The sequence below is a fragment of the Isoptericola sp. NPDC019482 genome, assembly GCF_040632295.1.
Classification (GTDB): domain Bacteria; phylum Actinomycetota; class Actinomycetes; order Actinomycetales; family Cellulomonadaceae; genus Isoptericola.
Map to the genome: position 1 here is coordinate 1 of NZ_JBEYBQ010000003.1, position 56,396 is coordinate 56,396.

General features: G+C 75.2%; 51 protein-coding genes and 1 tRNA gene (1 of these 52 running past the window's edge). 21 read left to right on the forward strand and 31 right to left on the reverse strand.

Features of this window, described 5'->3' with window-relative positions:
* Positions 1–203: 203 nt before the first annotated feature.
* The 3 genes from ABZ493_RS03135 to ABZ493_RS03145 form a co-directional block, all read right to left on the reverse strand.
* Positions 204–647: an OsmC family peroxiredoxin gene (locus ABZ493_RS03135; RefSeq protein WP_430580727.1), complete on the reverse strand. Its 444-nt coding sequence runs from the start codon at positions 645–647 to the stop codon at positions 204–206.
* Positions 648–775: 128 nt separating this feature from the next.
* Positions 776–2,272, reverse strand: coding sequence for a hypothetical protein (locus tag ABZ493_RS03140; RefSeq protein WP_430580728.1), 1,497 nt, complete (start codon positions 2,270–2,272; stop codon positions 776–778).
* A 61-nt stretch (positions 2,273–2,333) separates the two neighbouring features.
* The gene (locus ABZ493_RS03145) at positions 2,334–2,909 is read right to left on the reverse strand and encodes a sigma-70 family RNA polymerase sigma factor (protein ID WP_430580729.1); all 576 of its coding nucleotides are present in this window, start codon (positions 2,907–2,909) and stop codon (positions 2,334–2,336) included.
* 150 nt (positions 2,910–3,059) lie between these two features.
* Here ABZ493_RS03145 and ABZ493_RS03150 point away from each other — a divergent pair, with 150 nt between their 5' ends.
* Both ABZ493_RS03150 and ABZ493_RS03155 read left to right on the forward strand, forming a co-directional pair.
* A complete protein-coding gene (locus tag ABZ493_RS03150; RefSeq protein WP_430580730.1) occupies positions 3,060–4,952 on the forward strand; it encodes a DUF4012 domain-containing protein in 1,893 nt (630 codons plus the stop codon).
* A gap of 124 nt (positions 4,953–5,076) precedes the next feature.
* Positions 5,077–5,799 (forward strand): LPXTG cell wall anchor domain-containing protein, encoded by a 723-nt coding sequence (locus ABZ493_RS03155; protein ID WP_430580731.1) that lies wholly within the window; start codon positions 5,077–5,079, stop codon positions 5,797–5,799.
* A 50-nt stretch (positions 5,800–5,849) separates the two neighbouring features.
* Here ABZ493_RS03155 and ABZ493_RS03160 read toward each other — a convergent pair whose 3' ends face one another.
* From ABZ493_RS03160 to ABZ493_RS03205, 10 genes are all read right to left on the reverse strand, one after another.
* A complete protein-coding gene (locus tag ABZ493_RS03160; protein ID WP_430580732.1) occupies positions 5,850–7,442 on the reverse strand; it encodes a LuxR C-terminal-related transcriptional regulator in 1,593 nt (530 codons plus the stop codon).
* Between the two features lie 95 nt (positions 7,443–7,537).
* The gene (gene dtd, locus ABZ493_RS03165; protein ID WP_430580733.1) at positions 7,538–7,963 is read right to left on the reverse strand and encodes a D-aminoacyl-tRNA deacylase; all 426 of its coding nucleotides are present in this window, start codon (positions 7,961–7,963) and stop codon (positions 7,538–7,540) included.
* On the reverse strand, positions 7,960–8,982 hold the full coding sequence (locus tag ABZ493_RS03170; RefSeq protein WP_430580734.1) for an asparaginase: 1,023 nt from the start codon (positions 8,980–8,982) through the stop codon (positions 7,960–7,962). Before ABZ493_RS03170 ends, dtd begins: the two co-directional genes overlap by 4 nt.
* A gap of 10 nt (positions 8,983–8,992) precedes the next feature.
* The gene (locus ABZ493_RS03175) at positions 8,993–9,337 is read right to left on the reverse strand and encodes a DUF2516 family protein (RefSeq protein WP_429733949.1); all 345 of its coding nucleotides are present in this window, start codon (positions 9,335–9,337) and stop codon (positions 8,993–8,995) included.
* 10 nt (positions 9,338–9,347) lie between these two features.
* Complete coding sequence (locus tag ABZ493_RS03180) at positions 9,348–9,773, reverse strand: type II toxin-antitoxin system VapC family toxin (protein WP_430580735.1); 426 nt, start codon at positions 9,771–9,773, stop codon at positions 9,348–9,350.
* Between the two features lie 46 nt (positions 9,774–9,819).
* A complete protein-coding gene (locus ABZ493_RS03185; RefSeq protein ID WP_430580736.1) occupies positions 9,820–10,116 on the reverse strand; it encodes a type II toxin-antitoxin system prevent-host-death family antitoxin in 297 nt (98 codons plus the stop codon).
* A gap of 150 nt (positions 10,117–10,266) precedes the next feature.
* Positions 10,267–11,112: an ABC transporter permease gene (locus tag ABZ493_RS03190; RefSeq protein ID WP_430580737.1), complete on the reverse strand. Its 846-nt coding sequence runs from the start codon at positions 11,110–11,112 to the stop codon at positions 10,267–10,269.
* Positions 11,109–12,173: an ATP-binding cassette domain-containing protein gene (locus ABZ493_RS03195; RefSeq protein ID WP_430580738.1), complete on the reverse strand. Its 1,065-nt coding sequence runs from the start codon at positions 12,171–12,173 to the stop codon at positions 11,109–11,111. Before ABZ493_RS03195 ends, ABZ493_RS03190 begins: the two co-directional genes overlap by 4 nt.
* 141 nt (positions 12,174–12,314) lie before the next feature.
* On the reverse strand, positions 12,315–13,244 hold the full coding sequence (locus tag ABZ493_RS03200; protein WP_430580739.1) for a permease prefix domain 1-containing protein: 930 nt from the start codon (positions 13,242–13,244) through the stop codon (positions 12,315–12,317).
* Complete coding sequence (locus ABZ493_RS03205; RefSeq protein WP_430580953.1) at positions 13,241–13,639, reverse strand: PadR family transcriptional regulator; 399 nt, start codon at positions 13,637–13,639, stop codon at positions 13,241–13,243. Before ABZ493_RS03205 ends, ABZ493_RS03200 begins: the two co-directional genes overlap by 4 nt.
* A gap of 312 nt (positions 13,640–13,951) precedes the next feature.
* Between ABZ493_RS03205 and ABZ493_RS03210 the strand changes: the two genes are divergently transcribed.
* Complete coding sequence (locus ABZ493_RS03210) at positions 13,952–15,973, forward strand: DHA2 family efflux MFS transporter permease subunit (RefSeq protein WP_430580740.1); 2,022 nt, start codon at positions 13,952–13,954, stop codon at positions 15,971–15,973.
* A 56-nt stretch (positions 15,974–16,029) separates the two neighbouring features.
* Here the strand turns inward: ABZ493_RS03210 and ABZ493_RS03215 are convergent, their stop codons facing one another.
* Genes ABZ493_RS03215 through ABZ493_RS03225 form a run of 3 tightly spaced genes read right to left on the reverse strand, consistent with a single transcriptional unit; the run spans position 16,030 to position 18,984 of the window.
* A complete protein-coding gene (locus ABZ493_RS03215; protein WP_430580741.1) occupies positions 16,030–17,259 on the reverse strand; it encodes an FUSC family protein in 1,230 nt (409 codons plus the stop codon).
* A gap of 10 nt (positions 17,260–17,269) precedes the next feature.
* Complete coding sequence (locus tag ABZ493_RS03220; protein WP_430580742.1) at positions 17,270–18,424, reverse strand: glycine cleavage T C-terminal barrel domain-containing protein; 1,155 nt, start codon at positions 18,422–18,424, stop codon at positions 17,270–17,272.
* Entirely contained in the window at positions 18,424–18,984 is a 561-nt protein-coding gene (locus ABZ493_RS03225) for an FABP family protein (RefSeq protein WP_430580743.1), read from the reverse strand. Before ABZ493_RS03225 ends, ABZ493_RS03220 begins: the two co-directional genes overlap by 1 nt.
* 195 nt (positions 18,985–19,179) lie before the next feature.
* Here ABZ493_RS03225 and ABZ493_RS03230 point away from each other — a divergent pair, with 195 nt between their 5' ends.
* Together ABZ493_RS03230 and ABZ493_RS03235 are read left to right on the forward strand one after the other, a co-directional pair.
* Complete coding sequence (locus tag ABZ493_RS03230) at positions 19,180–19,563, forward strand: DsrE family protein (protein WP_430580744.1); 384 nt, start codon at positions 19,180–19,182, stop codon at positions 19,561–19,563.
* Positions 19,564–19,787: 224 nt separating this feature from the next.
* Positions 19,788–20,465 carry a YceI family protein gene (locus ABZ493_RS03235; RefSeq protein WP_430580745.1) on the forward strand — a complete coding sequence of 226 codons (678 nt, stop codon included), beginning with the start codon at positions 19,788–19,790 and terminating at the stop codon, positions 20,463–20,465.
* A gap of 7 nt (positions 20,466–20,472) precedes the next feature.
* Here the strand turns inward: ABZ493_RS03235 and ABZ493_RS03240 are convergent, their stop codons facing one another.
* Positions 20,473–21,219, reverse strand: coding sequence for a hypothetical protein (locus ABZ493_RS03240; protein ID WP_430580746.1), 747 nt, complete (start codon positions 21,217–21,219; stop codon positions 20,473–20,475).
* Positions 21,220–21,449: 230 nt separating this feature from the next.
* Here ABZ493_RS03240 and ABZ493_RS03245 point away from each other — a divergent pair, with 230 nt between their 5' ends.
* Positions 21,450–22,220, forward strand: a complete 771-nt coding sequence (locus ABZ493_RS03245) for a response regulator transcription factor (RefSeq protein ID WP_430580747.1) — start codon at positions 21,450–21,452, stop codon at positions 22,218–22,220.
* A gap of 59 nt (positions 22,221–22,279) precedes the next feature.
* Positions 22,280–23,212, forward strand: a complete 933-nt coding sequence (locus tag ABZ493_RS03250) for an alpha/beta hydrolase (RefSeq protein WP_430580954.1) — start codon at positions 22,280–22,282, stop codon at positions 23,210–23,212.
* Between the two features lie 26 nt (positions 23,213–23,238).
* On the opposite strand, the gene nth is transcribed toward ABZ493_RS03250, so the two are convergent.
* Positions 23,239–23,988 carry an endonuclease III gene (gene nth / locus ABZ493_RS03255; protein WP_430580748.1) on the reverse strand — a complete coding sequence of 250 codons (750 nt, stop codon included), beginning with the start codon at positions 23,986–23,988 and terminating at the stop codon, positions 23,239–23,241.
* Between the two features lie 186 nt (positions 23,989–24,174).
* Here nth and ABZ493_RS03260 point away from each other — a divergent pair, with 186 nt between their 5' ends.
* Positions 24,175–24,852 carry a Crp/Fnr family transcriptional regulator gene (locus ABZ493_RS03260; RefSeq protein WP_416345052.1) on the forward strand — a complete coding sequence of 226 codons (678 nt, stop codon included), beginning with the start codon at positions 24,175–24,177 and terminating at the stop codon, positions 24,850–24,852.
* 543 nt (positions 24,853–25,395) lie between these two features.
* Here ABZ493_RS03260 and ABZ493_RS03265 read toward each other — a convergent pair.
* Both ABZ493_RS03265 and ABZ493_RS03270 read right to left on the reverse strand, forming a co-directional pair.
* Positions 25,396–25,860: a RidA family protein gene (locus ABZ493_RS03265; RefSeq protein ID WP_430580749.1), complete on the reverse strand. Its 465-nt coding sequence runs from the start codon at positions 25,858–25,860 to the stop codon at positions 25,396–25,398.
* Positions 25,860–26,024, reverse strand: a complete 165-nt coding sequence (locus ABZ493_RS03270; protein WP_139820690.1) for a DUF4177 domain-containing protein — start codon at positions 26,022–26,024, stop codon at positions 25,860–25,862. The genes ABZ493_RS03265 and ABZ493_RS03270 overlap by 1 nt, the downstream gene beginning before the upstream one ends.
* 131 nt (positions 26,025–26,155) lie before the next feature.
* Between ABZ493_RS03270 and ABZ493_RS03275 the strand changes: the two genes are divergently transcribed.
* From ABZ493_RS03275 to ABZ493_RS03300, 6 genes are all read left to right on the forward strand, one after another.
* On the forward strand, positions 26,156–28,558 hold the full coding sequence (locus ABZ493_RS03275) for a transglycosylase domain-containing protein (RefSeq protein WP_430580750.1): 2,403 nt from the start codon (positions 26,156–26,158) through the stop codon (positions 28,556–28,558).
* Positions 28,543–29,481 (forward strand): metallophosphoesterase, encoded by a 939-nt coding sequence (locus ABZ493_RS03280; RefSeq protein WP_430580751.1) that lies wholly within the window; start codon positions 28,543–28,545, stop codon positions 29,479–29,481. Before ABZ493_RS03275 ends, ABZ493_RS03280 begins: the two co-directional genes overlap by 16 nt.
* 93 nt (positions 29,482–29,574) lie before the next feature.
* A tRNA-Pro gene (locus tag ABZ493_RS03285) sits at positions 29,575–29,651 on the forward strand.
* A 433-nt stretch (positions 29,652–30,084) separates the two neighbouring features.
* Positions 30,085–30,711, forward strand: coding sequence for a short chain dehydrogenase (locus tag ABZ493_RS03290; protein ID WP_430580752.1), 627 nt, complete (start codon positions 30,085–30,087; stop codon positions 30,709–30,711).
* A gap of 1,103 nt (positions 30,712–31,814) precedes the next feature.
* Entirely contained in the window at positions 31,815–32,714 is a 900-nt protein-coding gene (locus ABZ493_RS03295; RefSeq protein WP_430580753.1) for a hypothetical protein, read from the forward strand.
* 248 nt (positions 32,715–32,962) lie between these two features.
* Complete coding sequence (locus ABZ493_RS03300; RefSeq protein WP_430580754.1) at positions 32,963–34,210, forward strand: FAD-dependent oxidoreductase; 1,248 nt, start codon at positions 32,963–32,965, stop codon at positions 34,208–34,210.
* Here the strand turns inward: ABZ493_RS03300 and ABZ493_RS03305 are convergent.
* Genes ABZ493_RS03305 through ABZ493_RS03330 form a run of 6 tightly spaced genes read right to left on the reverse strand, consistent with a single transcriptional unit; the run spans position 34,200 to position 43,722 of the window.
* Complete coding sequence (locus ABZ493_RS03305; protein WP_430580755.1) at positions 34,200–35,615, reverse strand: UDP-glucose/GDP-mannose dehydrogenase family protein; 1,416 nt, start codon at positions 35,613–35,615, stop codon at positions 34,200–34,202. The genes ABZ493_RS03300 and ABZ493_RS03305 overlap by 11 nt on opposite strands.
* Positions 35,612–38,008 carry a phosphotransferase gene (locus ABZ493_RS03310; protein ID WP_430580756.1) on the reverse strand — a complete coding sequence of 799 codons (2,397 nt, stop codon included), beginning with the start codon at positions 38,006–38,008 and terminating at the stop codon, positions 35,612–35,614. The genes ABZ493_RS03305 and ABZ493_RS03310 overlap by 4 nt, the downstream gene beginning before the upstream one ends.
* Positions 37,998–39,860 carry an ABC transporter ATP-binding protein gene (locus ABZ493_RS03315; RefSeq protein ID WP_430580757.1) on the reverse strand — a complete coding sequence of 621 codons (1,863 nt, stop codon included), beginning with the start codon at positions 39,858–39,860 and terminating at the stop codon, positions 37,998–38,000. Before ABZ493_RS03315 ends, ABZ493_RS03310 begins: the two co-directional genes overlap by 11 nt.
* On the reverse strand, positions 39,853–41,142 hold the full coding sequence (locus tag ABZ493_RS03320) for a glycosyltransferase family 4 protein (protein ID WP_430580758.1): 1,290 nt from the start codon (positions 41,140–41,142) through the stop codon (positions 39,853–39,855). Before ABZ493_RS03320 ends, ABZ493_RS03315 begins: the two co-directional genes overlap by 8 nt.
* A complete protein-coding gene (locus tag ABZ493_RS03325; RefSeq protein WP_430580759.1) occupies positions 41,139–42,395 on the reverse strand; it encodes a glycosyltransferase family 4 protein in 1,257 nt (418 codons plus the stop codon). Before ABZ493_RS03325 ends, ABZ493_RS03320 begins: the two co-directional genes overlap by 4 nt.
* Positions 42,382–43,722, reverse strand: coding sequence for a glycosyltransferase (locus ABZ493_RS03330; protein WP_430580760.1), 1,341 nt, complete (start codon positions 43,720–43,722; stop codon positions 42,382–42,384). The genes ABZ493_RS03325 and ABZ493_RS03330 overlap by 14 nt, the downstream gene beginning before the upstream one ends.
* A gap of 139 nt (positions 43,723–43,861) precedes the next feature.
* On the opposite strand from ABZ493_RS03330, the gene ABZ493_RS03335 reads away from it, so the two are divergent.
* Positions 43,862–45,244, forward strand: coding sequence for a DUF4232 domain-containing protein (locus ABZ493_RS03335; protein WP_430580761.1), 1,383 nt, complete (start codon positions 43,862–43,864; stop codon positions 45,242–45,244).
* 86 nt (positions 45,245–45,330) lie between these two features.
* On the opposite strand, the gene ABZ493_RS03340 is transcribed toward ABZ493_RS03335, so the two are convergent.
* Entirely contained in the window at positions 45,331–47,316 is a 1,986-nt protein-coding gene (locus ABZ493_RS03340) for a LamG-like jellyroll fold domain-containing protein (protein WP_430580762.1), read from the reverse strand.
* 148 nt (positions 47,317–47,464) lie between these two features.
* Positions 47,465–49,312 carry a cytochrome c biogenesis protein DipZ gene (locus ABZ493_RS03345; protein ID WP_430580763.1) on the reverse strand — a complete coding sequence of 616 codons (1,848 nt, stop codon included), beginning with the start codon at positions 49,310–49,312 and terminating at the stop codon, positions 47,465–47,467.
* A 128-nt stretch (positions 49,313–49,440) separates the two neighbouring features.
* Here ABZ493_RS03345 and ABZ493_RS03350 point away from each other — a divergent pair, with 128 nt between their 5' ends.
* On the forward strand, positions 49,441–50,127 hold the full coding sequence (locus ABZ493_RS03350) for a fasciclin domain-containing protein (RefSeq protein ID WP_430580764.1): 687 nt from the start codon (positions 49,441–49,443) through the stop codon (positions 50,125–50,127).
* 111 nt (positions 50,128–50,238) lie between these two features.
* On the opposite strand, the gene ABZ493_RS03355 is transcribed toward ABZ493_RS03350, so the two are convergent.
* A complete protein-coding gene (locus ABZ493_RS03355) occupies positions 50,239–50,967 on the reverse strand; it encodes an anti-sigma factor (protein ID WP_430580765.1) in 729 nt (242 codons plus the stop codon).
* Positions 50,960–51,532: a sigma-70 family RNA polymerase sigma factor gene (locus ABZ493_RS03360; RefSeq protein ID WP_430580766.1), complete on the reverse strand. Its 573-nt coding sequence runs from the start codon at positions 51,530–51,532 to the stop codon at positions 50,960–50,962. The genes ABZ493_RS03355 and ABZ493_RS03360 overlap by 8 nt, the downstream gene beginning before the upstream one ends.
* A 264-nt stretch (positions 51,533–51,796) precedes the next feature.
* Here ABZ493_RS03360 and ABZ493_RS03365 point away from each other — a divergent pair, with 264 nt between their 5' ends.
* Positions 51,797–52,780 (forward strand): hypothetical protein, encoded by a 984-nt coding sequence (locus ABZ493_RS03365; RefSeq protein ID WP_430580767.1) that lies wholly within the window; start codon positions 51,797–51,799, stop codon positions 52,778–52,780.
* Between the two features lie 78 nt (positions 52,781–52,858).
* Here the strand turns inward: ABZ493_RS03365 and ABZ493_RS03370 are convergent, their stop codons facing one another.
* Positions 52,859–53,926, reverse strand: coding sequence for a 3-deoxy-7-phosphoheptulonate synthase (locus tag ABZ493_RS03370; RefSeq protein WP_430580955.1), 1,068 nt, complete (start codon positions 53,924–53,926; stop codon positions 52,859–52,861).
* A 518-nt stretch (positions 53,927–54,444) separates the two neighbouring features.
* Between ABZ493_RS03370 and ABZ493_RS03375 the strand changes: the two genes are divergently transcribed.
* The 4 genes from ABZ493_RS03375 to ABZ493_RS03390 form a co-directional block, all read left to right on the forward strand.
* The gene (locus ABZ493_RS03375; RefSeq protein ID WP_430580768.1) at positions 54,445–55,227 is read left to right on the forward strand and encodes an SDR family NAD(P)-dependent oxidoreductase; all 783 of its coding nucleotides are present in this window, start codon (positions 54,445–54,447) and stop codon (positions 55,225–55,227) included.
* 58 nt (positions 55,228–55,285) lie between these two features.
* The gene (locus ABZ493_RS03380; RefSeq protein WP_430580769.1) at positions 55,286–55,783 is read left to right on the forward strand and encodes an NUDIX domain-containing protein; all 498 of its coding nucleotides are present in this window, start codon (positions 55,286–55,288) and stop codon (positions 55,781–55,783) included.
* Between the two features lie 21 nt (positions 55,784–55,804).
* Positions 55,805–56,191: a DUF5655 domain-containing protein gene (locus ABZ493_RS03385; protein WP_430580770.1), complete on the forward strand. Its 387-nt coding sequence runs from the start codon at positions 55,805–55,807 to the stop codon at positions 56,189–56,191.
* 167 nt (positions 56,192–56,358) lie between these two features.
* Positions 56,359–56,396 carry the 5' end (the start) of an immune inhibitor A domain-containing protein gene (locus ABZ493_RS03390; protein ID WP_430580771.1) on the forward strand. Its footprint extends 2,281 nt past the window's final position, so the window shows 38 of its 2,319 coding nt (coding positions 1–38); its start codon is at positions 56,359–56,361; the stop codon falls past the right edge of the window.

Here is a 56,396-nt window from a genome sequence, read left to right on the forward strand (position 1 = left end):
ACCCTCGGCTGGGCAACCCCCGCCGAGAAACTCGCCGAGCTACTCTCGACCACCTGACCAACCCGGTGTTGCGATGACCGGTTGAGACCGCCTACGCCAGACGGCGAGGTAGTACGAGCTCGTACTACCTCGCCGTCTGCGCTACTACCTCGGCGATCGCGGCACTACCTCGCCGCGGCGCGCACTACCTCGTGGTCTCGTGGTCAGCCCTCGAAGGTGACGTCCAGCGTGATCTCGCCGACGCCCGCGAGCGCCTTCGAGACCGGGCAGCCGGCCTTGGCGGCCTCGGCGGCGGCGCGGTACGCGTCGGCGTCGATGCCCTCGGCCGAGCCCACGACGGTGAGCTTGATGGTCGAGATCTCGAACCCGCCGCCGGCGGCCGGGCTCAGCGTGACGTCGGCGGTCACGTCGGTCTTGCCGGGCGTGCCGCCCGCGTTCGCGACCTCGAGCGAGAACGCCATCGCGTAGCAGGACGAGTGCGCCGCGGCGATGAGCTCCTCCGGGCTGGTGACGCCCTGGGCGTCGTCGGCGGCGCGGCGCGGGAACGAGACGTCGAACGCCGCGGCGCCCGAGCTGGCGAGCTCGACCCGGCCGGAGCCCTGCTGGATGTCGCCGTTCCAGGCGGTGCGTGCGGTACGGGTGGGCATAGGAGTTCTCCTTCGTGCTCCGGGACAGGTCACGACGACCGTAACCCGCCCCCGTGCCCCACGTCAGGGACCGCCCGCGTGGTGGCGGTCACGTCACGCACCGTTCACCGACTCGTTCACCAGCCGGTTCACCGAGGGGCCGAGAAGTCCATCGCGTCCTCGGCGACGGCGACGACGGACCAGGCGTTGCCGTCGGCGTCGGAAAGCTCGTACGCGGGGACGAGCACGACCGAGCCGTCGTCCTGCGTCTGCTGCGCCAGGCCGAGCCGGGCGTCGGTGATCTCGACGTCGGAGACCGGCCAGTCCACCGCGTCGCCGGCGGCGGGCGGGGCGGGAGGCGCCGTGGGTTCGGTCCCGTCCTCCTCGGACGCGGCCCACATCGCCTCCTCGTCGGCGTACGCGACCGGCCAGGCGGAGCCGGAGAACCGCGGGTCGCCCAGGCGTTGCACGGCCTCGGCCGGGCTGATCACCGGGTACTCGCCGAGGTCCTCCGTGGTGGCGAGGAAGCCGTCGAGCCAGGCGACGCCCTCCTCCCCGACGGTGGCGCTCCACTGCGCGCCGGTGCGGCTGCCGTCGACCACCTGGTAGGCGGTGACCCAGCGGCTGGGGTCGCCGTCGGTCTTCTCGCCCACCTCGATCTCGAACGTGCCGGGGTCCACGCCGAGGCTCCGCATGACGTCGACCATCATCCGGCGCGCCTCACGGTCGGAGACCGTCGACGTGCCCGCCTCCTCGCAGGCGACGTCGTCGCCGCTGCCCTCCTGGACGACGCGCCCCTCGGCGTCGGTGCACCGCCACGGGTCGTGGTTCGGGTCGCTGAAGCCGAACGTGGCGCTGCCGTCGGCGGACACCCAGACGTGCGGGCCGCTGCCGTCCTGGGGACCCACGGACCAGCCGTACTCCCACCGCGGCTTCCCCTCGACCCCGAGCGTCTCCGCGAGCCGCGCGGCCCCCTCGCGGGTGGCCACGCCCGTCGCGTCGAACGCGAACGCCGACGCCGCCCCGCCCTCGGTGGACAACCCGTCCGCGTGGAACAGGGCCCGCCCGGAGGTGGCCCAGCTCGGCATGGTGGAGGCGCTGTCCGACGACCCGGCGCCGTCGCTCGCGCCCGCGCTGTCCTCGGCGGCCCCCATCTCCGCGCTACCCGCCGCGGCCTGGTCCCCGGCTGCCCCGGCGCCCCGGCCCCCGCTGCTCAGCACGACCGGGGCGTCGGCGGCGGCGGCCGCGTCCCCGGCGCCCGCTGTCGCCGACCCGCCGAGGGCGTACCCGCCCACGCCCACCGCCGCGAGCACCACGACGCCCGCGGCGGCCAGCCACGGCGTGCGGCGCCGACCGCGGCGGGCCGCGAGCTCGTCGTCGGCGCGGTCCTCGACTCCGGGCCCGTCGTCCCCCTCGGCAGCGGTCGCGCCGCCGTCCGCGGCCAACCGGGCGTCGACCTTCGCCCGCAGCACCGCACCGGACGCCCCGAACCCAGCGGCCGGGTCCGCCGCCCGTAGGTGGGCGAACGCCTCGTCGGCACGATCGTCACGGTCGTCGCGCGGCACGCCCGGAGCGGCGGACGCCCCCCGCGGTGCGTCGTCGCGCCCCACGCCCCGGCCCTCGTCCCGGCCCTCGTCCCGGCTCATGGTGTCCTCCCGGCCCCGCGGCCCGCCGGCACGGCGGGCGTCTCGCACCCCGTCTGTGTCGTCATCGCGCGCCCGCTTGCGCCGGGGCGTCGTCCTCGCCCGCGCCGTCGCCGGCCTCGTCGCCGGTCTCGGCCTCGGCGTCCCACGCGACGCGCAGCCGCGCCCGGGCGCGGGACAGCGCGGCGTCCGCCCCGCCGCGGGAGACGCCGAGCACCTCCGCCAGCTCCGCGCCGCCCAGCCCCTCCCACGCGACCAGGAGGAGCACCTGTCGGTCGCGCGGCGAGAGCCGCGCGAGGACCGCGCGCACGCGGTCGTCGTCGACGGCGAGGGTCGCCGGGTCGACGTCGTCGGGCACCTCCGGCACCACGGCGACGGGCGTCGGCCGGGCCTTGCGCCGGTGGTTGGCCAGGACGAAGCCGGCCGTCCGGTACAGCCAGGGCAGCTCCGCGCCCCGCGGCACGTCCGCCCGACGACGCCACGCGGTGGCCAGCACGTCCGCGGCCAAGTCCTCCGCGTCCCCGCCGCCCGCCGGCAGTCGGCGCACGAGGTAGCGGTGCACGGCACGGGCGTGCGATGCGAAGAGGTCGTCGAACCACGCCGCGTCGTCGTCGACGCGCGCCGTCTCGTGCGGGTCCACCGGGCCTCCTGCGGTCCTGGGCGCGCGAGGGCGCGCGCCACCCCTCGACGCAGACTGTGTCGTCGGACGCCGCCGTCTTGCACCCGTGCGCGCCGACATCACCCGCAGATTCATCCCTCCGGTCGGCCCGCGGGGACCTACCGTGCGGGCATGACCGTCGACACGGGCGCCGCGCCCGCCAGCACCACCCCCACCGCGGCACCGCGCCGTCGACGACCGTGGCGGTGGGTGCTCCTCGCCATGCTCGCGGTCCTGCTGGTCGTCGCGGTCTGCGCCGTGCTGCTGGTCCGCGACGCGCTGGCCGCCCGGGGCGCCCTCACCCGCGCCGCCGCCCAGGTGCCCGCCGTGGCCGAGGAGCTGCGCGCCGGCGCCCGGTCCGCAGCGGACGGGGAGACGTCCGCGACGCTCGCCTCCTCCCCCGCCCTCGCCGAGCTGCGCCGGCAGACCACGGTCGCGCGCGAGGCCACCGACGGTCCCCTGTGGTGGCTGGCCGCCCGCGCGCCCGTGATCGGCCCGTCGGCCGGGGCGACGGCCGACGTCGCCGTCGTGCTCGACGACGTGACCGACGACGTCCTGCCCGCCCTGGCGGACCTGGCCGACGCCGTGGCCGCCACGGGCCGCACCCCGGACGGGGGCCTCGACCTCGCGCCGCTGCGGTCCGCCGCCCCGGGGATGGCGGCGGCACAGGCGTCGGTGGACGCGTCGCGCGCCCGGCTCGACGCCGTCGACCCCGACACGCTCCTGCCCCAGCTCGCCGCCCCCGTGGCGACGCTGCGCGACCGCGTCGACGAGATCGCGGGCGCGGTCGCCACCGGCGACCGTGCGGCCGCGCTCGGCCCGGCGATGCTCGGCGCGGACGGCCCGCGCACGTACCTCGTGCTGAGCATGAGCAGCGCGGAGCTGCGCCAGGGCGGCGGGATCCCCGGCGCGCTCATCCTGCTGCGGGTCGACGCCGGGCGGATCGAGGTGGTGCGGCAGGTCGCGTCGTCGCAGGTCGGCCCGTTCCGCTCCCCGGTCCTCCCGCTGTCCGACGACGACCACGCCGCGTACACGGCCCGGCTCGGCACGTTCGTGCAGGACGTGACCGCCACGCCCGACTTCCCGACGTCGGCCGCGCTGGCCGCCGAGATGTGGGCCCGCGCCCAGGGCGAGCAGGTGGACGGCGTCCTCGCCACCGACCCCGTCGCGCTCGCCCAGCTCCTCGCCGAGACGGGCCCCGTCCAGGTGCCCGTGTCGCGGCCGGTGGCCGCCGCCCTGGGCCGCGACACGGTCGAGCTGACCTCCGAGAACGCCGTCGACGTCCTGCTGCGGCGCGTCTACGACGTGCTGGACCCCGAGACCGCCGACCTGTTCTTCGCCGACGCCGCCGCCGCGGTCCTCGGCCGGGCGACGTCCCCCGACGTCGCGCCATCCGCGCTGCTCGCCGGCCTGCAGCGTGCCGCCGGGGAGCACCGCGTCCGGGTCTGGTCCGCCGACCCGGCCGAGGAGGCCCGGCTGGAGGGCACGCTGATCGCCGGGTCGTACGCCGCCGCCCCGCGCGCCGCGGACGCCGTCGGCGTGTTCCTCGACGACCACGTGGCCGGGAAGATGTCGGCCTACCTCGACTCGTCGCTGCACGTCGTGGGCAGCGAGTGCACCGCGAACGGCCGGGTGGACGCGCTCGAGCTGACCCTCGCCTCGACGGCCCCCGCCGACGCCGCCACGTCCCTGCCCGCGTACGTCGCCGGGCTGCCCGGCCGGACGCACCCGCCGGGCACGCTCAGCCTCGCGGTCACGGTGTCGGGTCCGCGCGGCGGCGAGGCGCCGCGCGTCGAGCGGGACGGGGCCGCCGTCGGCGGCGACGCCCGTACCACGCACGGGCGACCCACCCAGACGGTCACCGTGGTCCTCGCCCCGGGCGAGGCCACCACGCTTCGGCTGGTCGTCCCCGCGGCGGCGACCGACGGACCGGGAGGCACGCCCGACGGCCGGCTCGAGGTCTGGTCGACGCCGACGACGACCACGGGCGGGCTGCTCGACGTCGAGGTGCCGACCTGCGGGTGAAGATGCCCCGCGGCCTGCGGTTTCACCCGGGTGAGACGGGGTCCGTGGAACGCCCGCGCGGCTAGCGTGAGGGCCCCGGGCAGCACCCAGGCAGCACGGAGAGCACCGCCCCCGAGGAGTCGAGATGGCCCACGCACGCACCGCCGCCGGCGCCGCCGTCGGCCTGGTCCTGAGCGGCGCGATCGCGGTCGCCGCCGCCGCGCCGGCGCTCGCCGACACCGTGCCGAGCCCCAGCAGCAGCCCGAGCAGCACGGACTACCCGCCGCCCGAGGTCCCCACCCTCACCGCGCAGATCTTCCAGCCCGAGTGCGACGGCGACGTGCCTTACCTGCGCTACGCGGTCACCGCCACGGGCACGGAGAACACCACGGTGACGATCACCTGGCTCAACCCGTCCGGCGACGACGTCGTGCAGTCGGGTCTCCCGATGAGCGGCCGGGTGCTGTGGCCCGGGGCCGTGGTGGACGCGTCGGGCGCCCCGCTCGACTGGCCCGGCTGGCGCCTCGAGGACGGCGTGTGGGTCGAGGGCGACGAGTTCGACTGGGTGCGCCCCTCCGTCGACGTGAAGCTCGAGGTGAACCCCGAGCTCACCATGACCGCCGCCTACCCGCCGTCGTCCCCGAGCTGCGCGACGAACCCGCCCGGCACCGTGCCGCCGGAGGAGCCCGGCGAGCCCACCTCGGGTTCGACCGTCCCGGCCGTCGCGCCCGCGGCCGCACCGCCGTCGTCGGGCTTCCTGCCGCAGACGGGCGCCGGCGTCGCCGGGCTGGTCGCCGCGGCCGCCGCGCTGGTGGCCGCCGGTGGCGTCGCGATCGGCGTCGCGCGCCGGCGTCGTACCGACCACTGATCCTCCGCGGTCCCGTCCCGTCGCTGTGGGCGGGCGGGCCGCGTGCCAGGTCACGACGCGGGGCGCAGTGCGACGACGGTCAGCTCGGCGCGCGAGCTCACCCCGACCTTCCGGAAGACGCGGCCCAGGTGCACCTCGACGGTGCGCACGGAGACGCACAGCCGGTCGGCCACCTGCTTGTTCGCCAGTCCGTCCGCGACGAGGCGCGCGACGTCGAGCTCGCGCGCCGTGAGCACGTCCGCCCAGCGCGCCCAGACGTCCGCGAGCCCGTCGGGGGCGCCCCGGAACGTGCGCACCGCGCTCACGACCAGCGACGGCACCGCCTCCGGGCGCGGGTACCCGAGGTCGCGGCAGGCGGCGACGGCGGCCGCGACCGGTTCCGGGCCGACGGCGCGCAGCCCGGCGGCCAGGGCGTCGGGCCCGCCCGTGCGGCGGGCGACCTCCGCCGCGAGCCCGCCGACGACGTGCGACACGGGCAGCCGCGCGGCAGCGTCGTCGAGCACGCGGGCGGCCTGATCGGCGTCGCCGCCGCGCAGGAGCACCAGCGCCTGCACCACCCGCAGGTGCGCCTCCGCCAGCGGGGACAGGCCGTCCGTCCCGGTCCACGCGGCCGTCTCCCGGTACGGCACCGCGGTGACGACGGCCCGCGCGAGCACCTCGTCCGCGTCGCGCGGGTAGCGGTCGAGGCGGGCCAGGGCCTCGACGACGGCGGCCAGCACGGCGCGGTCCGCCGGCGTCGCCGTGGCGCGCGCGACCGGCACCACGAGTCGCGCGAGCCGGACCCCCGGCGGGTCCTCGTCGTCGGCGGTCCCGGCGTGCTCGACGGGCTCCGCGCCGGTCAGGGCGAGCACCGCGTCGCGGGCCCGCTCCGCGTCCTCCTGGACGGTCGGGACGCCGGTGCTGGCGACGCGCTCGAGCCACCCGGCCGCGTCGTGCAGGTGTCCGGCGAGCAGGGCGGCACGGCCCGCGAGGAGGAACGCCCGCGCCCGCACCTCGCCGGTGCCGTGGCTCGCGGCCTCGCGTGCGACGGCGTGCGCCGCGACCGCGCACCCCTGGCCCAGCCGCTGCCGGGCGAGGCGCACCAGGCCGTCGGCCAGCGCCGGGTCTCCGGCCAGGGTGGCGAGCGCGGCGTGCCACCGCGCGGCACCGGGCTCCCCCACCCGCTCCAGCTCGCCCGCGAGGGCGGCGTGCACGGCCGTGCGCTCGGTGAGGTCGGCGTCCTCGTGCACGACGGCGCGCAGCCGCGGGTCCGCGACGCGGAACCGGCCGTCGGCGAGCTGGAGGTGCCCGGCCAGGGGTGGCGCGAGCAGTCGTTCGACGGACGCCCCGGTCGCGCCGAGCAGGACGTCGACGCGGTCCAGGACGAGCACCCCGGCGGCGAGGACCAGCCGCCGGTCCTCCGCGTCGAGCGCGGGCCCGTCGAGGGTGGCCGCCCGCACCGCGGGCGTCACCGGGAGCGGGTCGGGCAGCGCGGCGGCGCCGGCGAGCTGGTGGGGCGTGAGCAGACCGAGCGTCTGGGCGAGGGCCTCGGGGTCGGCGCCGACGAGCTCCGAGACCCGTCGCACGACCTGCGGCGCGACCGGTCGCGCCCGCCCGCCGAGCGGGGTCGGCCAGGACGCAGCGGTGTCCCGGTTCGACGTCATCGTCGGCCTCCGTCTCGTGCCGGGCCTCGGTGCTCGGCGGCACCACTCTGCCGTATCGACCCGAGATTCGCGCGAAGACGCAGGTCAGCGATTTGTCAGGTCTCCACCAATATTGTCACGGGACCGTCGTTCACGAGCTCGACGGCCATGTCCGCTCCGAACCTCCCGGTCGCCACCTCGAGCCCCCGTGCTCGCAGGTCGGCGACGACCGCGTCCACCAGCGGCTCCGCCACCGGGCCCGGCGCCGCCGCGTTCCAGGTGGGCCGGCGACCCTTGCGCGCATCCCCGTAGAGGGTGAACTGGCTGACCACCAGCACCGGGGCGCCCGCGTCCGTCACGGAGCGCTCGTCGCGCAGGATCCGCAGCTCGGCGATCTTGCGGGCGACGGTCGCCACCTCGGCGGGGCCGTCGTCGTGCGTCACGCCGACGAGCGCGAGCAGGCCGGGCCGGCCGATCGCGCCCACCACCTCGCCGTCGACCGTGACGGACGCGCTCGTCACGCGCTGCAGCACGGCCCTCATGCGACGTCCGCGTCGAACGCCGGGCGCACGGCGCCGACCGGGGCCCCGCCGCCCAGCACCGGCGTGACGCCGACGGCGTCGAGCGCGGCGGCGTCGGCCCCCGCCACGCTGGCCGCTCCCGCGGCGCGCATCGCGGCGGCGAGGATCGCGGGCCGCGCCCGGTCGCCGCCGTCGAGGATCTTGAAGGCCACTGCCGAGCCGTCGGGCAGGCCCCCCGCGCAGACGCCGTCGGCCCCGATCTTCGCGATCGCGCCGGGCACCGCGGTCATGACCAGCGTGTCCTCGCGCCCGCGGCCCGCGACCATCGCGGGGTGACCGGCCATCGCGCGGGCGACGCGACCGCCGTCGTCGTCCCCGGCCGCACCGGCCGCGGCGAGGCGGCCGAACGCGCGCGCCAGTCCCAGCACGGTGGAGGAGAACAGCGGCGCGCCGCAGCCGTCCACGGTGGCGTGCGGGTCCGCGTCGCCCGTCACCTCGACGACGGCGTCGCGCACCGCACGCTGCAGCGGGTGGTCGAGGTCGAGGTAGGTCGCAGTGTCCCAGCCGGCCGCGACGCAGGTCGCCAGCATCGCGGCGTGCTTGCCCGAGCAGTTCTGCGCGATCTGTTCCGGGCCGTGCCCGGCCGCCTGCCAGGCGAGCGCCTCGGCACGACCGAGCGGCAGGTCGGGGGTGTTGCGCAGCGCGGACTCGTCGAGCCCGGCGCCGGCGAGGATCTCGCGCACCCCGGCGAGGTGCTCCGGCGCGCCGCTGTGGCTGGCCGCCGCGAGCGCCAGGAGGCGGCCGGGCAGGTCGAGGCCGGAGCGCAGCATGGCCAGGGCCTGCAGCGGCTTCACCGAGGAGCGCGGCCAGATCGTCGTCGTCGGGTCGCCCAGGGCGAGCCGCTCCCCACCGTCGGGCCCGAGCACCACGAGGTGTCCCAGGTGCACCGACTCGACGAGGTCGCCGCGCACCACCTCGGCCAGCGGGACCGCGCCCCGCGCCACCGGCGCGACGGGCGCGCGCGAGCCCGGCGTCGTCACCCCGCCCACGTCACCAGCCGCCCGTCGGGCCCTGGGGGCGACGCCCCCCGCCCGTCCCGTACGGCTGGATCCGGGGGCGCACGTCCACCCAGTAGATGATCGCGGGCGTCACGGCGATGACGTTGAAGAACGACCCGGCCGTCATGAGCATCGGCGGCAGCCCGAACAGCCCGATGAGGGCCGCGATGCCGAGGATGATCAGCCAGATGTTCTTCTTCAGCTTCCCCTCGGACACGTAGGCGTTCGCCGGCCGGCGGGCGGCGTCGAGGAACGCGACGAGCTGCACCACGAACACCACGACGGCGAGCACGACGAGCAGGATGTACTGGAAGGATCCGAAGGCGGCGGAGATCACCCGCCCGAGCCTACGGGAGGACGCGGAGGCGCCGGGAGCGGGCGGCGCCCGCGACGTGCTCGTCCCACGCGGCGACGAGGCTGTCCTCGTGCGCGACGGCGAGCGCGCTGGCCACGTGCAGGGCGTCGGCACCGCGCAGCGGGACCGGGCACGACGCGACCAGCTCGGCGGCACGCGCTGAGACGTCGGGCGTCACCTCGAGGGTGTGCAGGCCGGCGCTCAGCTCGTCCCAGAGCGCGGTTCCCCGACGGCGCGCCAGCGGGTCGAGCACGCCCGCCCGCTCGCCGGCGGCGAGCGCCGCCCGCACCTCGGCGTCGGCGATGCGCGACGAGACGACGACGTCGGCGCGGTTCCACAGCGCGCTCGCCAGCGCCGAGCCGGGCTCGGGCACGCACAGCTTCACCAGCGCGCTGGCGTCGAAGTAGACGAGGGCCATCCTGCTCCGTTCTCCGTGACGGCGGTCGGGCGGGTCGAGAACGGCGTCAGCGCCGGATGCGCCGCACCAGGTCGGACATGCGCGACGCCGGACGGGCGGCGGGGCGCGGGGCCGGGCGCGCGACGGCGGCGTCGTCGTCGGGCACCACGTGCACGGGCCGCTCCGTCGCGGCGGGGGTGAGCAGGCCGTCGCGCACCAGCCCGGCGACGAGGTCCGCCGTCTGCACCCCCGACAGGCGGGCGACCGGCACCCCGCGCTCGGTGATGACGACCTCCTCGCCCGCCCGCGCCTTCTCGATCCACGACTTGAGCTCGGCGCGCAGCGCGCTCACGGAGACCTCCATGACCGACGACCGTACCGCCCGCAGCCCGGTGCCGAACAGGCCGCCCGCGCCGAGGTGGTCCGAAACCTGCCGAGGTAGTCCGAGAATCGCCGAGGTAGTTCGTGACACTGCGTCACGAGCTACCTCGGCAGGTTTCGGACCACCTCGGCGTCAGATCGCGCGGCGGTAGGCGCGGAACGCCGACGACGCGAGCGCGCCCAGCACGGCGACGGCGGCGGCGAGCAGGCCCAGGTGCAGCCACACGGTGCCGGGGTCGGCGAAGCCCTGCAGGGCGTCACGCGCGACGACGACCGCCCAGTCGAACGGGTTGTACCGCGCGGCGGTGGCGATCCAGTCCGGTGCGAGGGCGGGGTCCATCACCGCCGAGGACAGGAACATCAGCGGGATCGTCAGCAGCTGGGAGACGCCGATGAGCGCCTCCTGCTGCCGGGTGAGCAGCGCGACCGCCCCCGACAGCGCCGCGAACAGGCAGCTCAGCAGCGCGACGGCGACCAGCATGACGAGCACGCCGGCCCAGCCGCCCGGGAACCGCGCCCCGCCGAGCCACGCGACGCCCACGACGACCAGTGCCTGCGCGCAGCCGAGCAGCGCGTACCAGGCCATCGACGCGGACAGCAGCGCGCCGCGGCTCGTCGGCGAGGCGAGGAAGCGGTCCATGACGCCGCGGTCCATGTCCTGCACGAACGTGGTGCCGGCCCAGGCCGCGCCGCCCATCGCCGTCATCATCACGACGCCCGGCGTGAGGTACTCGAGGTAGCTGACGTCCGCTCCCCCGGCGAACCCCGGGATCTCGATGACGGACCGGAACAGCTGCCCGAACAGCAGCAGCCAGATCATCGGCTGCAGCAGGTTCATGACCATGAACACGGGGATGCGCACGCCCTGCCGGGCCTGCCGCCCCGTGAGGAGCGCGGCCTGGGTCAGCACGCTCGTGCGGCGGGCCGGGCCGCGCGTCGGACGAGGCGTCGCGGTCGGGTCGATCGTCGCGGTGCTCATGCCGCCACCTCCGTGGCCTCCGTACCGGCGCTGCCGGCGCTGCCGGCGGTCCCGCTCGCGGCCCGGTGGGCCGCCTCCAGGCTGCGGCCGGTGTGCCGCAGGTAGACGTCGTCGAGCGTGGGCCGGGACAGCCCCGCCGTCCGCACGCCCAGGCCCGCGGCGTCGAGCGCCGCGAGGAGGGCCGGGAGCGCGGTGGCCCCGGCGTCGGCGCGCGCCCGCAGAGTGCGCCCGTCGGGGGCGACGTCGACAACGCCGGGCACGCGCCCGGCCACGGACGCGGCGGCCGACGCGGACGCGGCGTCGTCGAGCTCGACCGTGACGCCGTCGCCGCGCAGCTCGTCCTTCAGCGCGCCGGGCGTGCCCGCGGTGACGACGCGGCCCGCGTCCACGATGACGACCTGGTCGGCGAGGCGGTCCGCCTCGTCGAGGTAGTGCGTGGTGAGCAGGATCGTCATGCCGTCACCGGCCGCCATGCGCTCGATCTCGGCCCACATCGCGGCGCGCGCCTCGGGGTCGAGGCCCGTGGTGGGCTCGTCGAGGAACAGCACCTGTGGGCGGTGCACGAGGCCGACGGCGACGTCGAGCTTGCGCGCCATCCCGCCGGACCAGGTCTTCACCAGGCGGTCGGCGGCGTGCGCGACGCCGAACCGCTCGAGCAGCTCGTCCGCCCGCGCCCGGGCGGCGCGGGCGCCGAGGCCCTGCAGCCGGCCGGCCAGCACGAGGTTCTCGCGGCCCGTGCCCATCGGGTCGGTGACGGGGCGCTGCGCGACGTAGCCGATGGCGCGCCGGACGGCGGCCGGGTCGCGCACGACGTCGTGGCCCGCGACGCGCGCGGTGCCGCCGTCCGGGGCGGAGAGCGTCGCGAGGATCTTCACGGTGGTGGACTTGCCGGCCCCGTTCGGGCCGAGCAGGCCCAGCACGCTGCCGGGCGACGCGGAGAGGTCCAGGCCGTCGAGCGCGCGCACGGGGCGGGCGCCACGACCGGATCCTCGTCCGGATGCGTAGGTCTTGGTCAGGCCGGCGACGTCGATCGCGACGTCCGGCGCGGGGTGTGCGGACATGTCTTCTCCTTGCCGGGTGCTGCCCGGCGGTCGGAGGGTCCGGCGCACGCCCTAGAGTGGGGGTGCGTGCAGGGTGCGGTCGTGCACCGGACCCGAGCCACCGGTCCCGGGCGATGGCAGTCGCCCGGGACCGTTCTTCTGCTACTTCTTCTGCTGCTCCTCCGTCGACCGGAAGAGCATCCGGGCGAGGACGAGCATCATCACCGCGAGGGCGACGACGAAGGTCAGCCAGGACCAGGCCCAGCCGACGGTGAGGCCGAGGACGACGAACACGACGAACGCCACCAGCCAGATCACGACCGTGTAGACGCCGAACCGCGCGGCGGCGGCCGGGTCGTGCTCGAAGCGGTCGTAGTGGTGCCCGGTGGCGTGCGCCCGGGCGACGTCCCGCACCCACGCCTTCTTCCGGTTGGTCTGGGTGACGCCGAGCAGGGTGAAGAGCGTGCCGCCGACGACGAACGCTGCGCCCGCGACGACGTACATCCACGCGTCGAAGATGCCGAGGACGGTGAACAGCGCCAGGAGCAGCGCGAGGACCGTGAGGCCGGTGGCGAGGTAGTACCCGCCGGCGCGGCGGGACGGCACCGGGTGGTTGGTGGTCGTCTCCTGCGAGAGCGAGAGCCCGACGACGAACCCGGCCGCGCTGGCCGCCGTCAGCAGCAGCGCGGCGACGACGTAGCCCGGCAGGGCGACGACGCCGAGGGGCGTCAGCAGGCACATGGCGACGAGGGCGACGAGCACGACCGACGCGAGCACGACGCCGAGCACGAAGCGCGGCGTGGGCCGGACGCGGTGCTGCTGGGCGGCCACGAATGCTTCCTGCAGCGCGGTGCGGGGCGCGCCGCCGGTCTCGGCCGCGACGTCCGCCTGCGCATCGGCGACGATCGCGCGGACGTCGCCCAGCTCGTCGAACGCGCGCCGGGCGGCATGGTCGGGCGTCGCGCCCTCGGCCTGCAGCTCGGCGGCCCGGGCCTCGAGGTTCGCCCGGATCTCCTCCTTGAGGTCCTGGACCTCGGGGGACGGCTCGACGCCCGCGAACGCGTCGTCGAGGAGGCGGTGGACGGTGGTCATCGGGGGGTGTCCTTGTCTGTGCTGGTGCCCGTGCTGGTGCCGGTGCTCAGGAGGGAGTCGACGACGTCGCGGGTGGCGACCCACGCGGCGACGTTGCTCCGGAACACGGCCCGCCCGGCGTCCGTGATCCGGTAGTACTTGCGGCGCCCGCCCTGGGACTCGTCGCCCCAGTAGGCCTCGACCAGGCCGTCCTTGGTCAGCCGGCGGTACGTCGCGTAGAGCGTGGCCTCCTTGATCTCGTGCGCACCGCCCGTGGCGTCGCGGATCGTCTTGTAGATCTCGAAGCCGTAGCGGTCCCCGCGACGCAGCGTCGCGAGCACGATCGTGTCGGTGTGACCACGCAGCAGGTCGGCGGAGAACGCGTCGTCCGCCGTCGAAGATTCAGCTCGCTGCATCACGAAAGGTACTGTATCTCATCAACTACTCGACGACAACAGGTGCTGCATGTGCACCACATCCCACCGAGGGAGCACCCAGGCTGCCGAGGTAGTCCCGGGACTGCCGAGGTAGTACGCGATCCGCCGAGGTAGTCCCCGGACTGCCGAGGTAGTACGCGATCCGCCGAGGTAGTCCCGCCCTCGCCGAGGTCGTACGCGATCCTCCGAGGTAGTTCGCCGCGCCCTCCGGCGAAGACCGTGCGAGCCTGCGAAGCGGAACACCTGCTCATTGCGCGGACGCCGTCGTCCGCCCGACCGAAAGGGCATGCGATGGCCGCCGCACCGAGCGCACCACCCACCGAGCCGGAGGCCCTGCCGCAGCGCAGGGTGCTCGCGATCTTCGGCGGGCTCATGCTCGCGATGCTCCTGTCCGCGCTCGACCAGACCATCGTCGCGACGGCGCTGCCCACGATCGTGTCCGACCTCGGCGGCGCGGAGCACCTGTCGTGGGTCGTGACGGCGTACATGCTGGCGAGCACGGCCACGACGGTGCTGTGGGGCAAGCTCGGCGATCTCTACGGTCGCAAGGCGCTGTTCCTCGCGTGCATCGTCATCTTCCTCGTCGGGTCGATCCTGTCGGGCACGTCCCAGACGATGGGACAGCTCATCGCGTGGCGTGCCGTGCAGGGCGTGGGCGGCGGCGGCCTCATGGTGCTGTCGCAGGCGATCATCGGCGACGTCGTCCCGCCCCGGGAGCGCGGCAAGTACCAGGGCTTCTTCGGCGCCGTCTTCGGCGTCTCCTCCGTCGCGGGCCCGCTGCTCGGCGGCTTCTTCGTGGACAACCTCGACTGGCGCTGGGTCTTCTACATCAACATCCCCATCGGGATCATCGCCATGCTCGTCGTGGCGTCCGTGCTGCCGCACATCGAAGCCGGCAAGAAGCCCCGCATCGACTACGCGGGCATCATCCTGCTGGGCCTGATCTCCACGTCGGTCGTGCTGGTCACCAGCCTGGGCGGCACCACCTGGGAGTGGGCGTCCTGGCCGGTCTACGGGATGATCGCGCTCGCCGTCGCCTCGCTCGTCGCGTTCGTCGTCGTCGAGCGGCGCGCCCCTGAGCCCGTGCTCCCCCTGCACCTGTTCCGCAGCAAGGTGTTCTCCGTGGCTGCGGTCGTCGGGTTCGTCGTCGGCTTCGCGATGTTCGGCGCGATCACCTACCTGCCGCTGTACCTGCAGACGGTCAAGGGCTCCACCCCCACCGAGTCCGGGCTCGAGATGACGCCGATGATGCTCGGCATGCTGCTCACGTCCATCGGGTCCGGGCAGCTCATCTCCCGCACCGGGCGGTACAAGGTCTACCCGGTCGTCGGGACGGCGGTCACCGCGTGCGGGCTCTACCTGCTGTCACTCATGGACCGCGACACGACGACGCTCCAGGCAGGACTGAGCATGTTCGTCCTCGGCGCCGGGCTGGGCATGGTCACCCAGGTGCTCGTCATCGCCGTGCAGAACGCCGTCAGCTACAAGGACCTCGGCACCGCGACCTCCGGGGCCACGTACTTCCGCACCATCGGCTCCTCGGTGGGGGTCGCCGTCTTCGGCACCATCTTCGCGAACCGGCTCGCCGACGCGCTCGTCACCGGCGTCCCCGCGACGGCGCAGGGCCCGTGCGGTCCCGGGTCGCTCGCCGCGTCCACCCAGGCCCTCGCGCAGTGCCCGCCCGAGGTGCAGGACTGGTTCCTCGACGCGTACGCGAACGCCCTGCACGTCGTCTTCCTGTGGGCGGTGCCGGTCGCGGTGCTCGCGTTCGCGCTCACCTGGCTGCTGCCGGAGGTGGAGCTGCGGACCGCGACGCGCGGCGACGCCGCCACCACCGCCGGGCAGGCGGCCGGCGAGTCGTTCGCGCTGGGCTCCGCCCGGACGTCCCTCGACGAGCTGCGCCTCATCCTGTGGCGCCGCGTCGGCAAGCTGGACCCGCTCAAGGTGTACGAGACGATCGCGCGCGACGACGACCTCACCGCCGAGGAGGCGTGGATGGTCACGCGCGTCTCCCTCAAGCGGAAGCGCTCCGTGCAGCTCATGGCCGAGCGCACGGAGGTATCGCCCGAGACGGTGCGTCGCATCGCGCACGGGTTGGAAGCGCGCGGCCTCGTCGAGGTGGACAGCGACGCGGTCCTCGCCACGCCTGACGGCGACGTCGTGGCCGAGTCGATCCGCGAGGCGGAGCGGCAGCGGCTGCGGCGGTACGTCGCCGAGTGGCCGGGTGGCGACGAGCCCGAGGTCGACGAGCTCGTCGAACAGCTCGCCCACCAGCTCCTCGCCGACGACACGGACGTCGTCGAGCACCGCTGACGGGAACTACCTCGGCAGGTTCGGCACTACCTCGGCAGGTTCGGCCTACCTCGGCGTCACATCTCCGGGAGGGCGTCCCGCGCCTCCTCGGGCGGCAGGCCCGCGGCCTCGAGCAGGTCGACGACGGGCGAGCGCAGCAGCAGCACCAGCGACTGCACCTGCCAGTGCCCCTCGCCCACGGTGCGCGGGTCGACGTCGCGCGCGACGTCGAGGAGCGCGTCGCGCGCCTGCCCCAGGCCGCTGCCCGTCCCGAGCGCCGTCGCGAGGAGCCGCACGCCGTGCCCGAGACGCACGACCAGGTCGGCCACCGGGTCGGCGACCGGGTCGACCTCGGGCGGCGGCGGCAGCCCGCCCGACAGGGGCGCGGCGGTCACCCCGCGACCGCCCTCCGCGCCGAGCTCCCCGAGCGACCGGAGCGTGGCGGGAGCACGCCGGGCGAGCACCCGCACGCTGCGCATCGCCCGGTCGACCAGCACCGCCTGGGCCGTGAGCCGCGTGATCTCCGCCCGGAGCACGCGGTTGACGCTCACACGGGCGATCTCCTCCGACTTCGTCGCCACGTCGTGCCACTCCTCGAGCGACTTCTCCGCCGCGCGTCCGCGGACGAGGGCCGCGGCGAGCTCGTCGGCGTCGCCGTCGCGCAGCCCGAGCGCCACGGACTCGAGCGTCAGGGCCAGCTCACGGGTCGCGCTCTGCGCGAGGTCGCGGATGCGCCGCCGCGGGTCGCCGGGCGTGATGAGCGCGACGAGCAGCGCGACGCCGCCCCCGACCAGGGCGTCCGTCCAGCGCCCGAACGCGCCGTTGGTCGCCACCGACGCCGGCAGCCCGACGACGACGCCCGCCTGGACACCGGCCTGGATCGTCACCAGCGGCCCACGGTCGACGAACCGGGCGAGGAGCGCCGAGATCGCCATCACCAGCGCGATCTGCCACCAGCCCGACCCGATGACGTGCACCATGAGGTCGCCCAGCCCGACGCCGAGGGCCACGCCCGCGGCCACCTCGGCCACCTTGCGGAGCTCACGGTCGAAGCTGAAGCCGAGGCAGACCCACGCGGCCACGGCCGCGAAGAACGGCTGCGTGTGCCCGAGCACGACGACGGCGATCCCGTACGCGACGCCCGCGGCCAGCGCGGCCTGGACGATGGGCCAGAACGCCACCCGGACCCGCCCGATGCCCTGGCGCAGCCGGATGCGCCGGGGCAGCGTGCGCAGCGCGGCGCGCGCCGCGGCGCCCGCGCGGCGGGACATGTCGCCCGCGGGACGGGCCGAGGGCTCGTCGCTCACGGGCGCCCGCTCACAGCAGGCTCTGCGGGGCGTCCGGCCCGCGCGGGGTGAGGCCGCGGGTCAGCGGCCCGTGCGCCTCGGGGCGGTCGGCCGAGACGCCGTCGCCCGGCACCACGACCTCCTGCGCCGCCGCGACCTGCAGCTCCTGCCCGCCGACGTCGCCCATCACGGTGAGCTCGGCGTCCTCGGGCACGGACCGCTTGATCACCGCGAGGGCCACCGGGCCGAGCTCGTGGTGCCGCGCGACCGTGGTCACGGTGCCGACGGCGCGCCCCTCGGGCCCGCCCACCAACACCTGCGCCCCCGCCTCGGGCACCACGTGCTGGGAGCCGTCGAGGTGCAGCATGACCAGGCGCCGCGGCGGGCGGCCCAGGTTGTGCACGCGCGCGATGGTCTCCTGCCCGCGGTAGCAGCCCTTGTGCAGGTGGACGGCGGTGCGCAGCCAGTCGAGCTCGTGCGGCACGCTGCGGTGGTCGACCTCGTGCGCCAGCCGCGGGCGCCACGCCTCGACGCGCAGCGCCTCGGTGGCCCAGGTGCCGGCGAGGCGCCACCCGGCGGCCTCGCGCTCGGCGACGGCGGCCTCCAGGTCGGCGCGCGGCACGAGGACGAGGCGCCACGGACGGTCCAGGCCCGGGTGCTCCGTCTCGGGCGGGCCGTACCGGGTGCCGCCCTGGGCGACGCGCGGCCAGGTGTCCCACCAGGTCACAGGCTCGCCCTCGGCGCCCTCCGCGGCGACGGGCTCGCCCAGCGCGGCGTACTCCGCGGAGAGGTCGGCGATCTCGACCCGCATCATGAACTTCATGCGCTCGAGCCAGGCGGCGAGCGACGCGGCGTGGTCGCCCTCGGTGATCAGCCACGTGGCCTCGCCGTCGTCGACGACGCCCGCCGCGTGCTCCACGTGGCCCTGCGGGGACAGCACGAACAGCTCGGTGGAGGTGCGCGGCGCCAGCGCCTGCACGTCCTGCGAGGTGATCGAGTGCAGCCAGGACAGGCGGTCGGGGCCGGCCACGCGCACGACGCCCAGGTGCGACTGGTCGACGACGGCACCGCCGCGCGCGAGCGCGCGCTGCTCGGCCACCGGGTCGCCGTAGTGCCAGGCCACACCCGCGTCGACGCCGGTGGCGGCCACGGCGCCAGGCCGGGCCAGGAGCGGGGAGTCCACCATCAGTCGCCCTCGACCCGGTCGAGCTGGGCGGAGGCGTACGAGCCGAGCGGGTGCCCGAAGGCGGCGAGCTCCTCGACCCACATCAGGCGCCCCTCGACCAGCCCGTACAGCCGCTTCGCCGCGGTGACCTCGGCGGAGGTCGACGTGCGTGCCACGAAGTCGGTGGCCAGGTCGATGCGGCCGTTGCCCGCGACGCCGAGGAACAGGGACAGGCGGCCCGACGCGTCGGTGACCAGCACCTCGAGCGCGTGCCGGTCGTCCTCCAGCCCCTCCGGCCGGTCGCTGGACACGCGCCAGTACCCGGTCTCCGTCGACCAGACCGTGTCGGGCTCGTCGTCGCCCGGGGCGCCCTCGCCGTCGGCCGCCGCGGCCGAGCGCACGCGCAGCGTGGACTCGAAGCGCAGGTAGGGCCCGCCGTCGTGGTCGAAGACGAGGTCGTGCACGAACGGCGTCTCGTCGATGCCGGTGTACTCGATCACGCCCTCGCCCCGCCAGCGGCCCACGAGCCACGCGAGCGGGTAGACCTCGGGCGCGAGGCCCTCGGGGAAGGCGAAGGGCATCAGCGCTGGCCCTGGAACAGCTTGTAGACGACGTAGCCGGCGAACCAGAGGATCGTGACCGACACGACGACCAGCAGACCGGTGAACACTGCCTCGAGAGCATGGATCGACATGCCGCGATCCTACCCAGGCACCCGCGTCTCGTTCAGCGTGGGTCCCGGCGCGGGGGCACGGCCCTGGGTAAGGTCGCCGCCCATGAGCACCCCCGACGCGACGCACGCACGCTCGCTCGTGATCAAGACCACGTCCGGGACCGACCGGCCCGAGGCCGCGAACCAGGCCCTCACCGTCGCGGCCGCCGCGGTCGCCGCGGGTGCGGGGGTGAGCCTGTGGCTCACCGGGGAGGCCGCGTGGTTCGCCGTCCCCGGGCGCGTGGGGGAGCTGGAGCTCGAGCACGCGGCGCCCGCCGCCGACCTGCTCGACGCCGTCCTCGCCGCCGGCTCGGTCACCCTGTGCACGCAGTGCGCCGCGCGCCGCGACCTCGGGCCCGACGACGTCCTGCCCGGGATCCGCATCGCCGGCGCGGCCGTCTTCGCCGAGGAGGTGCTGCGCCCGGGTGCCCAGGCGCTGGTCTACTGACGCCGCCCGCGCGCCTTTCCCGGTTTCTTCCACAGCGCTCCCGACGGCACTGCGCGCGGCTGTGAGGCGCACCACCCGGTGGTCGGACCCCCTCCCGCCGGGCACCCCCCGTGCCGTAGATTGAACGTTGAAGCATCCGTGTCCTCGCCACGGAGCACCTCCCCCGCAGCTCCCGCCGCTGGCGGGCGCCCGCCCACCGACGTCCTGATCCCGGAGACCGCCTCATGACCTCGCCCACCCGGACCTGGAACGACCTCGTCATCCCGGCGGCGGGGACGTACCTGCTCGACGAGGCGCACAAGCGTCTGGGCTTCCTCGCGATGCACATGATGGTCAGCCCGGTGCGCGGCGAGTTCCCGGTGGGTACCGCGACGATCCACGTGGGCGAGGACCCGCTGCAGTCGGCCGTGTCGGCCACGCTGGAGACGGCGACCATCACGACGCACAACCCGGACCGCGACACCCACCTGCGCAGCCCCGACTTCCTCGACGTCGAGAACTACCCGACCATCGAGTTCCGCAGCACCGGCATCGAGTGGCGCACCGAGGTCGACCCGATCTTCTCGTGGGCCCGCCTCAAGGGCCGCACCCCCGGCCGCGCCGACACCGCCCCCGGTGTGCTGAAGACCTCCGCGAAGTTCCTGCTGCACGGCGACCTCACGATCCGCGGCATCACCCACCCGATCGCGCTCAACGCGGAGTTCGGCGGCGCACGCCGCGACCCGTTCGGCAACGAGATCTTCGGCTTCAACGCCACGGCGGACTTCGAGCGCGAGAAGTACGGCCTCACCTGGAACGTCGCCCTCGAGGCGGGCGGGGTGCTCGTCGCGAAGACGGTGCGCATCGAGCTCGCCGGCGAGGCCATCCGGCAGGCTCCCCCGGAGCCCGCGCCCGCCATCTGACCACGCGCTACGCGAGGACCAGCCGCCCGACGACGAACACCAGGATGCCGCCGACCGCGACCGGCGCCGTGACCGCGGCCAGCATCGCCCGGCGGCCCGCGAGCGCGGGCTGACGCTCGAACAGCAGGCGCAGCACCGCGACCACCAGACCGGTCACGGCGCCCGCGACCAGGCCGCTCACCGGGTCGATCGACGGCAGGAGCGTCGCCGCCCCGCCCGCGGCGACGGCGCCCAGCGCCACCCCGACGAGAGAGCCGGCCCACCCGCGCGCGACCGGCGTCGCCGACACCGCCGCCGCGACCGCCAGGCCGAGCGCGCTCACGACCACGAGGGACGCGCCCGCCTCCGAGCGACCCGCGGCCACCCAGCCGGAGCAGCAGACCGCCACGACCGCGCCGGTCACCGTGCCGCTCACGGACTCGACGAGCCGGGGCCGCCCGCCGCGGCGCAGCATCTCCGCGACGAACGCCAGCACCAGTGCCATCGCGAGCACCGGCGGCACGTTCCGCAGCACCGGCTCGCCCTCGGTCGCCCACGCCACGGCGACCGCGCCGAGCCCGGCGACCGCCACGACGACCGTCGTCCCGCCCTGGGCCGGCAGCCGCAGCAGCGGCCCCCACCCGGCCGCGAGGAGCAGCACGAGCACGCCGGCCACGGCCGTCAGGGGCAGGATCCCGTAGGCGTCGAGGGCGGCGGCCGCCGCGACGACGGCGGAGAGGACGGCCGTCCAGACGGCGCGGGTGGTCACGGTCACGACGACGAGTGTCGCAGACGGCGGCCGGCCGGCCGTCGCCCGCGGACACGTCCGTCACAGTCCGGTCGTCGATCGGAAACGCGCCCGCAACACGGTTCGGGGCACACTGCGGGAACCGGTCACACGGCCGGGACGGATGCGGTGTGATCGACGCCGCACCGCGGTACGTTGGCGGACGCACCTGTCGGACGCTGTCGAACGGACCGTCCGACGACCGGGAGGAGGTGCCGGTGGCCGAGCTGCTCATCCTCACGCCCGCCTCAGGCGGGTCGGTCGAGGTGCTGCCCGCCCTGGGCCTGCTGAACCACCGCATCCGGGTGCTGCCCATGGAGCCGTCCGCACTGGTGGACGCCCCGGACTCCGACGTCGTGCTGCTCGACGCGCGGCGCGACCTCGTCGCCGCGCGCACCACGTGCCGGCTGCTGCACGCCACCGGCCTCACCGTGCCGCTGGTGCTCGTGCTCACCGAGGGCGGGCTCACCGTCGTCACGCACGAGTGGGGCGCCGACGACCTGCTGCTCGAGACGGCGTCGCCCGCCGAGGTGGAAGCGCGCCTGCGCCTCGTGATCGAGAAGTCGGAGCGCGGCCCCGTCGACGACGGCCCGCAGGAGATCGCCGCCGGCGACCTCGCGATCGACGCCGGCGGCTACACCGCGCGGCTGCGCGGCCGCCCCATCGACCTCACGTACAAGGAGTTCGAGCTCCTCAAGTACCTCGTGCAGCACCCGGGCCGCGTCTTCACGCGGGCGCAGCTGCTCCAGGAGGTGTGGGGCTACGACTACTACGGCGGCACCCGCACCGTGGACGTGCACGTGCGACGCCTGCGCGCGAAGCTCGGCCCCGAGCACGAGCAGCTCATCGGCACCGTCCGCAACGTCGGGTACCGGTTCGACCCGCCCAAGGAGCCGCGGCCTGCCGAGGGCGAGGACGCCGACGGCACCGACGGCGCCACGACGACCGGCAGCCCGGGCGCGGCCGGCCGGGCGGCTCCCACCCGCTGACCCGCGCGCCCACGCGGGCCCCGGCGGGTCGCAACGGGTAGGTTCGACCGGTGACCGCGATGTCGGACTCCAGCGACTTCTCCAGCGCCCTGGTCGACGGACCCTGGCGGCACGAGCTCGTGCCCGCGAACGGCGCCCGCTTCCACGTCGCGCTGGCCGGGCCCGACCGCACCAGCGGCGGCCGCAGACCGCTCGTCGTGCTGCTGCACGGCTTCCCGCAGTTCTGGTGGGCGTGGCGCCACCAGGTCGAGCAGCTCGCCGACGCCGGGTACCGGGTGGCGGCGATGGACCTGCGCGGCGTCGGCGCCTCCGACAAGCCGCCGTCGGGCTACGACGTCCCCATCGGCACCCAGGACGTGGCGGGCGTCGTGCGCTCCCTCGGCCACGACCGGGCGGTCGTCGTCGGGCACGGCACCGGCGGCATCACCGCGTGGTCGATGGCCCGGCTCCAGCCCGCCGTGACCGCGGCCGTGGCCGCCTTCTCGGCGCCGCACCCGGCCCGCCTGCACGTCTCCGGCCGTCGGCTGCTCACCCCGCTGGCCCGCCGCCAGCTCGCCGCCTACCAGCTGCCCACGCTGCCCGAGCGCCGGCTGACCGACGGCGACCAGGTGGCGCGCGTGCTGCGCGACGGTGCCGCCCGCCCCCTCGGCACCGACGCCTATGACCTCTACCGCACCGTGATGCGCATCCCGTTCGCCGCGCACACCGTCATGGAGTCGCTGCGCTGGCTGGTCCGCTCGACGCCGCGGCCCGACGGCCGCCGCTACCTCACCGCGCTGCGCGAACCCGTCGACGTCCCCGTGCTGCAGGTGCACGGCGAGCTCGACGGGTTCCTCGACCCGCGGTACGCCCCCGTCGACGGCGCCGCCCTCGCGCGGGACTTCCGCTACGAGACCGTCGACGGCGCCGGACACTTCCTGCCCGAGGAGGCCCCCGACGAGGTCGGCAAGCTCCTCGTCGACTGGCTCGACCACGCGCTCGCCGCCCGCTGAGACCGGGTCACGACTCGGTCAGGAGCTCAGCCCCGCGGCCCCGGCTTCACGAGCTTCGCGGCGGCGACCGGGTCCGTCTCCCCGATCCCGAACGACGGGCACCAGCGCGCCACCGGGCACGCTCCGCACGCCGGCCGCCGCGCGTGGCACCGCCGGCGCCCGTGCCACACCAGATGGTGGCTCAGCATCGTCCAGTCCTTCTTGCCGAACAGCGCGCCCACCTCGTGCTCGACCTTGACCGGGTCCTCCTGGTCCGTCCAGCCGAAGCGGCGCGCGAGCCGCCCGAAGTGCGTGTCCACCGTGATCCCCGGGACGCCGAACGCGTTGCCCAGCACCACGTTCGCCGTCTTGCGCCCCACGCCCGGCAGCGTCACCAGGTCGTCCAGCCGGGCCGGCACCTCGCCGTCGAACCGCTCGACCAGCGCCTGCCCCAGGCCGATGATCGAGCGCGTCTTGGCGCGGAAGAAGCCGAGCGGCTTGAACAGCTCCTCCATCTCCGCCGGGTCCGCGCCCGCGTACGCCGCCGCGTCCGGGTACCGCGCGAAGATCGCCGGGGTCGTCGCGTTGACCCGCACGTCCGTGGTCTGCGCCGACAGCACCGTCGCCACCAGCAGCTCCAGCGGCGTCGTGAAGTCCAGCTCCGCGCGCGCGTCCGGGTACGTCACCGCCAGCTCGCGGTCGATGCGGCGCGCACGCCGCACCAGCGCGACACGCGACTCCCCCGTGGGCGTCGCGTCGGACGGAAGGGCGGTCGAGGAGGCGGGCTTCGTCGGCACACGGCGAGCGTAGCCACGCCCGCCCACACCGGCTCCCGCAACGCTCCCCCGGCGCGTCCCGGCGCTTCGTCGTGCCGCGATTTGGTGCGGTGAGGCAGACTGAGAACCGGAACACACCCTCTTGACAACCCCCGGACGACCGCACCCCACCCGGTGAGGCCGCCCCCGAACCACGTGAGGAATCCTGTGGACGACACCGTCGTGCTCTCCGCCCCTCTCTTCGCGGACATGGAATCCGAAGAGACCAAGGCGCTCTTCGAGTCCATGGTCCCGGTCGAGCTGACCCGCGGGGACGTCCTCTTCCGCGAGGGCGAGCCCGGCGACCGGCTCTACGTCATCGCGCAGGGCAAGATCAAGCTCGGCCGCCGGTCGAGCGACGGCCGGGAGAACCTGCTGTCGATCCTCGGCCCCGGCGAGATGTTCGGCGAGCTGTCCCTGTTCGACCCGGGCCCCCGCACCGCGACGGCCTCCTCCGTGTCCGACGCGCTCGTCTACGAGCTGCGCCACCAGGCCCTCGTGCAGTGGATCGCCGCGCACCCCAGCGTCGCCACCACCCTGCTCGGCGCCCTGGCCCGCCGCCTGCGCCGCACCAACGAGACCCTCGCCGACCTCGTCTTCTCCGACGTCCCCGGCCGCGTCGCCAAGGCGCTCCTCGACCTGTCCGCCCGCTTCGGCGAGCCGAACGACGACGGCATCCGCGTCGCCCACGACCTCACGCAGGAGGAGCTCGCCCAGCTGGTCGGCGCCTCGCGCGAGACGGTCAACAAGGCCCTGGCGGACTTCGCGACGCGCGGTTGGGTACGCCGGGAGGGTCGCGCTGTGGTGCTGCTCGACATCGACCGTCTGGAGCGTCGGGCTCGCTGACTTTCGGCCGCTCTTGGTTGCGGCCGACACCTTTCTCGCTGCCGCAGGCGGGAGGGGCGTTCTTCGGCGGGCCCAGCCGTCACGTCTGCCTTGCGCGTCGCGGTTCGTTCGCGCCGCGCCGTCGAGCGGCCGCGTGAGGGGCGCGCTCGCTCGTGGTGGGGGGATCTGCCGGTGCTGTACCCCGACCCGGGCGCCGTCCCCGTCGCCACCTGTCGCCCTCGAGCCGATGTGGCGCGCTAGGTCTGGTCGCCCACTGCTGGCGCCGGCATGGCCCTCACCGGGCGCTGGCCGGCCCGGGGCGGAGGCCCCGCGGCCCTACCAGCCCACACCCTGCCGCGCGACGCGCCGCAACGCTGTCACCACCGTCGTCGAGCGCGTCATTGAAGAGACGACGCGCGAGACGGTGCAGGAGCGGGTGGGGACGAGGTCCTTCGCCAGGTCGTAGAAGTCCCGAAGTGGAGGGCCCCCTGGGGCCCGTGAGCGCGACCTGGCGAAGGACCTCGTCCCCACCCGCGTCCGCAACCAGAAAGAGCGGACAGCACCTCAAGAAAGCTCGACGACCAACTCCACCTCGACGGGAGCGTCCAGCGGCAGCACCGCCACCCCGACGGCGGAGCGTGCGTGCACGCCCGCGTCGCCGAAGATCTCGCCGAGGACGTTCGACGCCCCGTTGATGACGCCCGGCTGGCCGGTGAACGACGGGTCGGAGGCGACGAAACCCGTCACCTTGACGATCCGCGCGCCGTCGAGGGTGCCCACGAGGGAGCGGACGGCGGCGAGCCCGTTGAGGGCGCAGGTGCGGGCCAGGTCGGTGGCCTCCTCCGGCGAGACGCCGGCGCCGCCCACCTTGCCGGTCAGCGGCAGCGCGCCGTCGACGAAGGGCAGCTGGCCCGCCGTGTAGACGTAGTTCCCGGAGCGGACGGCGGGGACGTACGCCGCGACGGGCGCGGCGACGTCGGGCAGGGAGATGCCGAGCTCGGCGAGGCGGGCCTCGGGCGAGACGCTCATCACTGTCCGCCGGAGGGGCGCTTGAGGTAGGCGACCAGGTTGGTGCTGTCGGGGCCGGGGACGACCTGGACGAGCTCCCAGCCGTCGGCCCCCCATTGGTCGAGGATCGCCTTGGTGTTGTGGATCAGCAGGGGGATGGTCGCGTACTCCCACGTGGTAGCCATGCCGCGATCGTAACCAGCGACCGCCCCGACCGCCGCCGTCCCGTCGCTCCCACGACGGGTCCACACGATCTGCACAGCGCGGCGGGCGTCGCGGCCATGCTGCCTCAGGCACAGCCCGTACCCTGGAGGGCATGGCCAAATCCGACCCTCGCCGCATCACGCGCACGATGCCGGCGACGCAGCTCGTCGCCCTGCTGCTCGCGTTCGTCCTCGCGGCCGGTGTCGGCGGCGTGCTCGCCGCCGGGCTGGTCATCCCCGCGGTGGCGGGAGTGAACGCGGCGGCGGACAGCACCGTCGAGGTCTACGACGAGGTGCCGGCGGAGCTGGAGCCGCGGCCGATGTCGCAGCAGTCGCGCATCTACGCCGCGAACGGCAAGCTGCTCGCCACGTTCTACGCGCAGAACCGCATCGTGGTGCCGCTGGACGAGATCTCCGAGAACATGCAGCACGCGGTGATCGCCATCGAGGACGAGCGCTTCTACGAGCACGGCGGCATCGACGTGCAGGGCATGACGCGCGCGCTGGCCAACAACGTGGCCGGCCACGCCACACAGGGCGCGTCCACGCTGACGCAGCAGTACGTGAAGAACATGCTCATCGACCAGGCGCTGCAGGACGGCGACCAGTTCGCCGTCATCAAGGCGAGCGAGGACTCGATCTCCCGCAAGCTGACCGAGGCGAAGATGGCCATCTCCCTCGAGAAGACGATGACCAAGGACGAGGTGCTGCAGGGCTACCTCAACGCGGCCCAGTTCGGCTCGCGCAGCATCTACGGCGTCGAGGCCGCGTCCCGCTACTACTTCGACAAGCACGCCTCCGAGCTGAGCGTCGTCGAGGCGGCCACCGTCGCCGGCATCACGAAGTCCCCGAGCCGCTTCGACCCCACGGTGAACCCGGAGGAGGCCAAGGAGCGGCGCGACCTGGTGCTGCAGAACATGTGGAAGCTCGGGTACATCTCCACCGAGGAGCGTGACGAGGCCAAGGAGAAGACGATCAAGGAGACGCTCGACGTCAACCCGACCGAGATCGGGTGCGCCGCGGCGGGCAACTCCGCGTTCTTCTGCGACTACGTCACCAAGGAGATCGTCACCAACCCGGTGTTCGGCGAGACGAAGGCCGAGCGGCAGCAGCTCCTGTACCGGGGCGGCCTCGAGATCCACACCACGCTCGACCCGAAGAAGCAGAAGGCCGCGTCCGCGGCGGTGAAGAACGCCGTCCCCGCGGGCGACTCGAGCGGCCTGCAGTCGGCGATCGCCTCCGTGGAGCCCGGCACGGGCAAGATCCTCGCGATGGCGCAGAACATCCCCTACACGCCGTCCGAGGGCAAGGAGGGGACCACTCGCGTGAACTACGCCGCCGACCCGACGCACGGCGCGTCCGGCGGCTTCCAGGTGGGGTCGAACTTCAAGCCGTTCGTGCTGGCGGAGTGGCTCAAGGAGGGGCACACGCTGTCCGAGCGGGTGAACGCGAACGAGGTCACCCGCACGGTCGGCAACTTCCAGACCAAGCCGTGCGTCGGCTGGCTCGGCCCGGAGCCGTGGACGCCGGGCAACGCCGAGGGCGGCGGGCAGGGCTACATCAGCGCCCTGGAGGCGACCTTCCGCTCCGTGAACACGGCGTACGCGTCCATGGGCTACGAGCTCAACCTGTGCAAGCTGCGCAACACGGCCTGGGACATGGGCTTCCGGCCCACCCGTGCCACCGGCGGCGAAGAGGGCAACCGCGTCGTCACCGACCCGACGGTCGAGGACATCGACGTCCGGGCCCCGATGCTCCTCGGCACCCAGGAGTCGACGCCGCTCTACCAGGCGGCCGCGTACGCGACGCTCGCCACCGGCGGGACCTACTGCTCGCCCGTCGCCATCACCGCCGTCACCGGCCCGGGCGGCAAGGAGTACGACGTCCCGGACGCCAAGTGCAACAAGAACGCGTTGCCGGAGAACGTCGCGAACACCGTGGTGTACGCGATGGAGAAGGTGTTCACCGAGGGCACCGCGCGCACGCTCGGCGGCCTGGCCGACGGGCGTCCGGTCGCCGGCAAGACCGGTACCTCCAACGCCTCGGCGCAGACGTGGTTCACCGGGTTCACGCCGAACCTGTCGACCTCGGTGTGGGTGGGCAACGCCGACCGGCCCAACGAGGACCACACCAACGGCGGCGTCGTGAACGGCAAGCCGTACCGCGTCCTGTACGGCTCGACCGTCGCCGCCCCGGCCTGGAAGGAGTACATGGACCAGGCCATCTCCGGGCTGGAGGTCAAGGACTTCGGCAGCCCCGACCCGGACATGATCGGCGTCGGCGCCATCCGCCCGTCCACGCCTGACAACGGCGGGGGCGACTCCTCGGACGAGGGTGACGACGGCGGCAACGGCGGCGGTGACAACGGTGGCGGCGACAACGGCGGCGACCAGGGCAACGACCGCGGCGGAAACGGCAACGGGAACGGCAACGGCCGCGCGGACGCGGAGGCCGCCTGGGACGCCGTCCAGAACGGCGACTGGGAGTCGCTCGGCGACGCGTGGGGCGACAACTGACCCCCGGTTGGCAGGTCGCGGGCGGGCTCGTCGCCGCCGGCGTCGCGGGCCTCGGCTACGCCCACCTGGAGACCAAGCTCTTCACGGTGCGTCGGGCCACGGTGCCGGTGCTGCCCGCGGGCGAGTCCGACCTGCGCGTCCTGCACGTGTCCGACCTGCACCTCACGCCGTCGCAGAGCCGCAAGATCGCCTGGGTGCAGTCGCTGGCCGAGTACGAGCCCCACCTGGTGGTGAACACGGGCGACAACCTGGCGCACCCCGACGCGCTCGGGCCGCTGCTGGAGGCGCTCACCCCCCTGCTCACGACGGCGCCCGGCGCGTTCGTCATGGGGTCGAACGACTACTACGCCCCCGTGCCGAAGAACCCGGCGCGGTACCTGAAGCGCGACACCCGCATCGTGCACACCCGCCCGGCCGAGCTGCCGTCCGAGGAGCTGGCCGGCGCGATGGTCGCCGCCGGCTGGCGGGACCTCACCAACCGGCGCGACACGGTCGAGGCCGACGGCCGCCTGCTGTCGCTGGTGGGCGTGGACGACCCGCACCTGGACCGCGACGACTTCCCGGAGTCACCAGCCGGCGACGCCCCGGACGACACCGCGGTGCTGCACCTCGGCGTCACGCACGCCCCGTACCGGCGTGTGCTGGACCGGATGCACACCGACGGCGCGGACGTCGTCCTCGCCGGTCACACGCACGGCGGGCAGCTCCGGCTGCCGGGGTTCGGCGCGCTCGTCACCAACTGCGACATCGACCGCCGGCGGGCCAGCGGCCTGCACGGCTGGCCCGGTCCGCGGCCCGACGAGACGGGCGGCACGGGCTCCGCGTGGCTGCACGTGTCGGCCGGCGCGGGCACCTCGCCGTACGCCCCGGTGCGCTTCGCGTGCCGCCCGGAGGCGACGTTGCTCACGTTCACCGCCCGGTAGCCGGATCTCGTTTTCGTCCAGGCCGGATCGTCGGCTATTCTGAGCAGGCTTCCGCACGAGGACGTAGGTCCTGCGGCGTGGGAGCAAGTCCTTCGGGGTGTGGCGCAGCTTGGTAGCGCGCTTCGTTCGGGACGAAGAGGTCGCAGGTTCAAATCCTGTCACCCCGACCAGCCGAGAGGCCCTCTGATCAGCGGAAACGCTGGGCAGGGGGCCTCTTGCCTTACCCGCTGGGGCGCCCGGGCGGTCGTCGGGGGCGCAGCCGGGGGTGCCTGCGGATCCAGTGGCGGAGGCCAGGTTCCGCGAGACGGTCCGTGCGAGGAGCTCGCCGCGATCCCGTCCCGCCCACGCAGCCCGGACCGGCGCAGGGGCACGGCTCTACCTTCGACGTGCTCCGGAGCTCTGGTCGGGCGACAACGAGGTCGTGAGGACCGGTCGACCAGGCCGACCTCGCCCTCGGTAGCGACGTGGGCTTGATTCCACCTACCAGCGGGTTCGCTGTGCGGCTCGCCGTGGCGGGAATTCGCGTGCGGGGCGGGCGCGTTGGACGGTTCGGCGGCAGCGTGTGCGCCACCGAGAGCTTCAGGATCTCGAGAAGGAGCAGAAATGAAGAAGGTCCTTGTGGTCGGCGCGAGCGGCCTCGTCGGGCGTGCCGTGGCCGCGAACCTGGAAGCGGACCACACCGTGGTTCGCGCCAGCCGCAGCTCCGGCGATGTCCGGGTGGACGTGCTCGACCCGTCCAGCGTCCAGGCGATGTTCGAGACCGTCGGGGAGGTCGATGCGATCGTGACGGTCACCGGACGGCAGGCCTACGGCCCCCTGAGCGCGATCACTTCGGAAGAGATCGCCCTCGGCCTGACGGACAAGGTCATGGGCCAGATCAACGTCGTCCTCGCGGGCCAGAGCGCGCTGCGCGAGAGCGGCACCATCACGATGACCAGTGGCGTCATGAGCGACCCGCCGTTCCCTGGCGGCATCGGTGCGCACACCGACAACGCCGCCATCGAGAGCTTCGCGCGCGTGGCGGCGACCGAACTGACCGGCAACCGGCGCATCAACGTGGTCAGCCCGGCCGTCGTCATCCCGTCCTGGGACGAACCCCTCCCCGCGCACCTGATTCCCGCCGGCCTGTTCCAGGTCACCGCCCCGGACCTGGCCCTCAGCTACCGCAGCAGCATCGAAGACGGCCACACCGGCGAGGTCTACAAGGTGTGGGGAACCCCCACCGACTAACCCGTTGGACGGCCTTCGAGGGGCGCTCGGGGTGCAGCAGGACGTGTCCTGGTCGTCAGCCTGTGCGGGCACGGCTCCCCCGGACGAGGATCGCGGTACGAGCGCAGCTCGCACTCCACGTCCGAAGGAGACCGTCGTGAGCGGTTCAGAGAACACCGATCCCACCGAACCGACGAGCCCCGGGGCTCCCGCGCACCCCGGCAGACGTCGCTCCGGCGACCCCGTCGACGAGCCCAAGAGCCCCGGCCCGCCCTCCCCCGACGAGACGTCGCATCCCTCGGACGACTCCCCTGACGAGCCCAAGAGCCCGGGCCCGCCGCCGGGATCGATCCCCGGGCACTCGGCCTGAACGTCGATTACCTGAGCCACGACGCCTCGGTCGGCTCGTCCGCGGGGGCAGCCGGCAGGGTGGGTCCCCCCGCGACGGGCCGCGAGGTAGCACAGCACGGTCATGACACGACGGTCGGCGTCGTCGTCCGGGGCGAGGCCGAGCTTCGCGAAGATGGACCGGGGGTGCGCGTGCACGGCTCCGGGGGGAGACGACGAGGCGTGCCGCGATCGCGCGCCGTCCCCCTTGCCCTCGGCCATGCGAGGGGACATGCGCACGTCGAGGACGGCGACGTCGACGTGGTGACCGGACGCGACCTCGTCACGCAGCGTCGCGAGGAGCGACGTCGCGAGCCGCACCTGGAGCGCGGCCACGCCGGGTGCAGTACGAGCTCCGCCGGCACCGGTCCTCCTCCCCGTCGTCGGGCTGACGCCTCGTTCGAGGTCGTCCAACTCGTCGCCGGCCTCGGAGCGAGCGACATCACCGACGTCCTCGCCAACGTTCTTCACCTAGCTGCAGGCGCCGGGCGTCCGGCTCTGGTCGTCGTCCGGCAGATCTCACCCGTGACCCGGCCGTTCGGTACCGTCGGGGCGCCCTAGAGTCTCCGTGCAGCAGTCCAGAACGCATTCGGAGGAGCTCGGTGATGCCCGCAGAGACCATGGACGGGCAGCGGCCTTCCACCCGGACACACCCCGGCGATCGCGACGACCACGGCTCTGCAGGTGCGGTGGGTGACCTCGCGGGACGGGACGGGCCCGGGCCGCGACCACGGCTCGTGTGGACCACGGTGCTCCTCGGGCTCGCGCTCGTCTCGGTGTTCGTCGTCGCACCGTTCGCCACCGATCCTGCGACCACGGCCGGCGTCCGCGACCACCTCAGCGATCAGCAGTCTGCCGTCACGGGCATGGCCGGGGCTGCGGCCGGACTGTCGGTCGCGACCGACCTCATCCCGAACGTCGACGGCATCCCGGCCCAGCTCGCCGACCTCAGCGGCTGGTTCATCGTCATCGTGGCAGCGATCATCCTGCAGAAGGTCCTGGTCGGTGTCGTCGGGTACGTCTCGTTCACCTGGGTGATCCCCGCCGCGTCCTTTCTCGGCGTCGCGTACGTCTTCACGCGGCGCGAGATGCTTCGCACGCTTGCCGTCAAGCTCGCGATCTTCGGCGCCGTGATCTTTGCCGCGATGCCCGCGAGCATCGCGGTCAGCAACCTGGCGACGGACACCTTCAATGACTCCCAGGCCGCGATCGCCGAGGCCGACGCCATCCAGGACGCCGCCGAGGAGGCCGCCGCAGCAGCCGCGACGCAGGAGGTCGCCGACGACGCCGAAGGCGCGGACCGCGGCGGGCTCCTCGGGATGCTCGACGACGCACGGGATGCGGCGAGCAGTGCTGTCGGCGCCGCCGGCGACGCGGTGGGGAACGCGCTCGACGGCGTCAGTGACGCCCAGGAGGAGGCTGTCGCCTGGATGGACGGCGCCATCCAGCAGATCGCCCTGTGGATCATCACGATCTGCGTCGTCCCGCTGCTGACCATCGCACTGTTCGCCTGGGTCATCAAGATCCTCTTCGGCTTCGAGGTCGGCGCGGGCGATGCCGCACGCCGCGTCGCCCGAGGTACGGGCCGCGCGACCCGCGCAGGGGCCGCCGGAGCGCGTGCTGCGAGACGGCGATGACTCGCCGGGATCACCACCCCGCACGGCACGGTGCTGTTCGAGGAGCGGTGCATCCGGGCCGGCGGCGACACCTGCCTGCGACGTTCGGCGCCCGGCGCCCGAGCAGCTCGGGCAGTGGCTGCTCGACGGGTCCGCGACGCGGACGTCCCGGGGCTCATGGCGCGCACGATGGCGGAGGGTCGCCAGCAGCGCGGAACTGTGGCACCGTCGGCCTCGGCAGCCCTCGTCCCCGCTGGTCAGGAGTCACCATGCCCGCGTCGTCCACCGCACCTGTCGTCGTCGTCGGAGGGGGCCTGGCCGCCGCCCGCGCCGTGGAGGCGGTGCGGGAGCAGGACCCAGACGTCGACCTCGTCGTCGTCACCAACGAGGGGCACCGCCCGTACGAGCGTCCGCCGCTGTCGAAGGACTACCTGCGTGGGCAGGCGGAGCCCGACGTCATCTACCCGCTCAAGGCCGGCTGGTGGGACGACCACGCCATCGACCTGCGCACGCTCACCACGGTCGTGGACCTCGCCCCGGCCGACCACGAGGTGACGTTCGCCGACGGCTCCACGCTCGGCTACTCGAGGCTGCTGCTCGCGACCGGCTCGACCCCCCGCGCGCTCCAGGTGCCGGGCCGGAGCTTCATCGGCGTGCACACTCTCCGGACGGTCGACGACGCGGACCTGCTCGCCGGCATCCTGCTGCCCGCGTCGCTCGAGGGCGAGGGCAAGGTCGTCGTCGTCGGGGACGGCTGGATCGGCACCGAGGTCGCCGCGTCCGCGCGGATGCTCGGCCTGGACGTGTGCCTCGTCGGCCAGACCGCGCACCCCCTCGAGGCCACGCTCGGCCCGGAGCTCGGCTCCCTGTACGGGAAGCTGCACGACGACCGCGGCGTCCTGCGCCACCGGGGCGACGTCGTCGCGTTCACCGGCGAGTCCGGCCGGGTCAAGGGGGTCGAGCTCGCCGACGGCACCCACCTGGAGGCCGACCTCGTGGTGATGGGCGTGGGCGTGACGCCCAACGTGGGCATCGCGTCGGCCGCGGGCATCGAGCTGCGCTCGCGCGACCTCGGCGGCGGGATCGCCGTCGACGGCACCCTGCGTACCTCCGCCCCCGACGTCTTCGCCGCCGGCGACATCGCCTCCGTCCCGTCGCCGCACTACGGCCGCCCGCTTCGCGTGGAGCACTGGGCCGTCGCGCAGGACACGGGCGCGCACGCCGGCCGCGCGATGCTCGGCGACGACGCCACCTACGACGTCCTCCCCTACTTCTTCAGCGACCAGTACGACGTCGGGATGGAGTACAAGGGCTACGTCGACCTGCGCGCGGGCGACACCGAGGTGGTGACCAGCGGCTCGGTCGACGACCGCGAGCTCGTCGCGTTCTGGGTGCGCGACGGCGAGGTGCAGGCCGGCATGGCCGTCAACGTCTGGGACCGGATGGACGACGTCGAGGAGCTCATCCGCTCAGGCCGCCAAGTCCCCCGCGCGGAGCTGGAGGCGTTCACGGGCTGACCGTCGCCGGGCCGATGGCCGGGCGGCCGAGGGCGCGCACCCGCCAGCCGGCAGCGGCCCAGCGGTCGGCGTCGAGCGCGTTGCGACCGTCGACGACGACGCGGCGCGCGGGCTCGAGGGCCGCCGGGTCGAGGTCGCGGAACTCCTGCCACTCGGTGAGGTGCAGCACGAGGTCGGCGCCGGTGACCGCCTCCTCGACGGTGTCCGCGTAGCCCAGCGTGGGGAACGTGCGGGCCGCGGTGGCGTTGGCGCGCGGGTCGTGCACGCGCACGTGCGCTCCCTGCAGCTGCAGCTGGGCGGCGACGTTGAGCGCGGGCGAATCGCGCACGTCGTCGGTGCCGGGCTTGAACGCCGCGCCCAGGACGGCGATGCGCCGCCCGAGCACGCTGCCGCCGCACTCCTGGACGGCCAGCGCGACGGTGCGCGACCGGCGCCGCATGTTGATGGCGTCGACCTCGCGCAGGAACGTCAGCGCCTGGTCGACGCCGAGCTCGCCGGCGCGCGCCATGAGCGCGCGGATGTCCTTGGGCAGGCAGCCGCCGCCGAAGCCGAGTCCCGCCTTGAGGAACTGGTGGCCGATGCGGACGTCGTGCCCGATCGCGTCGGTGAGCGCGACGACGTCGCCGCCGGCCGCGTCGCACAGCTCGGCGATCGCGTTGGCGAACGAGATCTTCGTGGCGAGGAACGCGTTCGCGGCCACCTTGACCAGCTCGGACGTGGCGAGGTCGGTGACGAGGAACGGCACGCCGGCGTCGACGACGGGCGCGTACAGCTCGCGCAGCGCCTTCTCGTGCCGCGGGTCGGTGACGCCGACGACGATGCGGTCGGGGCGCAGCGTGTCCTCGACGGCGCGGCCCTCGCGCAGGAACTCCGGGTTCCATGCGACGCCCACCTCGACGCTCGCGGGCGCCAGGCCGTCCGCGAGCGCCTGCAGGCCGGCGGCCGTGCCCACGGGCACGGTGGACTTGCCGACGAGGAGCGCGTCGCCGCGCAGGTGCGGCACGAGGGCGGCCACGGCGGCCTCGACGTGGCTCGTGTCGGCGGCCATCGAGTCCCGGCGCTGCGGCGTGCCGACGCACACGAAGTGCAGGTCGGCGAACGCGGCCGCCTCCGCCGGGTCGGTCGTGAACCGCAGGCGCCCGGCGGCGGTGTGCCGCTCGACCAGCTCCGCCAGCCCGGGCTCGTAGAACGGCAGCCGGCCCGCCGCCAGGTCGGCGATCTTCGCCGGGTCGGTGTCCAGGCCGAGCACGTCGTAGCCCAGCTCGGCCAGGCACGCGGCGTGCGTCGCGCCCAGGTAGCCCGTGCCGATCACGGTGACGCGGGTGGGCTCGGGCGTCCTCGGCCCGGGGGCCGGCTCGGCGGCGACGTCGGCGGCGGCGGCGGTGGTCGTGGTGGCGTGCGTCATCGGTCCTCCAGAGTGGGCGGGGCGGGCTCGAACGGCAGGGGCCGGTCGAGGTCGGTCAGGAGCGCGCCGGGCACGTCCCCGGGCGCTGGTCGGAAGGCGTACACCGCGGCGAGGCGCGCGCGGGCCGCGACGGCCCACGCGTGCAGCGCGCCGGCATCGAGGGTGTCGCTGTAGCCGTCGACGACGGCGCGGGCCACGCGGGCGGCGCGTGCGGGCGGACACACGCCCTGGTGGGCGCGCAGCTCGAGGTGCACGAGCAGGTTGGCCAGGTCGAGCGCGGGGTGCGCGACGGCGGCGAGGTCCAGGTCGAGCAACCCGACGCGCACCCGGTCGCCGGGCGCCGCGTCGTCGACGTGCACGAGGAGCTGCTTGTCGTGCAGGTCGCGGTGCGTGAGCACAGGCCGCGCCGCGGGGGCGGCGGCGAGCGCGGCCCGCACCCGCCGCACGACGGCGTCCGCGTCCGCCGCCGTCGTCGAGCCGTGGGCGGCGGCGAGTCCCCACCAGCGGGCGACGACAGCGACCTCGGCTTCGGCGTCGTGTGCCGCGACACCCGGCGACGGCGACGCGCCATGCAGCCGCCGCAGCCCGCGCCCGATCCCGCGACCCGCGGCGTCGAGCAGCGGGTCGAGCACGGCGTCCGGCGTGGCCCGGTCGCGCAGCAGCTCGTGCAGCGTGCGGCCCGGCAGCGCGGCGGTGGTGACGAACCCGTCGCCGCGGGCCAGCACCTCCGGGGTGGCGAACGCCGCCGCCGGGACGGCGACGCCCACGGGCTCACGCCCCGGGCGCGTCACCTTGGTGTACGTGCCGGCGGGGTCGCGCACCACACCGCGCCGGCCGGAGCGGTGCGCGACGAGCGTCGCGCCCGCGCGGACGCGGCCGCCCAGGCCGGGCAGACGCGGGTCCGCGCCGTCGGGGTGCAGCACGAGAGCGCCGCCGCCGACCGGCTCCGGTCCGCGGGCGTGCGCAAGGTCCCCTCCGGTGCGCGCCCCGGCCCCGCGCGCGGGCGGGACGGCCGGCCCCGCCTCCCAGCGCCCGGCGAGCACGGCGCCGTCGCGGTCGCTGCCGACGACGAGCAGCCGGTCGGCCGACCGCGGCAGCACGGCGCGCAGCGTGTGGCCCTGCGCCGCGAGCGCGTCGGCCAGCGCCTCGACGACTGGCGCCGTGCGGATCCGCGGCGCCCGTGCGACGGGCGTTCGGGCTCGTCGCACGGCCAGCGCGGCGCCCAGCGCGCCTCCGCGGCCGTCCTGGACGTCGTCGGCGAGCTCACGGAGCGCCACAGAGGTCTCCGCCCAGCCGTCCTCCAGACGCCGGAACGGCTCGGTGGCGCGGCGTCGCAGGTGCTCGGCGACGGCGGCACGCAGCTCCGGCACCGCGACCGGCTCCGCTCCCGCGGCGGCGTACCCGTCGAGCACCGCCGCGAGCCGTGCCGCGGCGACGTCCGCGGCGCCGTGCGCCCGCACGAGCGCGGCCGCGAGCGACCCGAGGTCCTCGGCCGGCCGGCCCCAGCGGGCGGCGTCCGCGTCGACCAGCCACGGCTCGCCGCCCGGGCCGCGCACGAGCTGGTCGAGGGACAGGTCGCCGTGCAGCGGGACGGCGCCGTCCGGGCGCGGGGGCAGGCCGGCCCCCGCGGGTCGCGCGCCGTGCAGCGCGGCGGCGAGCGCGCCCACCTCGCGCAGCGCGGCGTCGTCCAGCGCGCCCGCCGCGTCGAGACCGTCGAGCGGCGTGCCCGGCACCCAGTCGGTGACCACGACGCCCCGGTCGGGGTCGACGGAGCGCAAGCGCGGCGCCCGCACGACGGCGCGGTCCGAGCCCGTGCCCGGCGTCCCCTCCGACACCGCTCCGAGCAGCGCGTACCCCTGGGCCGCGCGGGCGACGGCGTCCGGTCGCACCAGCCGCACCAGCGCCTCGCCGCGCGGGCCGCGGGCGTGCAGCACCGCGCGGCGCTCGGGGTTGTGCCGCAGCAGCCGCAGGTCGGCGGGCCGCCCCACGACGTCGGCCGCGAGGTCCGCGGCGGCGCGGGACGCGGGAAGCTGCCGGTCGGCCGCCCAGATGGTGGCGACCAGCGCGGCGTCCCGGTCGAGCAGCAGCACCTCGTCCGGCCGGCGCGGGTCGAGGCCCTTGTCGAGCTTGCCGCGCGACCCGGCGGCGTAGGCGCGCACCAGCAGGTCGCGCGGGCCGGCCGCGCCCGTCCACCGGCACGACAGCACGACGCTGGTGCCCGGCTTGTACCGCAGGTAGGGCCGCGAGACCGTGCCCGCGTGCCCGGTGGCGGCCGCGAGGCGCGCCGCCAGGCGGCCGAGGTCGAGCACGTCTCCCAGCGCGGGGATCGCGGGGTCGGCGGCGGCGACCTCCCGCACCGTCCGCGGGCGGTCGAGCGTCAGGTCAGGCGCCACGGGACGCCACCTCCTCCGGGGTGCCGGGGCCCGGCGGCGCGGGCACCGCGGGCAGGTCGGGGCCGCCGCCGAGGACGACCGCGGGCGTGCCGGACGCGACGACGCGGCCGCCGTCGAGCCGCACCACGCGCTCGCAGTCGCGGGCGGCGTCCAGGTCGTGCGTGATGACGAACGTGGTGCGGCCGCGGGTCAGGCGGCCGAGGGCGTCGACCACCTCGTGCTCGGTCTGCTCGTCCAGGCCGGTGAGGGCCTCGTCGAGCACCACGACGGGGGCGTCGAGCATCGCCGCGCGGGCGATGGCGAGGCGCTGCCGCTGCCCGCCGGACAGGGTGCCGCCGCGCTCCCCCACGACCGTGTCGTAGCCGTCCGGCAGCGCGAGGACGAAGTCGTGCGCCCCGGCCACGCGTGCGGCGCGCTCCACCTGCTCGTCGGTGGCGTCGGGGACGGCGGCGGTGATGTTCTCGCGCACGGTGCCGTGGAACAGCACGCTCTCCTGCAGCACGACGGCGACGGACCGGCGCACGCTGTCGAGCGTGAGGTTGCGCAGGTCGTGCCCGTCGATCCGCACCACGCCGGCGTCGGGGTCGCGCAGGCGCGAGATCAGCGAGACCAGGCTCGACTTCCCGGCCCCGGACGCCCCGACGACGGCGACCCGCTCCCCCGGCCGCACCGCCAGGTCGAGCCCCCGCAGTACGGGGTGACCCGGCACATAGGAGAACCACACGCCCTCGAAGCGGACGTCGCCGAGCGCGCGGCCGATCGGCCGGGCCCAGCTCGCGTCGGTCACCTCGGGCCGGCTCTCCAGCACCTCGACGACCCGCTCCCCCGACGCCCCAGCCTGCGCGATGCGACCGGTGTACTTCGCGATGTCGCGCATCGGCTTGAAGGCCGCCTTGAGGTACGTGAGGAACACGGTGAGCTCGCCCGGCGTCAGCGCGCCGTCGAGCACCCGCTGCGCGCCCACGAACAGGACGACGGCGGTCGCGACGCCCACGAGCACGTCGGTGGAGCGCTCCAGCCCGGCCGACAGGCGCTTGGCCCGCACGCCCTCGCGCAGCGACGACGAGTTCGAGCGGGCGAACCGGCCGCCCATCCGGTCCTCGAGCGCGTACGCCTGCACGACCTTCACCGCGCCCAGCGTCTCCGTGGCGAGCGACGCGAGCTGCCCCTCCGCCTTGCGCTGGTCGCGCGACACCTTCCGGATCGTGCGGGACAGGCGCGCGCTGGTGAGAAGGAAGACGGGCAGCACCACCACCATGACGAGCGCCAGCAGCGGGTCCAGCACCGCGACCACCACGACCATGCCGACGAGCGTCACGACGTTGCCGATCATCGGCAGCATCGCCGTCACCGACACCTCCTTGAGGCGCGTGACGTCGCTGGTGAGGCGTGTGACGAGGTCGCCCGTCGTCGACCCGTCGTGGAACCGCAGCGACAGCCGCTGCAGGTGCGCGAACACGTCCGCCCGCACCCCCGTGAGCACCCGGTTGCCCGCGAGGGAGAAGCAGACGGTCGACGCGTACGCCGCCGCCGCGCGCAGCAGCACGATCACGAGCAGCGACCCCGCCGCGAGCAGGATGACCGCGGGCAGGTTCGCCGGCGCCGGGCCGGCCGCCGTCGAGCCCGTCGCGGCGACGATGCCGTCCACCACGTACTTCAGCGGCCACGGCTCCAGCAGCCGCATCCCCACCTCGGCCAGCATCGCCAGACTGCCCAGCACGAACAGCCGACGCTCCGGTCGCACGTGATGGCGCAGGTGCGGCCAGAAGCGGCGGAACGAGCGTCCCGCCTCGCGCATCGAGCGCGGCCTGTACCGGTTCGCGGCGCCGACGCCGCCGGAGGGGTCAGGCATGACGGGCCCCCGCGTGCTCGGGATGGCGCACCCCGGCGAACCCGAGCGCCCGCCGCACGACGACGGACCAGTCGTGCCGCTCCACGGCGACCTCCCGCGCGCGGGCGCCGAGCGCAGCACGGCGGTCGCCGTCGTGCGCGAGGGCGACGAGCGCGTCCGCGAGCGCGGCGGCGTCACCGGGAGGGACGAGCACGCCGGCACGGCCGTGCTCCAGCGCTCCCGGGAGCTCCCCCACCGCGCTGGAGACGACGGGCAGCCCGGCGGCCAGGTACTCGTAGACCTTCAGCGGCGAGAAGTAGAAGTCGTCGAGCGGCGGGTACGGCGCCACGGCAACGTCGGCGCGATGCAGCAGCGCGGGGACGTCCGACGGCGACACGGCCCCCGCGTGCTCGACCGCACCGCGGACGCCGAGGGCGCCCGCCCGGGCGAGGACAGCCTCGCGCTCGGGGCCGTCGCCGACGAGCAGCAGCCGCGCCTCGGGGACGCGCCCATGCAGCCCGGCGAACGCGTCGACCAGCACGTCGAGCCCGTGCCACGGCTTGAGAGTTCCGACGAACAGCACCGTGAACGCCGTCGCGTCCTGACGGACTCTTCGCGCGGACGTATCCCTCCCGAAGTGGAGGGCGCCCTGGCGCCCGTGAACGCGTCCGCGCGAAGAGTCCGTCAGGTCGCGACGGCCCCCGCACCGGTCCACAGCCGGAACGATCCGCCCGGTGTCCACCCCGTTCGCCAGCACGTGGACCTTCTCGGGGTGCTCGCCGGCGCGGTCGGCCGCCCACGCCGCGACGGGGCCGCTCACGGCGACGACGGCCGTCGCGGCACCGACGGCGGCGCGGGCGCAGCGCTCGGCGGCCGCCTCGTCGACGAGCTCGCGGTGGGTGCGCTGCTCGTCGACCAGCGGCGCGTTGACCTCCAGCACGCTCGGAACGCCGGCGTCACGCGCCCAGGCCGTGGCCGCCGTTCCCCAGAGTGAGTAGCGCTCGTAGACCAGGTCGAGCGACGCTCCCGCGGCGACGCCGTCGAGCACCTCGGCGACACGGGCATCGGCGTCGCGCAGCACGACCTCGCGCTCCGCCGTCGAGCCGGCGCGAGCGACGGGGATGCGGTGGACGACGACGCCCCGGAGGTCGTCGGGGGTGTCGTCGCCGGGCCGCGTCGTGACGACGTGCACCTCGGCGCCGGCGCGCACCAGCTCGCGCAGCACGGCCTGGACGTGGACGGACGAGCCCTTGCGGCCGAACACGGGGACGCCCGGGTCGGAGCTCACGTACGCGACCCTCATGCCGCCCTCCCCTCCGCGGCGGTGGTCGCCGCGCTCTCCAGCACGTCCAGCAGGCGCCGGGACGTGCCGACGACGTCGAACTCGGACTCGATGTGCGCGCGGGCGCCGTCGGCGAGACGGCGCGCCTCGGCCGGGTCGTCGAGCAGGGCGCCGAGCGCCGCGGCGAGCGCGGGGGCGTCGCCGGGCGGCACGAGGCGGCCGGTCTCACCGTCGCGCACCGCCTCGGGGATACCGGTGACCGGCGTCGAGACGACGGGGGTGCCGAGGGCCATCGCCTCCAGCAGGACCGTGGGCAGGCCGTCGCGGTTGCCGTCCGCGCCGAGCACGCACGGCGCGGCGAAGACGGCGGCGCGGGCGACGACGTCGCGCACCCGGTCCTGCGGCAGCGGGCCGTAGAAGGTCACGTGCCCGTCCAGGCCTGCCGCGGCGGCGCGGGCGCGCAGCTCCGCCTCCTGCGGCCCGGAGCCGACGAGGTCGAGGTGCACGTCGCGGCCCTCGGCGACGAGGAGGGCGACCGCGTCGAGGAGGGCGCCGAAGCCCTTCTTCTCCACGAGGCGGCCGACGGCGCACACGCGCCCGGGTCGTCGCGGCGCCGTCGCGCGGGCGTACTCGTCGAGGTCGAGCCCGTTGTACACGCGGACGACGGCGTCCGCGGCGGGGCCGTAGGTGTCGCGCAGGTAGGCGAGGTTGTGGTCGCTCACGGTGACGACGGCGCGCGCGTCGGCGAGCTTCGTCCGCAGGTCGGCGGGGTCCACCGACTCGTGGAAGATGTCCTTCGCGTGCGCGGTGAACGTGTAGCCGATGCCGAGGACGGCGGCGGCGAGCCGCGCGACCGTCGTCGCGACCGACCCGAAGTGCGCGTGCAGGTGCGTCAGCCCGGCGTCGTGCGCGGCCGACGCCACCCACAGCGCCTGCACGGCGTCCTCCGGGTCGGCGGCGAGCAGGTCGGCGAGCGTGCCGGCCGGCAGGGCGCGCAGGTCGAGCCGGTCGTGGGTCTCAGCGAGCGCCGACCAGGCGTCCGCCGCGCGGGCCGCGCGCGGCACGAACCGCACCGGTGCGGCGACGTCGGCGAGCGCGGCGTGGAAGCGGGTGTCGACCGGGGCGCGGAGCGAGAAGATCTCGATCTCGACGCCGCGGCGCTCCAGGCCGCGCACCTCGTTGACGATGAACGTCTCCGAGAACCGCGGGTACATCTTGGTCACGTAGCCGACGCGCAATCGGGTGGTCGTCGGGGTGATGTCAGGCAGTGGCACGGTGCTCCTCCTCCTGCTGGTCCTGCTGGTCCGGGGCGGTGGTCGGGGCTGCGGCGGCGAGCCGCTCGACGAGCCCGTCGACGAGGTGCGGCACGCGGGCGAGCCCGTCGAGGTCGACGTCGACCTCGGGGCGCCGTCGCGCGTCTCCGTCGGTGGCGCGGGCGAGCCAGGCGCCCACCCGTTCGGGGGTGATCGCGCCGACGAGGACGTCGAGCAGCCCGAGGCCCGCGAGCCGGCACGCCCGCACGAGCTGCTCGGCGCGAGGGTGCGTGCGCGGCACGACCAGGCCGGGGTGGCCGGACGCCAGCAGCTCGCACACGGAGTTGTAGCCGCCCATCGTCACGACCGCTGCGGCGCCCTCGACCAGGGGGACGACGTCGCGCACGAACGCGCGCACGTCGAGGTCGTCGCGGCCGGCGGCGACGGCGCGCAGCCGGTCCCGCGTCGCCTCCGGCAGGTACGGCCCGGTGACGAGCACGCCCCGGTGGCCCGCGGGCAGCGACGCCGCGGCGAACGCCTCCGCGAGCGCTGCGCCGTCCTGCCCGCCGCCCACCAGGCAGAGGACGAAGGGCGCGTCTCCGGGCCTCGGCGCCGTGGTGGAGGTCGCGGGCGCGCGACCGCGACCGAGGTATCCGGTGGAGGTGGTGGACGCGCGACCGCGACCGAGGTATCCGGTGGAGGTGGTGGACGCGCGACCGCGACCGAGGTATCCGGTAAATACCGTCCTTGCGGCGACATGGTCGGGCAGCGCGTACTCGGTGAGCGGGTCGTAGACGCGCGCGTCGCCGTACACCCACACCTCGTCGAAGAACCGCTCGACGACGGAGGTGCTGCGCTGCTCACGCCACTCGCGGACGGCGACCTCGGGGGTGTCGAGCACGTCGCGCAGCCCGAGGACGCACGCGGTGCCGCCCTGCGCGCGCAGCCGCCGCAGGGCGGGCAGCAGCTCTCCGCCGACGCCGAGCGGCACCTTGTCCACCACCAGGACGTCGGGGCGGAACGCGGCGAGCGCGCCGTCGAGCACGCCCGCACGGACCCGGACGACGTCGTCCAACGTGCCGGACCAGGTGCGCGGCCCGTAGCCCCGGTCGGGGTCCTTGCCGACGCGGGGCAGCGTCACGACCTCCGTGCGCTCCGGCAGCGGCAGGCTGGTCGCCTCCCGCGCGCCGGACAGGAGGAGGACGTCGACGTCCGGGTCGGCGTCCACCACGGCGCGCGCCAGCAGCGACGTGCGGCGCACGTGGCCGAGGCCCTGGGTGTCGTGGGAGTAGAACGCGACCCGGCGTCGCGCCGGGGTCTCGGGTTCGACCGCTGGTATCTGTCGCACCCTGGCAACCCTGCGGAGGTTGCCTGAGTCACGGATGAGGCGACCATGAGGGGGTTCTCATCCGGAAGGGCGCAGCATCTGCACACGGCGCGCCCCGGTCCGCCGCTCGTCCGGCCCGCGGTTCTGGCACGCTCCCGTCGTGACCCGACGACGCACGTCCGCGCTGGTGGCGGCCGTTCTCCTGCTGGCTGCCCTGACGGCGGTGCTGGTCGCCTGGCGCCCCTGGGACCCGGTGCCCGACGTACTGCGCGCCGCCGCCCGGCAGGCCGCCGAGGTCCCCGGCGTCGACTCCGCGGAGGTCACCGCCTACGAGGTCACGCTCCGCGACGCGAAGGACGGCGACGTCGCCCACGCCCGCGTCGACGTCGTGCTCGAGGACGGCCTCGAGCCCGCCGCCGCGAGCGCCGCGGCCGCCCGTGCGGACGATGTCCTGGCGGGCGCGCAGGTCGACGGCGTGCGGACGCTCTCGCACACCACCACCGTGCGCGCCGGGACACCGAGCACCGTGAACGGCGTCGAGGTCTACCCCCTCACGGCGTGGGTGGCCGAGGACGGCGACGCGTCGTCCGTCGCGGACGCCGTCGTCCTCCGCGACGCGGGCGCGACGAGGGTGAGCGGCGCCAGCGCGGACGCGGCCGACGGGGAGGGGCTGGTGCGGGTGGCGGAGGCGGCCGCGGAGCAGGGCATCGCGGCGGCACTGCACACCGACGACTCCACGGTGCAGTACGACGCCTCCGGACGGGTGCCCGACCCCGAGGTGGCACGGCTCGCCGCCGAGGCCGCCGAGCGGCCGGGGGTCGACTCCGTCTCCGTGAGCGCTCAGGTGCCCCAGGACGTGGTCGTGACGGGCGGCGTCGTCCTGGGCCTCAACGTCCAGCTGGCCGGGCCCGCGACGTCGCCCGAGGCGGACGACCTGACCCGCTGGCTCGACGACCCGGCGCGCGCCGTCGGGGACGGGCACCTCGCGTACTCCCTCACCGAGCCCGGCTACGCCGAGCGCGTGGACGGCTGGGTCGCGGCGTCGCCGCCGCCCGCGCCCGAGGAGCACACCGTGCCGCTGCCCGAGGGCGCCGACCCGTGGCCGGCCGACGCCGACGCCCCCGACTGCACCGGCGACGACCTGAGCCTCACCCTCGGCACCCCGGACGCCGCCGCCGGCGGCCGCTACCTCACCGTGCACGCGGAGAACGTCTCGGGCCGCCCGTGCGCCCTCGACGGCGTGCCGCGGCTGACGTTCCTGAACGCCGACGGCGCGCCGCAGGACGACGTCACGACCGAGCCGTCCGCGCCCGGCGTCGTCGCGGGCCGCGTCGTCGTGCCGGCGGGCGAGCGCGCGCTCGCATCCGTGCAGTGGCGCGCCATGTCGACGGCGAACGACCCCGACGTCACGACCGCCGTCGACGTCGTCGCCGTCGCGAGCGGAGACCCCGTCGCGTTGACCCCGGCGACCGACCTCGACGTGCTCGACGGCGCCGAGGTGCGCGTCGGCCCGTGGGTGCAGGCGGCGGAGGGCTGGTCGTGAGCGCGGGCGCCCCGACGGGCACGAGCGTCTCTACCGGTCAGGATTCGAGGGGCGATCCCTGACCGGTAGAGACGCTCACGGCCCGGTCACCGCGCCCCGGAGCACCACCGGCGCAGCTTCGAGACGTCCTGGACCGAGTCGAGCACCCGGACGCCGTCGATCGCACCCCGCCAGGCCGCACCGCCGACCGTGACCCGTCCCGCGGGACCGCCCGCCAGGGGGGAGGCGTCCGCGCGCCCGGTGCGGGTGATGTCGCCCCACCCGTCGAGCGGGCACGTCCACAGCTCCACGGCGCCCGTCCCCACGTTCCGCATCCCGACCAGGAACGTCCAGCTCCCGGGCACGGGGGCGACGTCGGAGACCGCGGTCGCGGAGGTCCTGCCGTCGCCCGTGCCCACGGAGAACGCCCAGCAGGTGCCGCTGGCGGACACGCACGAGTCGTCGGCCACCGCGCCGAGCGCGAAGCCCGTCCGCTCGTCGTCGCCCTGGGCGACGACGTCCGCCGTCGCGCCGTCGTCGTCCGGCCGCACGAACGCGGCCACGGTGACGTTCCCCGCCGGGTCGACGACGACGCCGTCGGTCGTCGCGGCGTCGCCGTCCGCGTCGAAGGTGAGCGCGCCGTCGTCCGGCGTGCCCCACGGTCCCGGCGACCACAGGTCGTCGCCCGACAGCGTGAGCGTGTGGTCGGTGGAGAGGGTGTTGCCCGCCGTGGTCCCCGTGAGCTCGTCGAACCACCACGTGCCGCCGCGGGCGACGGGGTAGGCCACCACGAACCGGTACTCTCGCCGCGGGCCCACGTTCCCCGCGCCGTCCACCGCCTGGGCGTACAGGATCGTCGGGCCGGCATAGCTCGGCGTGAGCTCGACGACCTCCCCCGGCTGTGCGCGGTCGACCAGGGCGTCACCCACGGTCGAGTACTGCACGTAGGCCACGTCGTCGGAGCCCGGCACGTCGAACCGGAACCCACCAGTCACCCCGACCCCGCCCGCGGTCCCGTCCTCGAGGTAGACGGCGGGGTACCCCTCGACCGGGGTGACGACGGTCTCGCCGGGAGCCGTCACGTCCACCGTCAGCTCGCAGCCGACCGGTTCCGTGCGGCCGCCGCTCGGCAGCACCGCCTGCGCCGTCCACCCGTACGTCCCGCCCTCGTCGAGGACACCGCCCGGGACCTTGACGGCGTGGGTCGCCCCAGACGCCTGCGGCGTGGTCGGGGCCGACCGCCACAGCTCGTCGCCCGTCGCGAGGTCGCGCACGGCGAACTCGGCGCTCATCGACGACGGGAACGGCTCGCGGGCGTTGGAGAGCTCGGCCCTCAGGGTCGGGGTGGTCGAGCGGACCGCCGGGCGGTCGTCGCCCACCGCGCACGACGTCTCCGGCAGCGTCGTGCCCAGCGCGACGACGGTGTCCGTCGCCCGCAGCTCGACCGTGAGGGTGGCGTCGGGGCCGAAGGCCGCGCGGCCGCAGCCCCGGCAGCCCTCGTCCGCAGCGCCGAGGCCGAACGCCAGCGGGTCACCGGACCGTGCCGCCTGTCCCACCGCCAGGGTGACGTCGACCTCGACGCGCCGGTCGCCGCCGCACCCCGCGCCCGACAGGTCCGCGCCAGTGCCCCTCCACCCGGGCGTCGAGGCGGCCCACGTCGTCGTCGCGGTCACGGCCGGGACCACGAACACCCGGACGTCGTCGACGCCGCACGCCTGGTCGCGCCCCACCGGGAGCGACAGCGTCGCGGCGACCAGCACGCCGTCGGCCAGAGCGGCCGGGTCTCCGAGGTCTCCGAAGTCGTACGCCAGCCGCTGCACGCCGCGGGCGGGGCAGCCCTTGCCGCCCTCGCCGACGCACTGCCCGACGAGCCGGTCGCCCTCGAACCCGAAGCCCGCCGTGCTCGCCGGGTCCCCGCTGCGCAGGGCCGTCCACGCCCGCGGGCCGGACGCCAGGACCACCTGCCCGCTCGGTGCCTCCGTCGTCTCGAGCGGTGGTGCGGCGCCGGACGAGGCCGTCGCCGTCGAGACGCCTCCCGTCAGCACCAGTCCCGCAAGGGCGAGCGCTGCCAGGAGCTGACGTCGTCGAATCACCGTTGACCACCGTTCGTCGTCCTCGACGCGACCTTCGCAGGTCGCCCGGACCGCCTCATCCCGGACAAGTCCGACCGCAAAGTAGCGGATCCCGTCGCCCCAGCGAACCGCACGACCTGTTTTTCACCCGCACGCGCCGGGCGGGGCCTCAGCCGAACGTGAACGTGTAGACCGAGACACCGGCGGGCACGTCGAGCTCCACGGTCCCCTCCGTCGGCCCGTCGCCACGCAGCACGTCGTAGAGCGTCGGGTTGCCGGTCACGTCGATCTCGCGCTCGGCACGCACGCTGCCGTCGTCGGCGAGCACGCGGGCGGTGACCGTCCCCTCACCCCCGAGGACGCTGAACACGTCGGTGGACCGGTACGCGAGCCACAGGGTCGCGTCGTCCGCGGCCGCCGTCGCGCCCTGGAAGTCGGCGTCCCAGGTGCCGCCGAGGGAGAAGGTGTCGCGCGGCTGGTCGTCCGGGTGGGAGTACGCCTCCCGGCCGGAGCCGTACTCGGGCGAGCCGGAGTAGTTGAACACCTTGTTGAGGGCGAGGTACGTCTCCGGCGTCGTCTCCTCGCCGGGCGTCGTGTCCGCGACGTCGGTGGCGGGCGGCAGGTCGACGTCCGGGTCGGCGGCGCGCAACAGGTCGCGGACGTGCTGCTCGGTGACGTCGTAGCCGCCCTCGCCGTGCTTGATGTAGCGGACCGTGCCCTCGGCGTCGATCAGGTACTCGGCGGGCCAGTACCGGTTCCGGTACGTCGTCCATGTGGAGTAGGAGTTGTCCTGCGCGATCGGGTAGTCGACGCCGAGGTCGCGGGCGCCGGCGACGACGTTGCGCGTCTCGCGCTCGAAGGCGAACTCCGGCGTGTGCACGCCGATCACCTCGAGGCCGGCGTCCTCGTACGCGTCGTACCAGGCGCTCACGTGCGGGATGGCGCGCTGGCAGTTGATGCAGGAGTAGGTCCAGAAGTCGAGGAGCACGACCTTGCCGCGCAGGTCGGCCAGGTCGAGCGCCGCGCCGTCGGGGGTGTTGAGCCACCGGGTGATGCCGGTGAGCGGCGGCGCGGTGCCGCAGTCGGCCAGCTCCGGCGACCCGTTGGAGCAGTTCGACAGCTCCCGGTTCGCGTCGGTGACGATCCCGCCCAGGTCGAGCGCGTCCTGCACGGCGGCGTTCTCGTCCACCTGCTGCTGCAGCGCGCCGGTGTAGTCCGGCAGCGCGCGCTGCAGCTGCTGGGGCAGGTTGAGCGCCAGCGCCCCCGCCAGAAGGAGGACGACCACCCCGCCCGTGACCCGGATGCCGCGCTGGTGGCGGCGGAACGCCGAGACCCGTTCCGCGACGCGTCGTCCCGCGAGCGCGAAGACCAGCAGCGGCACGGCCGCGCCGACGGCGAACGACACCGTGAGGACCACCGTCCCCGGCCCGATGTCGCCTGTCGCTCCCGCGACCGTGATCGCCGCGAGGACCGGGCCCGCGCACGGCACGTAGAGCACCCCGAGACCGAGGCCGAGCAGGAACGCGCCCCGGTCCTGGCCCGCCGCGCGGCGCGACCCCAGCGACGCCAGCTTCAGGAAGGGGCGCTCCAGCACCTGCTCGAACCGGGGGACGATCATCCCGACCCCGAGGGCCGCGAGCAGCACGATGCCCACCCAGCGCAGCAGGTCCTGCGGCAGCCCGAGCGCCCCCAGGAGCAACGACCCGAGCAGCGTCATGACGCTGAAGCTCAGCACCAGCCCGGCGATCACGAGGTACGGGCGCCACGACCGCGCGCGGCGCCTGGCAGGCCGGTCCGCCAGGTCGACGGCGGCACCCCCGCCCGCCGGCGCGACGCCCGTCTCGACCTGGCCGCCCACACCCGTGCGCACCGCCGGCGGCACGTCGAAACGCACCGCCGGCTCGCGGGCGCCCTGCACCCCGCCGGCGAAGAAGATCACCGGGAGCATGGGCAGGATGCACGGCGAGATGCCGGTGATGAGGCCACCGAGCAGGCCGATCAGGACCAGGGTCTCCATGCCCGTCGTTCGGAACCAGGCGCCCGGCGGATGGGATCGCGGACGACACCCATCCGGCGCGCCTCCCGTTCCGAACCCCGGTCGAGCGCCCCGGGACCGGAGGGGCGACGACGCAAGGAGAGAGAACGATGAACGTCCGCACTCGTACCCGCACCGCCGCCGCCGGCTTCGCCACCCTGGCCCTGCTGGGTCTCGCCGCCTGTTCGTCCGACTCCGGCTCGGACGCCGGGTCCGGCTCCGAGGAGACGATGACGGAGGAGTCGCCCATGGCCTCGGACGAGCCGTCGGAGGACATGAGCGAGGACATGTCCGTCGACCCGGCGGCCAACCTCGTCGGCCCCGGCTGCGAGGACTACGCCGAGCAGGTGCCCGACGGCGCCGGCTCCATCACGGGCATGTCGACCGACCCGGTCGCCGTCGCCGCGTCCAACAACCCGATGCTGACGACGCTCACGAAGGCGGTGAGCGGCGAGCTCAACCCCGACGTGAACCTCGTGGACACGCTCAACGGCGACGAGTTCACCGTCTTCGCCCCCGTCGACGACGCCTTCGCCGAGGTGGACGAGAAGACCCTCGACACCCTGTCGACCGACGCCGACCTGCTGACCACTGTGCTCACCTACCACGTGGTGCCCGGCCAGGTCCTGCCCGAGGACATCGCCGGCGAGCACGAGACGGTGCAGGGCGACACCCTCGAGGTCACCGGCTCCGGCGACGACCTCAAGGTCAACGACGCCAACGTCGTCTGCGGCGGCGTGATGACCCAGAACGCCACCGTCTACCTCGTCGACTCGGTGCTGATGCCGCCGATGTGACGCCGCACCGGGGATCCCCGGTCGTCCGCCACGGGGCTTGCAGGGCCGCCGCACGCAGGGGGTGCGGCGGCCCTTCCGTGTGCGGACCTCGTGCCGACCGGCGCCCGCGGGTCAGGACTCGATGGCCACCACGGGATCGGTGGTGGGCTGGTCGGAGCCGCCCGCGGGCTCCAGCGTCACGGCGACGACGTGCCCGGCGCCGCCCTCGACCAGCGCACGCGACACGCCGCCGGAGGCCGCCGGCATCAGGCCGGCCGACACCGGCGCGCCGTCGGCGACGACCCACAGCTGCCAGTCGTGCCCCTCCCCCGGGGCCGGCATGCCCTCGGCAGACACCAGGACGTCGTCGCCGGAGACCAGGGCGGTGGCCTCGCCGCCGCCCTCCACGGGCGACGTGACGAGGCGCGCGTCCGGGTCGGCGAGCATCTGCGCGACCCGGTCGGCCTGCGCCTCCAGCCGGACCGTCTCACGGTGCTCCTGGACGGCGATCGTCGTCGGCACGGCGACCGCGACGACCGCGGCCGCCGCGGCGGCGACCAGGCCCCAGCGGCGCCGCGGCCGGGCGGCCGGCGTCGCGGACACGCCGGTCGTCGTCCCACGCGCCGCGGCCTGCGGGGTGCGCGCCACCCGAGCGAGCACGGCGTCGCGCACGTGCGCGGGCGGCTCCTGCTCCACCGCGAACGCGGCGACGACGTCGAGGTACTCGTCGAGGGCCCGCCGCGCGTCGGGGTCGGACTCCAGCAGCCGTTCGACGGCGCGACGCTCGAGGTCGTCCACGGCGTCGAGGGCGTACGCGGGGAGCAGGTCCCAGGCGTCGCGTGTCGTGTCGTCGTCAGGCACGGGCCACCCCCAGGCAGTCGCGCAGGCGGCCGAGGCCGTCGCGGATCCGGCTCTTGACGGTGGGCAGCGCGGCGCCGAGGCGCTCCGCGACCTCCCGGTACGTGCGGCCCCCGTAATAGGCCTCGACGACGGCCTCCCGCTGCGTGGCCGTGAGCGAGTCGAGGCAGCGTCGCACGGCAGCGCCCTCGAGGCGGCGCTCCACGTCCTCGGCGACGACGTCGTGCACGGGGGTCGCGGTCGAGGCGTCGAGGTCGCGCTGGTCGCGGTCGCGCCGGGCCTGCTCCGCACGCACGCGGTCCACCGCCCGCCGCCGGGCGAGCGTCGCGACCCAGGTGCGCGCGGAGGCGCGCGCCGGGTCGAACCGGGCTGCCGTCTGCCACACCTCGACCATCACCTCCTGGGTGACCTCGGCGGCGTGGTCCGGGTCGCGGAGCACGCCGACGGAGACGCCGTACGCGACGGGCGCGAGCGCGTCGTAGACGGGCCCGAACGTGACCGGGTCCGCGCCGACGCACGCCACGAGGGCGGCGTCGGCCGACCTCGGAGGCGTCGTGGCTGGCGGCACCTGGACAGTGTGCCCCACCGGACCGGCCGGATCGATCGCCATCTGCTCCCCGCGTGTCCGGTCCCGGACCGTCCGGGACACTCGTGGTTCGGCGCGGTCGGTGTCCCGGATGGGCCACGACGGTGTGCCGCTGGTCACTCCCCGGCGACGTCCGTCCCTGCACACTGCTCTCGGCCGGCGGGAAGACCCGCTCCAGGGACGGAGGTCGGGCTGCCTGTGGAGAACGGGGCCCGGCGGCGGCTCCGTCCTGGTGCACTCGGACGCGTGCCTCGACGTCTGCCGCCCGTGCCCGACCCGCTGCTGGCCGTCGCCGGACGGCAGGCGGGCCTGGTGTCCGTCGGGCAGTGCCTGGAGCACGGCGTGACCCGCGACCAGGCCGCGGCGCACGTCCGGCGCGGCGACTGGCAGGTGGCGGCGCGGACGGTCTACGACCTCGGGCCGGCGCACGGAACGCATCCCGTCGACCACGCCCGACGACGTGCGGCGGTCCTCGGGGTGCTCGCCCACCCGGGTGCGGTCGCGACGGGCCTGTGCGCGCTGGTCCTGCACGGCGTGCTGGGAGCTCCGCAGGTCGTCGAGCCGGAGGTCACCCTGCCCACCGGGGCCGCCCGCCGACCGCGCCCACCGGTACGCCTCCGGCGGATCGCGGTCCGGGCACGCACCGCCCCGGGCGGGTTCCCGGCGGCCACGGTCCCGGACGCCCTGGTCCAGGCGGTGCCTGCGCTGGACCGAAGGCACGCGGTGGCCCTCATGGACTCGGCCCTGCACCAGCGGCTCCTCACCCCGTCGGAGCTGACGGCGGCGCACGCCTCTGCCGCACGCCACCCCGGGATCGCACGCACCCACGGCTGGTGGTCGTCGGCCGACGGGGACGCGGAGTCACCGGCCGAGACCTGGGCACGCCTGTCCTGCGTCGACTCCGGGTGTCCGCCGGACGTCCTCCAGCTCCCGGTCGCCGACGGGGAGGGGCGGCCGTTCGCCCGCATCGACCTGGCCTGGCTGCTGCCCGACGGCCGGGCGCTCCTCGTCGAGATCGACGGTCGGGACGTGCACTCGACCCCCGAGGCGGTCTTCGCCGACCGCCGGCGACAGAACCGCATCGTGACCCCGCAGACCGTGGTCCGGCGCTTCTCGGGCCGGGACGCCTGGCGCGGGGAGGTGGGTCCGGCCGTGCGCCGGGAGCTGCTCACCGCCGGTTGGTACCGGCGTCCCGTCCGCCCGGGGATCGTGCTGCGGCTCGACGGCTGACACGCGGCCCGACGTCCGTCCCCAGCACCTGTCGTCCCGCAGGCGGAAGGCGGCGAGCAGGGACGGACGTCGGCCGGGTCAGGCCTCCCGGCGCGCGCGGACGGCGGTGGCGAGCGTGCCGAGCAGCTCGGCCGTGGTGTCCCAGTCGAGGCACTTGTCGGTGACGGACTGGCCGTAGACGAGCCCGTCGAGCGGGCCCGGCTTCTGCGCGCCCGCGACGAGGAAGCTCTCCATCATCAGGCCCGTGACGTCCCGCTCGCCGTCGGCGACGCGCGCCGCGAGCTCGCGCACCACCTCGGCCTGCCGCACGTGGTCCTTGTTCGAGTTGCCGTGCGACGCGTCCACCACGACGCCCGCCTCCACGGCCCCGCCGAGTCCGGACGTGCGCGCCACCGCCAGGGCGTCCGCCACGTCCTTCTCGGAGTAGTTCGGGCCGCCGCGCCCGCCGCGCAGGATGACGTGGCAGTCCGGGTTGCCGGTCGTCTCGACCGCGGCCGCGCGCCCCTGCGCGTCCGCCCCGAAGAAGGTGTGCTCGCTCGCCGCCGTGATGCAGCCGTCGACGGCGATCTGCACGTCGCCGTCCGTCGCGTTCTTGAACCCGACCGGCATCGACAGGCCCGACGCGAGCTGCCGGTGCACCTGCGACTCCGCGTTGCGCGCGCCGATCGCACCCCAGGTCACGGCGTCGGCGATGTACTGCGGGCTGGTGGGCTCGAGGAACTCGCACGCGGCGGGCACGCCCGCGTCGAGCACGCCCAGCAGCACCTCGCGCGCCAGGCGCAGCCCGTGGTGCACGTCGTGGGAGCCGTCCAGGTGCGGGTCGTTGATGAGGCCCTTCCAGCCCACGGTCGTGCGCGGCTTCTCGAAGTACACCCGCATCACGACGACCAGGTCGTCAGACAGCTCCCGAGCCACGGGCGCAAGCCGGCGGGCGTAGTCGAGCGCGGCGGCCGGGTCGTGCACGGAGCACGGGCCCACGATGACGAGCAGGCGGTCGTCCTCGCCCCGCAGGACGTCGCGCACCTCGCGGCGGGACGTCGTGACGAGGTCGCTGCGCGGGGTGCCGAGCGGCAGCTCGGCGCGCATGACGCCGGGGGCGGGCAGCGGGTCGAGCGCGCGGACCCGCAGGTCGGAGGTCTCTGCCATCAGGTCAGTATGCGGCCGGCCGGGTTCGGACGGCGCGGTGCGGTCGGCGGTGCTCGACGTCGTGGTGGGGGTGGTGGTGCTCATCGCGGGGCTCCTGGAGGGTGTCGGCGGCGGGGCGGTCGGGGTGGGGCTCGGCGTCGTCGCGACTTCTCGAACCGTGGTCCATGCCCGACCGGAGCGGCCCGTCTGACGACGAAGGGCCCGGACGCGCGATGCGTCCCAGGCCCTGTGCTGGCTCCGGTGAAGTGGTGTCGGTCAGGCGTCAGCCCGCCGAGCCCCTACCGGAGCCGGCGTAAAGCGCCAATACCAACGGATGTCCACGGCGACGACGGTACGTCGCGCGTCCCGCATCCGTCCACTCGCGTCCAGGATCCGGTCCGTCGCCCGCGCCGTGCGGCCCGGCGTCACGACCGCCGCGCGAGCATCCGGGCGCGTCCCTAGCGTCGGGACGGACGAAGCGGTCGAGCACGGTGTCGAGCACGTATCGAGCGCGTATCGAGCACGGAGGGGCGGGGACGATGCAGGGTCTCGAAGGCAAGGTCGCGCTGGTCACGGGCGCGGGGTCGGGTATCGGGCGCGCGACGGCGGTGCTCCTCGCCCGCGACGGCGCGACGGTGGTCGCGCTCGGGCACCGCCAGGAGAGCGCCGAGGACGTCGCCGAGGAGATCCGGCGGGACGGCGGCACGGTGCTGCCGGTGTCGGCGGACGTCGCGGACGCCGGCGCGGTGCGCGGCGTGCTCGCCCGGGTCGAGGCAGAGCTCGGCCGGCTCGACGTCGTCGTCGCGAACGCGGGTGTGAACGGGGTCTGGGCGCCGCTCGAGGAGCTGACGCCGCAGGAGTGGGCCGACACGATCGCCACCAACCTCACGGGCACGTTCCACACCGTGCGGTTCGCCGTGCCGCTGCTGGTGCGGCAGGGCGGCGCGGTCGTCGTGGTGTCGTCGATCAACGGCACCCGCACGTTCAGCAACTCCGGCGCCTCGGCCTACGCGACGAGCAAGGCCGGCCAGGTCGCGTTCGCGCGCATGGCCGCCGTCGAGCTCGGCCCGCGCGGCGTGCGCGTCAACTCCGTGTGCCCCGGGGCGATCGACACCGAGATCGACGACAACACCGAGCAGCGGCACACCGACGACCTCGGCGTGCCCGCCGAGTACCCCGAGGGCCAGATCCCGCTCACGGGCAAGGAGCCCGGCGTGGCCGCGCAGGTCGCGGCGACCATCGCCTACCTCGTGTCCGACGCGGCGAGCCACGTGACCGGCACGGAGGTGTTCGTCGACGGCGGGCAGTCGCTCGTCGCGTGACGACCGGGACCCGGCCGGGGCCCGGCGGTCGACGCCGGACGGCCGTAGGGTCGACGGCATGCCCGTCCCCGAGTTCGTCGCCGCCCTGCGCTCCCACGTCGGCCACGACCTGCTGTGGCTGCCGGGCGTGTCCGCCGTCGTGCTCGACGACGACGGCCGGCTGCTGCTCGGCCGCCGCGCCGACAACGGCCTGTGGGCGGTGGTGTCCGGCATCCTCGAGCCGGGCGAGGACCCGGCCGTCGGGCTCGCGCGCGAGGTGCTGGAGGAGACCGGGGTCGACGTCGTCGTCGACGCGCTGGTCGCGGTCACCGTCACCTCGCCCGTGGAGTACGAGAACGGCGACCGGTCGCAGTACCTCGACCTGTGCTTCCTCTGCCGTCCCGCGAGCCCCGCGTCGGCCGCGGGGGCGCGCGTCGCCGACGACGAGTCCACCGCCGTCGCCTGGTTCGCGCCCGACGACGTGCCCGAGGACCTCACGCGCTCGTCCTCCGAGCGCATCGGCCACGCCCTCGGCTGGCTGGCCGCCGGCTCCGGGGCCCCGTACTTCGTGCGCTGAGCCGCCGAGAGGAGAACGCCCGTGCCGACCCCCGCCACGCCGTCCACCCCCGAGGAGCTGTTCGCCCACTCCCCGACCGGCCTCGAGATCTGCCGGGCGTTCGCGGACCTCGTCGCGCAGGTCACGGGCGACGACGTCACGACGCGCACCACGAAGACGCAGGTCGCGTTCCGGCGCCGGCGCGGATTCGCGTTCGTCTGGCCGCCGTGGGTGGGGGTGCGCGACCACGTCGACGCGCCGGCCGTCGTCTCGTTCGTCCTCCCCCGCGAGGACCGCTCCGCGCGGGTGAAACAGGTGGTGCACCCGACGTCGGGCGCGTGGACGCACCACGTCGAGGTCCACGACCCGGCCGAGCTGGACGACGAGGTCGCCGCCTGGGTGCGGGAGGCCTACGACGCCGCCGCCTGACCGCGTTCCCCCTGGTCGGCGACACGCGACCTGTTCGTCTCGCGGGCGAAACCTGGAAGTGGTTATGTGTGCCCCGCCACAGTTTGCCCGGGCACACCGATGCGCCCCGGCACGACGGTGCCCGGCCACGACGGCCGGGTCGCTCCGACACCCCTGGAGGAAAATCCGTGAGAGCACGTACCACGAGCGCGTTCGGCGCAGCGGG

Excerpts from the sequence above, each read along its gene's own strand:
- ABZ493_RS03135 (WP_430580727.1), bottom strand. The coding sequence starts at position 647 with ATGCCCACCCGTACCGCACGCACCGCCTGGAACGGCGACATCCAGCAG.
- ABZ493_RS03225 (WP_430580743.1), bottom strand. The coding sequence starts at position 18,984 with ATGCCCTTCGCCTTCCCCGAGGGCCTCGCGCCCGAGGTCTACCCGCTC.
- ABZ493_RS03300 (WP_430580754.1), top strand. The coding sequence starts at position 32,963 with ATGCCCGCGTCGTCCACCGCACCTGTCGTCGTCGTCGGAGGGGGCCTG.
- ABZ493_RS03350 (WP_430580764.1), top strand. The coding sequence starts at position 49,441 with ATGAACGTCCGCACTCGTACCCGCACCGCCGCCGCCGGCTTCGCCACC.
- ABZ493_RS03305 (WP_430580755.1), bottom strand. The coding sequence starts at position 35,615 with ATGACGCACGCCACCACGACCACCGCCGCCGCCGCCGACGTCGCCGCC.
- ABZ493_RS03380 (WP_430580769.1), top strand. The coding sequence starts at position 55,286 with ATGCCCGTCCCCGAGTTCGTCGCCGCCCTGCGCTCCCACGTCGGCCAC.
- ABZ493_RS03315 (WP_430580757.1), bottom strand. The coding sequence starts at position 39,860 with ATGCCTGACCCCTCCGGCGGCGTCGGCGCCGCGAACCGGTACAGGCCG.
- ABZ493_RS03275 (WP_430580750.1), top strand. The coding sequence starts at position 26,156 with ATGGCCAAATCCGACCCTCGCCGCATCACGCGCACGATGCCGGCGACG.
- ABZ493_RS03150 (WP_430580730.1), top strand. The coding sequence starts at position 3,060 with ATGACCGTCGACACGGGCGCCGCGCCCGCCAGCACCACCCCCACCGCG.
- ABZ493_RS03250 (WP_430580954.1), top strand. The coding sequence starts at position 22,280 with ATGTCGGACTCCAGCGACTTCTCCAGCGCCCTGGTCGACGGACCCTGG.
- ABZ493_RS03140 (WP_430580728.1), bottom strand. The coding sequence starts at position 2,272 with ATGAGCCGGGACGAGGGCCGGGACGAGGGCCGGGGCGTGGGGCGCGAC.
- dtd (WP_430580733.1), bottom strand. The coding sequence starts at position 7,963 with ATGAGGGCCGTGCTGCAGCGCGTGACGAGCGCGTCCGTCACGGTCGAC.
- ABZ493_RS03375 (WP_430580768.1), top strand. The coding sequence starts at position 54,445 with ATGCAGGGTCTCGAAGGCAAGGTCGCGCTGGTCACGGGCGCGGGGTCG.
- ABZ493_RS03195 (WP_430580738.1), bottom strand. The coding sequence starts at position 12,173 with ATGTCCGCACACCCCGCGCCGGACGTCGCGATCGACGTCGCCGGCCTG.
- ABZ493_RS03370 (WP_430580955.1), bottom strand. The coding sequence starts at position 53,926 with ATGGCAGAGACCTCCGACCTGCGGGTCCGCGCGCTCGACCCGCTGCCC.
- ABZ493_RS03290 (WP_430580752.1), top strand. The coding sequence starts at position 30,085 with ATGAAGAAGGTCCTTGTGGTCGGCGCGAGCGGCCTCGTCGGGCGTGCC.
- ABZ493_RS03200 (WP_430580739.1), bottom strand. The coding sequence starts at position 13,244 with ATGACCACCGTCCACCGCCTCCTCGACGACGCGTTCGCGGGCGTCGAG.
- ABZ493_RS03235 (WP_430580745.1), top strand. The coding sequence starts at position 19,788 with ATGACCTCGCCCACCCGGACCTGGAACGACCTCGTCATCCCGGCGGCG.
- ABZ493_RS03190 (WP_430580737.1), bottom strand. The coding sequence starts at position 11,112 with ATGAGCACCGCGACGATCGACCCGACCGCGACGCCTCGTCCGACGCGC.
- ABZ493_RS03205 (WP_430580953.1), bottom strand. The coding sequence starts at position 13,639 with ATGCAGCGAGCTGAATCTTCGACGGCGGACGACGCGTTCTCCGCCGAC.
- ABZ493_RS03220 (WP_430580742.1), bottom strand. The coding sequence starts at position 18,424 with ATGGTGGACTCCCCGCTCCTGGCCCGGCCTGGCGCCGTGGCCGCCACC.
- ABZ493_RS03270 (WP_139820690.1), bottom strand. The coding sequence starts at position 26,024 with ATGGCTACCACGTGGGAGTACGCGACCATCCCCCTGCTGATCCACAAC.
- ABZ493_RS03160 (WP_430580732.1), bottom strand. The coding sequence starts at position 7,442 with ATGACGTCGAACCGGGACACCGCTGCGTCCTGGCCGACCCCGCTCGGC.
- ABZ493_RS03320 (WP_430580758.1), bottom strand. The coding sequence starts at position 41,142 with ATGAGGGTCGCGTACGTGAGCTCCGACCCGGGCGTCCCCGTGTTCGGC.
- ABZ493_RS03265 (WP_430580749.1), bottom strand. The coding sequence starts at position 25,860 with ATGAGCGTCTCGCCCGAGGCCCGCCTCGCCGAGCTCGGCATCTCCCTG.
- ABZ493_RS03185 (WP_430580736.1), bottom strand. The coding sequence starts at position 10,116 with ATGGAGGTCTCCGTGAGCGCGCTGCGCGCCGAGCTCAAGTCGTGGATC.
- ABZ493_RS03230 (WP_430580744.1), top strand. The coding sequence starts at position 19,180 with ATGAGCACCCCCGACGCGACGCACGCACGCTCGCTCGTGATCAAGACC.
- ABZ493_RS03345 (WP_430580763.1), bottom strand. The coding sequence starts at position 49,312 with ATGGAGACCCTGGTCCTGATCGGCCTGCTCGGTGGCCTCATCACCGGC.
- ABZ493_RS03210 (WP_430580740.1), top strand. The coding sequence starts at position 13,952 with ATGGCCGCCGCACCGAGCGCACCACCCACCGAGCCGGAGGCCCTGCCG.
- ABZ493_RS03180 (WP_430580735.1), bottom strand. The coding sequence starts at position 9,773 with ATGGCCCTCGTCTACTTCGACGCCAGCGCGCTGGTGAAGCTGTGCGTG.
- ABZ493_RS03155 (WP_430580731.1), top strand. The coding sequence starts at position 5,077 with ATGGCCCACGCACGCACCGCCGCCGGCGCCGCCGTCGGCCTGGTCCTG.